The sequence below is a fragment of the Ochrobactrum sp. BTU2 genome (assembly GCF_024539785.1).
Classification (GTDB): Bacteria; Pseudomonadota; Alphaproteobacteria; order Rhizobiales; family Rhizobiaceae; genus Brucella; species Brucella anthropi.
This window is the reverse complement of record NZ_JAHWRG010000003.1, coordinates 459,732-517,402: the sequence shown is the minus strand read 5'-3', so window position 1 is coordinate 517,402 and position 57,671 is coordinate 459,732. Positions and strand designations below refer to the sequence as shown.

Below are 57,671 nucleotides of genomic sequence, written 5' to 3'. Positions count from 1 at the left end.
GGCTGCGACCGACAATGGTTTGTCGATGTGGACCAGAAGATTGATCGTTCCAACGGGCATCTTCATCTGTGTGAGTTCCCCCACCCTTCCCGCATTCGACAGGCCGACAGTGGCAAGACAGGCGGCATGCGTTTCGCCGGAGCGTCGCGTCGCAACATGGTGCTTCTGTACGCTACGCGATGTCATCATCTGCACCGCTCCGCCGTAACCGGCTTCGGCCAGTTTCTCCTGCAGCATAAGCACCGGGTCCACTTCCAACGTCAGATCGTCATTGCGTACTTCCAGCCAGGCGACGGAGCACGCCGAAACGAACCCCGGACGTGTCAGAGACCAGCTCAGGATGTTTTGCCTGTCTGGGAATTCAGCCGCGAGGATCGGGCCGGAACAATGGATTGAAAAAGGCAGCATGACCAACCTATCGCAGATCGGTGCGAAGTTCGCGACCAGCGCCTGCCAGCCATCCACAGGAGCGCAATGTCGCGATACCAACGGCGCGGCGATAAAGCACGCCTTCGTGACTTGGCCCTGGTTTCGCAAGACGGTATTGATCTCGGGATATTGTTTCGCGCGTCACGGAAACGGACAAGCGGTTTGCTCTGGATTGCGTCATGATCAACGATCTCACCGATGAGATATTCTGGATATTCACCATCGGGTGCTGCATCCTCTTCATCATGCGCCTTCTTTCGCCTCCCCCGCGTCATAAGGTTGATCAAAAACAAGACCTAAACACTTTGCGCCCTCGCCGCCGTTCACGCCGTCGCCGCTTTCAGGCATTGGACTAAGACCAGACCTAGCAGCCACATAAAGCTTCAAAGCGCAATTCGTCGCGAGCTGTATAGTCTTAACCGCAATTGCCGTGTCTGTTTTCCGGCCTACACTGGATAGCTTGATCTCCTTGAACTTCATGAACGATACGAAACCTAATTAGCCGTTTGGTTTTGTCACGCTGACTGGGCTTTATGGTTAACGACTTTGTCCATTCAGGGCAGCCATAAGCATTGGTCTGATCGAGAACGAACCGTTGGCAGCCTTTTCCGTCAGAATTCGCAAATAGCCGCCAGCGGACTGGATTTGCTCATAGCGCTGCAGGATATAAGCGATCACGATCGATGCATTGTGAGTTCCCAGCGTTTTCTTTGCGAGATCATAGAGCATTCCATCGATCCCGAGGAAAGAGCGTACTTTCTCTGCTGTATTGGCCAAATCCTGCCAATGTCGGATGGATGAAATCGCATAGGCCGTGATCTCGGGACAGGAACGGAGCACCATGTCGAGCGAAACCGTGGGTTCAAACGGAGCGCTGGTGATTTCATTGATGCGCTGATCGATAAATTCAGGCGTTGCCTTTTCAAAATGGGAATCTGGATTCGATTCAATTTGCTGCCGCTCATTTTGAGATTCATTGGCGCGCAAATTTTGAACATTTTCATGAATTTTCAACGCGTTATCGATTTCTGTACGAATGTACTGCATGGATTCGACCAGAGCCGCCAGTTCTTCATAGTCTGCACGACGCGGAATGCTGTCGACAATCAGGCGGAAACGATGATGGATGTCTTCCCAGTCTCCGGCCAGTTCTTCCAGTGCGGCGAATTCGATAAGCTTGGTAATGTCACGGCGCAGCAATGTCAGGCGTTCGCGCATTTCACGCAACGCCGTCTTTTCTGCCCTCACCTGCTCTGCTGCCGCTTCCAGTTCACAAGCACGTGCCAGCAGCGGTGTCAGTGAAAAGCCGAATGCAATCTGCACGTCTCCACTTTTGGCACGGCGTGCATAGCGCTTACCATTCGGGCTGTCCTGACGATGGATGAAACCGCTATCGACCAGCGCTGCCAGATGACGGCGCAAGGTTGCATCGGCCATGCCATGGGCTCGCAATGCCAGTTGCTTGTTGGACGGGAACACGATCAGGCTGTTCTGCGCATTCAGTTCCGTTTCCGGATAGAATGACAACAGGGCTGAAAGAACCGCCAGAGAACGATCATTCAGGCCGAACTGCGTCTTTGCTTCGCACAGCCAGCGATGTAGTTGCCACTTATCGGCAACCGTTCCCGGTGCGATTTGCTGTGTGTTCTGTTGACTTGCCAACAAGGCAAGCGTCATCCTTCGACTGCCAAACGGCGTCGAGGCCAATTGAATCTCCATTTTCTTTCACCTTCCACAAGGCAAAAGAAATCCACCCGCCGAAATGACGCTAATTACACTTGACAGTGATTCGTGGATTTGCGATTCTCTAGCTGCTAAACCAATGAGAAGGGCTTCCACACGGCGACGTTTGGGGGCCTTTTTCTTTTGCTGTCTCGTTCCTCTTCCTGAACAGTTTCGACGCAAACACACTTACTATTGAACGCTAGAGCATTTCCTGTTTGTTTGAACGCACTGGAAATGCTCTATTTCTTTGTTCTACGCATGTCTTCACCCCGAAACCGGTTCCCACTTTCGGGAGACATGCTCTACACAGTCGAACCGTGGCAACCGCCGCCGTTCGTTACGCTTACTTACTTCTCCTCGCTCTGGAACGACGCATAAAGTTCATCCAGATTACGAGAAAGCCAATCGGCAAAACGAGGCCCGTTGGCTGCACTGAGCGCCAATGTAGCCGATTTGCCATTCTGTTTGATAACTGCGCTGACCGTCTTGTCAGAAGCTGTCCAGCTGGTGCCAGGACGCAGAGCCGCCTTGGTAACAGGCTTCTTCTGCTTGCCGCCTTTCAGATAGCCGTAAAGCTGCTCAAAACGATCAACGGACGTCGCGTTTGAAAATGCTGATGTCACCAGAAGCTCTTCTGCAGCATCTTTTCTGCCCGGGATCTCGATCAGTTTCCGCAGTTCCAACCAGCGGTCACGACCAATGCCCTTGGCCGGACCGATAGCCAGAAGAATATGTTCCGGAATAGCCTTCGGAATGGTCAGCATCTTCGACAAGGTCTGGTAATCGACTGTCAATGCTGCCTGTATGGCTTCACGCTCAAAACCAAGCGCTTCCAGACGCGCCGCAAAGAAAACACGCTCAATGAAGCTCAAATTGGCGCGCGCCGAGTTTTCCTGGCCCTGGCTCAGAATATGTTCCAGATCGGCGAGGGGCTTGATGACGGCTTTGACCTTGATGCCAAGCTCTCTGGCAACCCGCGCGCGCCGATGGCCGAAAACGATCATATAGCGATCGCTGGTCTTGGGATGCGGACGAACGAGAATAGGACTGTCCTGACCACGTTCGCGAATGGCTTCCAGAAGTTCCCGATATTCTTCGTCATCCGTTTCAGGCAGACGGTCCGCCACGAAGGAGACATCAAGATTGGCGGGATCAAGCTCGATAATGGCTTCGCCATCAAGCTTCTGGGCTGCCTGCTTTGCCAGCTCGTCAATCGAAGCGGACAGAGACTTGGCGGCACCGAACCGGCGCGATACGTTTTCGACCGACTGTGAGGCTTGTTCGGCCGCCGGTTCGTCTCGCATAACGCTTTCGAAGATGTTCTTTCTTGCCATTCTCATGTCCTCAAACCGGTCAGAGACCTGATTTTATTCAATATTCGCCGCTTTAGACGGCAGTCTAACGCCCCCATGCCTCGTGAATGAGGCCGCGAATTTCAGCGTTAACCGCTTCCATGGCTTCCATGGCGCGATCATAGGTGCCGCGATTCATCGATGAACGCTCGACCTCGTAAAGCGTCTGCTTGGTCAGACCAGCATCCGAAATCGCGGTTGATTTCAACATCTGGTGCTTCAGCATGTGCGAGGCGAGCATGCTCTGCATAAAACCGACCATCTGCGCCTGCGGAACGTCGGTCGGCTCGTAACGGGTAATCAGATAGCGGAACCAGTCGAGTTGCACCGCACCACCTGCCTGACGAACGGTCTTCAGAATGTCGCCGAGCATCAGGAGGAATTGCGACATGGACATCAGGTCGAGCATCTGCGGGTGAACGGTAATCAGGACGGATGTTGCGGCAGATAGCGCCGTCAGCGTCAGATAGCCGAGCTGGGGAGGGCAGTCGATGACTACCACATCATAGTCACCATCCACATCGGCGAGAGCCTGCGCGATGCGGTTCCAGAAAGTCTTACCCTCGCCGCCATTCTGCATGGCAAGCGGCGTATCATATTCATATTCCTGCAGCTCCAGCATGGCTGGAATAATATCGAGGCCGGGGAAATTCGTCCGGCGAATGACCTCACGGATAGACTTCCTTTCGGAATCGTAACGAATGGCTTCATAGAGCGACGGAAACTCATCGAGCTCCGGCTGAATGCCATGCAGAGCCGATAGCGAAGCCTGCGGGTCGAGATCGATTGCAAGTACGCGATGACCGGTCAGGGCCATGTGTTGCGCCAGATGTGCAGCCGTTGTCGTCTTGCCCGAGCCGCCCTTGAAATTGACGACGCCGATGACCTGAAGCTTCTCATTGCCGCGACGATGCGGAACGTAGCGCTTCACCTCAGCGCGACCATTCTGGTCAAGCCACTGGCGCAGCTCCTGAATCTGTTCGACACTATAGGCGCGACGGCCACCTGTCAGAATGGTCGGCTCGACACCTTTACCTTCCAGATGTAGTTTCTTGAGATTGCTGGGGGAGACACCAAGGAAGTACGCAGCCTCGGCCATCGAAAACTGGCGCAGCATATTCTTGCGCGCATCTGGCGGAAAGTTTTCGTGACGCAGCAGATTGAGCTTGCGAGAAATCTCGCGCCCTTGCGATAGTATCATGTCGTCAAACGACAAAGCTGCTGCTGGATTTGCGATATTCATTTACTTGGGATCCCTAGTGACGGCACTGGAACTAATACCGCCTAAATACCGTCATTATGTCCGATTCTTATTCTATCGCAAGAGGCGACCGAATTAACAAAGAGTTAGCGCCGAGAGTAAAACTAAACAAAATTTTATCGATTCGGCTGAAGTTGGTCTATCTATTTGTTTTTGTATGATAATATTGATTTTAGACGGCAGTCTATGATTCAGAGGCCTCCTTCATCTGAAGATTTCAATTGAGAAGAGTCTGTTTCCACATGGGAATGAGGCAGCTTTCCCGTTGTTGGAGGCACCGGGCTGATTCTCTGAAGGTGCAGCTTATCAAGCATCATTCCGACGCCGAAATGATAAATTGGCACTGCTTGAACCCGTCGGTGCGGGGTGGTTCAGCTCGGATCCTAGCTCGAGAAAAGACAGGTTATACTGAGCGGAAATATGAGGCGTTACCAACGCGTTTGTTGTTGGGAGCGAGGCATGCCTTCTGCGCTTTTCCCGTGCTGAGGTTTGTCTTGAATAGTCTTTGACCAGGCCGATAACCGCCGCTGGAAGCTGCAAGGAGTACGACATACTCAATTTATGACGGGATGATTTCGCTAACGGCTTTATTCCGGCCCGCTTCACATGACCTCCTGCAGATGCGACGGAGCGAATACGAAACGCGCAATTGCGGAACGATAGAAGGTGCGCCGGTGGCTCCGGCGATCTAACGACGGAAGCTCGAAGAGGGGAGGGGCAGTGAATTTTTTTCTGAAAGTTAGAGACCGGATTCGTTACGGCTCGGTTCCAATTTTGATGTCGAGCTCGTTTTTCGGCTTCCGATCACTGGTTTCAATGACCACGGCCTTTCTCCCACGATGGTGCAAACCAGCGCCTCCCATCTTTCAGTCTGTGGGGGCTTTTCATCTCTGGGGGATAGATTTCTTAACCAAATCGGGTTAGCATCGGAATCGTTAAAGAGATTGCTCCTGCGCTGTTAGATCGATGCATCGTGACGCGCCACATACCCTTCCCAGAACAGCGAAAACCATTGTCAGCCAGACGAAATCTAAGGCGGATTTAGCTTTAGTATTTTCCATAACCGCTAATTTTTTCAATATATTACCTATGCGACTCGACATCATAGAAAGTGGCCGACAGGATTGATTGGTTATGCGTGTTCGGTAAGACGATGCTCGCAGGAGTGCTATGCAAGAGAAGAAGCGGGCGACGGCTTCATTGCATATGGCCATTGCTATCTCTGGCTGCGAAGAGATGCGTTATGCCAGGCTCATGCTTTCAAGCTGCATAGGCTGTCCGTTCGTCAGCCCTGCTCTCTTTGCCTGGGCCGACAAGTGTTGAGCGTAGGAAAAATTGTAGGGAGCGCTTGTCAGCAATGGCGCGCCGAACTTCGCCACGTCCTTCGGTACCAATCCAAATCGCGCCTTGAATGCCTTCGTAAATTGTGTACCGTCATTAAAACCGCATTGATAGGCTATTCTTTTCAGCGAGGCCGACGGTCCTGTCTGCCTCACCAGCGTTTGGTATGCACTGTCGAGCCGTTTATCGCGAATGACCTTCGCGACGCCTCCATCGGGTTCAAAAGCGCGATAGAGGTGTGAGCGCGAAACGCGAAAGTTTCGCATGATGGATTGGGGGCTGAGCGAGGGGTTGTTCAGGTTTTCATTGATGTGAGCGAGGATGCATTTACGCATCGTGAGGTTCACGGCTGCATTTTCGATGGCGTCGCCTTTGATGCTGGCATTCAGCAGAGAAAGCATCGCTTCTTGCGCTGAATAGACCTCTGACGCACTCAATTTGCTGGCTACGTCGTGCAGTCCTCGTAAATAAGCAAACAGCAGACGCGTCATTGGTTCATGGGCACGCAGAACGACGCCGTGCAGATTTCGCCACCCAACCACCTTTTCCAGCTCGTCGCGCGCAAGCATCACGGTGATGCGGCTTCCTTCATATGCCGTGCTTTGAACTGTCTGTGTGAAATCTATGATGACGATATCGCCAGGCTTGGCCCAGACGTCGACGCCGTTGAAATCGCCGCGTAAATCCCCAGCGGTTATGAGCTGGAGAATATATTGGTCGAGACCTCCATGTGCGATGATCTTAGGCGTGCGTAGATAGTTTTGGGTGTTGAAACGGGTCGAGCCAATTTGAAGGGAAGAGCTGATCGCACTGCCCCTTGCGAAGCCAAAAAGCTGATAATTTCGTATTTCTCCATCCAATGTGATTTCATACATTGGCTTCAGAACTTCACGCCAAAAATCGTTACGTAATTGATCTTCGATCATATCTGTCGAAAAAGAGATCTGATTCATTATGGCTTGCCGACATGCCCAATCCGAGAAACAGTGGCTATCATAGCCCTGTTTATAGGGAGTTTGGAAGATCGATTATTGGTTCAGCTGCAAACGGATTGCTCGGGATCGCGTCGTCGTCATTTTGGCGTTTCAGGAGCTGCAATTTTTGATGTAATGAGGCTGCCAATTTGATCAGTTCTTCGTTCTTTCCTGAAGACATAGTCAGCACCGGAGCGGACATGCCGGTGCCAAACGTGTTCTTAGGCAGGTGGTCAGCTGCTTTCGCATAAGCCGAGACACGTTCGGTGAAGCAAAAAAATGGGGCCGCTGAGATGCAAACTGATATTGGTACAGCTAATTTTCAGTATATAATAATCTAGAAAATTATTGCTCTATTCAAGATAGATGTACTTGTTCAATATAAGTCAAATAAAAAGAGGAGAAATTAATAAATATAGAACGAGTATATAATCTTTTATATATATAATTTTTATTTATAAATCATTTTAAGCTAATTGATGATCATCAATCGATGATAGTATAATTGCAGAATTATTTAATGCCATTGTAATGATGGAATTTTTAAAAGGGAGATTGCAATGAATAAATTTGCATTGATGCCATTGGTTATTGCTTCCATCCTTTGGGGAGCTGGCGGAGCTTTCGCGGTAGAAATGAGCAATATGAGCGTTCAAGTTGTGAACACATCAACCCAGAATAGCTCTTTTGCGCAGATTGCCGATGGTAGCAATCAACAAGAGTGCCGGCAAAAGGCGCGAACCATTTGCTATCCGTTGAGAGAGGTGCCCCACGAATATAATAACTGCATCAAGCGTGAAGTGGCAAAATGCATGGGCACGCCCTTCAAGTTCTGATCGGATACTTGCTTCAGGATGAATGAATGCCTGGCACCGGAACTCCGGTGTCAGGTTTTGCCGAATCGTACCCAATTTATGAGGCGGCAGATGACGCAGTTGAGCTCCCACCGCCTCGATTGCTTCTGTAATGCCTGCAATCCTGTGAGCAGGCAGACTATCTAAACAAGCAGAAATCTTATCGACCCGCGTTTCGCATCGATCGGATCATGCTTTAATTCTTCGAAACGGTGGTTAGCGGAACGACGATCTCTTTCCAGAATTTGTCTTCATCGATGTAGTTCTGAATGGCAGCTTTCTGAGTGCCGACCGGTCCCGGTTTTGCCTCCGCATTACCTCCTATATCATTGTTGGTGAAAGCAAGGCTTCGGCCATAGTCGAGACCCATCTCGGTGTTCACGTCGACATAGACACCGGTGGCAGGTACAGCTGCGCCATCTTTGGGGCGAGGGGCGTTGTTCCAGGCAAGGACAATCGACGGGTCGATGACATAGGCGGCCGCAAACAGGTCCCAGACGTTATCGGGTCCGAATGTGGTTCCGCCTTGCGCCTTGATCTGTTCTTCGCGTGCAAGCCAGAGTTTCTGAATGCCGGGAGGGCTATTGTCGACCATTTTCCGATAGAGGTCCTCCGGCATTCCTCCCGTAAGTTCATTGGCTTCCAGACCGGAGATCACCTGATTGCCATATGCCTTGAAGGATTCGGAATTCGGATCGCCCCATTTCGACCTGACACTGATCTTGGCGGCTTCAGGGTCTGCCCACCAGTTGAACTCTGCCGATGCCGACGAATTCCCCGGAACGTAGAAGGCGCCGCCCATATAGACGATTTCAGCGACCTTCGATGGAAAGCTCGGATCCTTCAGGATGGCGCGTGCAATATTGGTGAGTGGACCAATTGCCACCAGCTTGACCTGGCCGGGATACTTGTTGACGGTGTCGACGAGAAAATCCACAGCGTCTCTGTTGCCATCCGGGTCCGGATTATCCAGGCCATACACCCGTTTATAGGATGGGGCCTCGCCATATTTATGCTTGTAGACGTCGGACCATTTTGCCGTCGGATCGGCATCAATCTCATTGCCCGCATCCGGCCGCAGATAACCGCCCCAACCGGTGATCGGGCTGATTTGCAGTTCGGCTGCCAGCACCTCCGGGGTGGCTTTGTTTCCTCGCCAGTTGCGAATGCCGTAACGGCTGCCTTCGTAGATTGGCACCTCAGAGCCGAGCGCCTCCAGTTGTCGCGCGCCCGCGGCGACACCGGCTGGCATGGGCGTGTTTCCTGAAACGACGGTTACGCCCAGCAGGTCGATGTTGGGAGCGCGCTCCAGCAGAAGCATGGCGGTGCCATCATCGAATAGCTCGACCATATCCGCGTCTAAAATGACTTTCGTGCGCGTTTCTTGAGAAAATGCAACGCCAGATACTGCCAGCGAACAAGTCAAAGTCCAGGCAAAGATAGACGGCCTGATATCCATTCTGTCCTCCCTTTGTGTTGATCGGTTCTCACAGATCGAAACAGGATGAATAAAATATTACACAGTTTTTTTGTCAACATGAGGCGGTGATGTATAGCGAAACATTATAGAACAAATCAGCAGTCTAAATTATGGAGTTACAGTTAGAGTTTGGTCTGTGTCTATTAGAGTGCCGACGCGCCTACATATTCTGTAGCAATTATTTTTTCAGTGAAGGTTGCTACGGAGTTTCGGTTTTTTTGAAGTCGAGCGTCCCGGGCGTTTGTTGCATACTGGCGTCAGTTCCGGCGAGGCGAAAAATACTCTAACGAAATAGTCCAATGATTTCCGTCGTTTATGAAGTGGCTGGATATTGATGGATGCTATCCCGAGAGAACAAGAGGCTGTTTGGGATAATTTCCGCGCCAGCAAATTCAATGACTTACGTTTAGAAAATGCGAACGGGTTAAATTGAGACAGTTAAACGTACCATTTAGCCCTCTGCCGGAACCGACCCAATCAGCAAATGGAAAGCGTCTTTGGCTGCCGGGCGCTCGATCGTATGCTGAGCTGTGTACGTACCAATTCCGTTCGCACCCATGCACTAACGTCTTATTACTCCTTTTCGCAGGCATATTTTCCATTACCTGAGCAATATATGCACAGCGAGGTTCCGCAGGCTGCTATGCAATCTTGCCAAGTCTTATATTGACAGACTCGTGGCTTAGCAGCTTCCAGCTGCGCTGACGTTGCCCCATGGACGATTGTCTCTGCTGGATCAGTCGATGGTAATGTGGACGTGCTTTGTAATGCTGTGTTTGAACCCGCATAAGCAATTGTGGCATTCATTAACGCCAATCCAGCAACAACGAATAGTGAGTACGGTTTCATGATGGTCACCTTACTGTTTCTGAAGAGCCTCCCGTTCTCATATTATGCGCCCGCTGTCTTGCGAACACACACCCAAGTCTGCGGTAGTGTGTCGTATGATGAAAAGATATATCTGGCCAACGTGGGGCAAAGCCGAGTATCTCTTTGTGTTGGCCAAACTGGGCAGGGCTAAGGCCGACGGTTCTTGATCCGCTTGCATTTTCTAAACGTAAGTCATTGAATTTGCTGACGTGAAAATTATCTCAAACAGCCTCTTGTTCTCTCGGGATGGCATCTATCAATATCCAATCAATCATAGATGTCGAAAATCATTGGACTATTCCGTTAAAGTTTTTTCCGCCCCAGCCGAAACCGACCCAATAATCCGATCTGCTTCAATCAAATTGAATCGCACCCCGATTGTTTGACGGGCACAAGACATTCTCCGACATAAAAACGTTTTTATTTTTCTTGAAAACGTTTTTATATGTTGTTACCGTTTTGGTATGACGATTGTGGGAGCTTGAAATGTCGAGGTCGATTGACCGAATAAAAACGCGTGTGCGACCGACGATCAAAACGCTCGCGGAGCATACGGGCTATTCGATTGCGACGATTTCGAAGGCATTGCACGGTTCGCCGGTCGTGACGGAAGAGACGCGCAAGATTATTCTCTCCGCTGCAGACGAGCTTGGCTATCAGGCCAATGCCCGTGGCATGGCGTTGCGTACCGGCAAGACCTATCAAGCCGCCGTATTGATGCCGATGAATTCGGTGGCGGGGTATGAATGGGACGGTGTCGAATATACGCAGATTCTCAGCGGTCTCAGCCAGATTCTCGACGATAGCGATTATCAGCTTTCCGTCTATGGCTATCGCAGTTTTGACGATGCCTGTGCCATCACGCGCCGCATCGTCGATCAAAGCCTCGCCGATGGTCTGATCTTTTCAGGCGTTCTGGCCGACGATGCGCGCATCGACATGCTGGTCGAGGCTGACTTTCCTTTCGTGTCCCTGGGGAGATGCCGCAAATCGCTCGTTTATGCCCATGTCGACGTGGACAATGAATGGGCCGCACATGCCGCAACTGCACGACTGATCGCTGGCGGGCACCGGCGCATCGGTCTGGTGAATGCGGATGCGCGTTTTTCCTATGCTCTCGACAGGATCGATGGTTTTACGCGTGCCTTCACGGAGGCAGGTGCTGCGCCATGTGCCGATCTGGTTATCGGCGGCGACTTGTCCACACGCTTCGGACGCGATTCTGCGCTGGCTCTCCGGGAAGAGCGTGATCCACCGACGGCGCTGGTCTGTGTCAATGAATCGACAACGCTCGGTGTGTTGTCCGCATTGCGGTCGCTGGGGCTGGAAGTCGGGCAGGACATCGACGTCATCGCCTATGACGACATCAATGTCAGCGCCTATTTCACTCCGCCGGTCACGACCCTCTATCAGCCGATCGAAGTGTTGGGGCAACGGCTGGGGGAATTTCTGTTGCGGCGTATGGGAGGGGAAGACCCTGCGCAATTGAGGGAGGTTTTTCGTCCGGAGCTCGTCGCGCGTCAGCCCGACGATCTGGGCGGGAAGCTTAATTCCTAGAGCGGTTTGGCCTTCTCACGGGGTGGCGGGAACCGCTCCGGCGAAAAGCTTTCAATGCTGTTTCAGAGGTGCAACCGCTTCGTGCATTCGTCGAAAGTGTTCTAATGGGAGGAGTACACATGAAAAAGACAATCCTGACTTTGGCGCTCGCGCTGATGTCCTCTGTCGCCGCACATGCGGCCGATCTTGAGGGAAAAATGCTCAAGGTCGGTTCCGACACGACCTCGCCGCCGATGGAAAGCGTCGATCCGGCTACGGGGCAGATCGTCGGCTTCGATGTCGACGTGGTGAATGCAATCTGCGCCAAGATCAATTGCAAGGCGGAATTCGTGACCACGGGCTGGGATGGCATTTTCGCGGCTCTGGAGCAGGGCAATTTCGATCTCGTTGCATCGGGAGTCTCGATTACCGATGAACGCAAGAAGGCGATGGATTTCTCCGAGCCTTACATCGTCAACAGCCAGGCCGTTTTGATGCGTGCCGAAGATGATGGCCTGACACTTGATGACTTCAAGTCGAAAGGCAAAAAGCTGTCGGCGCAGGCGAATACGACCGACGCTCAGGTAGCCGAAGGTATTGTCGGCAAGGATAATGTTGTTGCCTATGACAGTTTCAGCGCCTCCGTCATCGCGCTCAAGAACAAGGACGTCGACGGCGTGGTGATCAACGGGGCCAATGCACCCGCCTATGAAAAGGAATTCGCAGGCGAGCTCGTCGTTCCAATTCGCGACCTGCAATCCGATCCGCTGGGGCTGGTCTTCCGCAAGGGCGATGAAACTGCTGCCGCCTTCAATGAAGGGATCAAGGCCATCAAGGAAGACGGCACGCTCGATGCACTCATCAGCAAATATTGGGGCGCAAAATAGTCCGGAACATTTCTGGCGGTGAACCTGCGAAAGTAAAGCACGTGCTGCCGAGATGATGCGCAAAACCAAGAAGGTGAGCCTATCCCGAAGAACGCATGGCGGTTTTCGGGATAGGCAAAACAGATAGAGCAGTTCCAACGACTCCAACTCCGTTGGCCTTGGCCCACACGCAACGCCTCTGGAACATCGCATCCAGAGGGTCGGGAGACGGTTCAAATGTATTTTTTGATGCGCTTGCGTCCGAGCAACATGATCGTGCTCGCCGCACTGCCATTTGTCGTCTATCTCTTCGCCAGTTCAAACGACTACCAGCGTTCGCTTCTGGCTATCCTGGGCGTCGAGCCGGGATCATCAGCTTTCGTGCCGGGTTTTGTGCTGCTTTGCGCAGCCTTTGCCTCCGGTCTTGCCACGATGTTGTTCATGCGCAGGAACAATACGCGCTGGGGGATTCCTTGCGCGGCGCTCAATCTCCTGTCGGCTGCCGCGCTCGTGGCAACACCTGTTGTGTATCCCTATCTGCACTCGGTTGTGGCCAATGGGGTCGATCCGTTCACGTCCGATCTCGTGGTGAAAGGCGTCACACCGCGGCGCCTTACCGAGGCCGCGGCACTAGCGACGGATCGGTACGGGTTCATCATCCTGTTGAGCTATCTCGGTGCGACCGTTCTGGGTCTGCTCCTGAGCCTGACGGGGCGATCCGGGAACGGATTGTCGGGATCGCGCAAGGCGGGTTTCATCCTGCTGGCAACGATCAACGGGCTTGGATTATTTCTTGTCCTCTTTGCAGCGCATGTGGCATTTGCCGCCGGGGTTGCAACGACCATTCGGGCGGCCATTTCGGCCTATATCATTGCGGCGCTTCTGGCCCTGCTTTGGGTTGGCCTGCAAAAGCTTCAATATAGCAGCCGGGGAGACTTTATCTTCATCGGCCTGACGTTGCTGATGGCCTGCATGGCTGCCTGGTTTCTGTTTCAGCCGCGCCAGGCCTATACGCTCGCCGGCACCCTCGACGGCAAGATCGGCGTGGTAACCGGCACGCCATCGAGCATGATCGGTACGGTGCGATACGGCCAGTTTCCCGATGGTCCCGAAAACGAAGTGCCATTGCGCACATTTCGCGGTCCGCCTGAAGCGCTCGCCGCCCTTGGCAAGAAGGCGGATGTCAGCGCGGTTCTGCTTCCGGCGGCTTCAGTCCCGGCGAACGTGCCTGTCCTGTGGCAGACGGAAGCGTTGAACGACCGCGACAAGTCGGCGGGCATTGCCTTCGTCGTTCTGGCCATTGCGCTCGGATTGCTGACGGCTTGCGGTCATATCCATCGCCGTCATCCTCTCTCCATCGGCTCAGAATTCATCGTGGATACGATCCGGGGCATTCCCATGCTCGTCATCGTACTCTATGTCGGCCTGCCCTTGAGTGGCGCACTGAAGGACGCCACGCAGGGCGTGATCGATCCGCCGAATATGGCTCGCGGTGTGGCGGCGATGGCGCTGGCCTACTCGGCCTATCTGGCGGAAATTTTCCGCTCCGGCATCAACGCCATTCCGCGGGGACAAATCGAGGCGGCGCGCAGCCTTGGTCTCAACGGCTGGCAGACCGCCCGTCTGGTGATCCTGCCGCAGGCTTTCCGTATCATTATTCCGCCGCTCGGCAACGAGCTGATCGCTATTCTCAAGGACACGTCGCTTCTGTCGATCCTATCCATTCGGGATATCACGCAGCGTATGCGCGAGTTCCAGTCAGCAAGCTTCCTGCCGTTCGCGCCGTATAATTCGGCTGCGATCTTCTACATCCTCCTCACGCTGGCTGCGGCCAGTCTCGTCAGCACAATCGAGAGAAAATATGATGCCAACAAACATCGTTAAAGCCCGCCAAGACCTGCAGCAGCGCGCCTCCGGACTGGTCTTTCCGAAGGACTTTGCTTTTGGTGCCGCGACCTCGGCCTATCAGATCGAAGGCGCCCCTTATGAAGACGGCAAGAGCGAGAGCATCTGGGACCGGTTCAGCAAAAAGCCGGGCGCAATCATCGACCAGTCCAGCGGTGACGTTGCTTGCGATCACTACCATCGCTGGCGCGAGGACATTGCGGTGCTGAAAGCGATGGACCTTAAAGCCTATCGCTTCTCCCTCGCCTGGACCCGGATTTTGCCGGGGGGGTACGGTGCGGTCAATTCCAAGGGAATAGGCTTTTACGACCGCCTCATAGACGATCTGCTGGAGGCGGGCATCGAACCCTATGCGACGCTCTATCATTGGGATCTGCCGCAGGTCTTGCAGGACAAGGGCGGCTGGTATGTTCGGGAGACTGCGGATGCGCTGGCCGAATATGCCTCGGTTGCCGTTCGCAGTTTCGGTGATCGCGTCAAGAAGTGGACGACGCTCAATGAACCATGGACCTTCTGCTGGTCAGGCCATGCCAGCGCCGAAGATGCGCCGGGCTTGGCTGATGGCGTGAAGGGTGGGGTCACGTCAAGCCATCATGCACTGCTTGGCCACGGCAAGGCTGTTCAGGCCATTCGTGCAGAACGCGCTGATGTCTCCGTGGGCATTGTGTTCGATCTCAACGTGGCGGAACCGGCCAGCGACGATCCGCGTGACGTTGCGGCAGCGAAACGTTTCGATGGTGCACAGAACCGCTGGTTCCTAGATGCCGTTTTCAAGGGCGCCTATCCGCAGGACATGTTGGAGCTTTACGGCGATCTCCTGCCGCCCATCCATCCGGAAGACAACAAGACGATTGCGGAGCCGCTCGATTATCTGGGCGTTAACATCTATCGCCGGTCTGTGATCGCGGCAGGTGACGAACTGCCACCGCTCAACTATCGTCGCGTACAGCCGGAAGGCACCTATTCCGCAGTTGGTTATGAAGTCTGGCCGCGCTGCATCTATGACATTCTTCATTATGTAAATGACGGTTATGCGCCAAAGGAAATCTATATTTCCGAAAGCGGCGTGGCAACGCGGCCGGAAGATGTGGGGCCGGATGGGCATGTCTGGGACGATCTGCGAGCGAAATATTATGTCGATCATCTGGAGCAGGTGGCCAAAGCCATTGATGAGGGCGTGCCGGTGAGGGGTTACTTCGCCTGGACGCTGACAGACAATTTTGAGTGGGCCTTTGGTTACACGACACCGTTCGGCATTACCCATATCGATTTCAAAACCCAGGAGCGTCGCGTCAAATATTCTGGCGAGGTTTATGCCCTCATTGCAAGGCAGGACGGAAATATTGAAACGAGGAGCGCGGCGATTGGCTGACAACGGGCACAGGACCGTCCTCATTACCGGAGCCACACGCGGCCTTGGCCGCGAACTGGCATGGCAATATGCCAAGGATGGCTGGCGTGTGATCGCCTGCGGTCGCCGGCCGCCTGAAACGCCATGCGCCCCCGGTATCGAGTTTCAGATGCTCGATACGGCTGACCCGGTTTCGGTGGCAGCGCTTGGTGATCGTCTGGCCATGCGTTCTCTGGACCTTGTCATCAACAATGCGGCTGTTCGCAGTCGCATTGCTGGCCTTGCGCCGCTCGATCCGGATGATTTCATGGCAGTCGTCAGGACAAATATGCTCGGCCCTGTTCTGGTAGCGCGCGCATTGCGGAACTGCCTGGCGCGTGGCACGGAGCCGATGATTGCCAATATCAGCAGCCGGGCCGGCTCGATCTCAGAGGGTCTGCTGGACGATGACGATGACGATTATGCCTATCGGTGCTCCAAAGCCGGATTGAACATGGCGACCGCCCAACTGGCCTTGGATCTTCGGGCTGAAGGCATAAAGGTGATTGCACTTCACCCCGGCTGGGTAAAGACGGATATGGGCGGTGAAGGAGCAGTCGTGAATGCGGAGAACAGCGCGTGTGGATTGAGAACGGTAATCGCCGGTGCTCCCAAAACCGGGGCCTTCCTGTCCTATAATGGCGACGAAATCAGTTGGTAAGCTGAAAGATCAGGACACTACGCCCGGCCATCATCTTCGACAAGAAGTGGGCGACGGCCACTACAATTCTCCGAGTTTGGTTTTCAGTTGCTCCTTAAAAGGAGTTTGAGCCGGGCATTTTCGGCTGCCAACGCTTTCGGTTCTTCAATTTTGTAACGAGACGTTTGCCGGTAGTCGCATCGTCGGGCGACCTTCCTGCTCGCGCTGGAATGGATTGAATAGATGCTGTTTGTCTAAGACAGGCGGCACGACGGCCTCAGCGACGATAACCGATCACAGCTGCTTGAGCGGAACGCAAGGAACGTGTTGGTAGAACTTGCCTCCAGTGAGACGATACGGATTCAATCACAAGATTCATGATTATATCGATTCACAGTTCAGTGTATTTATTCAATATAATAAATATAATTATTAGTAATCTAAGTTTTACAATAGAATTGTTTTTTTATTGGAATGGTGGATTATATTCATATACATTGATCAAAAATCAATTATTTTCTATGGAAATATTATGAGCAAATTATATACTTTATTCTTAAATAGCGCATCATATTTGGCTCTGACCATTTCCGTTGTGTCTCCACTAACGGTTGCGCCTCTCATTGGCGGCATCAGTATCGCTCACGCTGACGATCTGCCGGGGAGTGCCGGAGGAACGGGAGATACCTTGGATTCGTCGAGTCTGCCGGATTCATATTCGGCCGCAGGCGGCAAGGGGAATGGCTATGGCGGCGGCGGTGGTGGCCTTGATGCAATTAACAGGTTCGGTGGAGCAGCTTCTGTTGACGGGGTAGGTGGGGACGGTGCTACCTCTATTATGAGTGGTGTGATTACCGCCGGAGGTAAGGGCGGCGACGTTGGGGCGACAACCGTAGGTTCGGATCCGGTCAATCTCCAAGGCGGAAAAGGCGGTGACGGTGTAAAGAATAGAGGATCCGGCGGCGGCGGCGGCGGAGCAGGGTTGTTTCTCAAAAACAATGATTCCTATTCACTGTTGAGTGGTTCAACCGTAACCGGCGGTGCCGGCGGGCTTGGCGGCGTGGGTGCTTATCAGAAAGCTGCAGGCGGCGGCGGTGGTGGTGGTGCCGGCGTTGTCTTGCGCGGGGCAGCACTTAGAATATCCACTGGAGCTACAGTATCCGGCGGTGCCGGTGGCGCGGGTGGTTCCTCGCCGGCAGCCTACAAGGCTGGCGGCGGCGGTGGCGGCGACGGCGTGGTTGTGCAATCCAGTTCTCTTATAAACGGAGGTTCCATAACTGGTGGCGCTGGAGGGAACGCCTCGAATGATTCCTCTGACGTTAACCCTGGAGCTCACGGGGGAGCGGGCGGTAGCGGCGTATATGTAGCAGGCGGAAACTTCATCAATCGGGGACAAGTCACCGGTGGCCACGGTGGGTTGGGTTATCAGCATGGTGTAAAGGGTGCTTCCGGTTCTGGTGTTCGCATCGATTCTGATGCGCATGTCGTCAACGAAGGTGTTATTTCTGCAGGTGGGGCCGATGCCAACGCGATCGATATTCTCGGCAGCAATAACACATTTGAGATTCATGATGGCTCGTCCATCACAGGAAACGTTGTGGTGGCAGGTGGCACACAGGGAAATACCTTTGTGCTTGGCGGTTCAGATGACGGCAGTTTCGACGTATCTTTGATTGGTACGCAGTATCAAGGATTTCAATCCAATCGCAAAGACGGTTCCGGTACCTGGACACTGACCGGAACAGGCAATTTTACTCAAGGTTTTACCATTGCCGATGGTGTGCTTTCCGTTTCTTCGGATGCGAGCCTTGGTGCGGCTGCTGCCGGTCTGACGCTTGACGGCGGCACGCTGCAGGTGACGGGTACGAGCTTCACCTCCACCACCCGGTCGCTGAATTTGGGTGAGCATGGCGGCGGGCTTGATATCGCGGATGCTGGTAACACCTTCACTGTTTCACAGGCATTGTCGGGCAATGGGTATCTTCGCAAGCAAGGCGATGGCACTTTGGTATTGTCCGGCAATAACAGCTTTACCGGTGGCCTGACTATTGAGAAAGGGACAGTTCAAGCTGGAACTGCCGATCATGCTTTCGGTTCAGGTCTGTTGACCGTCAATGAAGGTGCGAAGGTCGATCTCGCGAATTTCAATACGACGGCAGGTGGTCTTGCCGGTGCGGGCGATGTCGCCATGGGCAGCGGCAATCTCAACCTTGACCAGAGTTTCGATACGCTGTTCTCCGGTGTGGTCGATGGCTCCGGCGCTTTGACCAAGACTGGTTCCGGCACACTTACATTGGCTGGCGTCAATAGTTACACAGGCCAGACGGTGGTTTCCGGCGGCACTTTGAAACAGGGCGCACAAGGCGCTTTCAACGCATCATCTTCGGGCTATGAAGTTGCCAGCAACGGCACACTTGATCTTGGTGGCTACTCCACTTCGCTTGCCAGCCTTGGCAACACCGGGAACGTCAATTTCGGCGGCACAGGCGGAACCGTGCTCAACGTTGCGGGCAATTACACGGGCAATGGCGGCATGATGACCGTCAATACGGTTCTGGGTGGCGATGATTCCAAAACCGACATGCTGAAGGTCGATGGTGATACATCGGGGTCGACAAAGCTATATGTGAACAATGCAGGTGGTTCCGGCGCACAGACTGTCAACGGCATCAAGGTTGTCGATGTGTCAGGCTCATCGAATGGCTCGTTCTCGCTGGCAAACAGCTACAAGACCAAGGATGGCCAGCAGGCAGTTGTCGGCGGCGCCTATGCCTACACATTGCAGCAGGGCAGCAAGAGGACGCCGACTGACGGTGACTGGTATCTCGTCAGCCATGTCGATGGACCCAATTCCGGCTCCAACCCGAGACCCCGTTACAGCGCTGGTGTTCCTGTTTACGAGGGCTATGTTCAAAACATGCTGGCTCTCAACAAATTGCCCACCCTCCAGCAGCGTGTCGGCAGTCGTTACTGGACTGGTGAGAACGGCAATGGTTCAGACAACGGCGCAACGGTGAATGAGTATGGTGTCTGGGCACGCGTCGAAGGCGGGCATAATCGTCTTGAGCCAGACACGTCAACGTCGCAGATGAAGCAGGACATCAATACTGTCATCATGCAGGCCGGTGTCGATGGCCAGTTCTATGAGGGCGAGAATGGCAAGCTGATTGGCGGCATCACCGGACAATACGGCCATGCCCGCGGCGATGTCTCTTCCTTCCATGGCGATGGTGATATCAGCACGGATGCATGGAGCCTTGGAGCGACCGCGACCTGGTACGGCAATAACGGCTTCTATGTTGACGGTCAGGGTCAGGTGACGTGGTTCGACAACGACCTCAACTCCTGGACCGCCAATACCGGCCTTGCCGATGGACGCAAGGCGACAGGCTATGCACTGAGCATCGAAGCCGGGCAGCGTATCCCGATGCAGGGCAGCTGGGCACTCACGCCACAAGCACAGCTGATGTGGTCATCCATTGATGCAGATGAATTCAGTGATACATGGGGCAGTCGCGTCAGTTTGCATGATGGTGACAGTCTTTTGGGACGCCTGGGCCTCGCAGCGGATTATCGCTCGGACTGGAAAGGCAATGACGGACTGATGGTCAATACCAGCGTCTATGGCATTGCCAATGTCTATCAGGCATTCCTTGGCGGGACGACGGTCAACGTGTCCGGCATCGACTTCGAAACCGACAATGACCGGACCTGGGCTGGGATCGGCGCTGGCGGCACCTATGCCTGGGCAGACAACAAATATGCTGTCTACGGCGAAGGCTCTATCAACACTTCCCTCAATCACTTCGCCAACAGCTATGCCGTCAAGGGGAGTGTTGGCTTCAAGGTGAAGTGGTAGGTGCTGGCTTCGACGATAACCTTCGCAGCATGAGACTCCCTATCTCCATCAATGATATGGGAGTCTCATTCTCGCACTCTGGAAAGATTAAAAGAAAAATGCACCGCCATCAACGCGATGGGGAGTATAATCTCGATATTGAAAGAGTTTGAGCGGGAGCAGCAACTACCTCATTCTATTCAGCCTATCGAGACAAGCTCTTGTGAAAGAACGTTCATGGTTTCAGCGCCATCGGCGGTGATGAGGAACTGTTCTTCGATCATGAGGGCTCCTAGTCCGTTTGCGTAAAACGGCGCCTCCACGGCCAGCACCATGTTCGGTTCGATGGCCATGTCGTTGCCATGCGAGATGAAAGGCCATTCCTCGATCCCGAGCGCCGAGCCGACCGAGTGCCCGAAATGCCCACGATAATATTCGCTAAAGCCATGACGACGCATGGTGGAGAGCATCGCTTCGTGAACCTGACCGAATGTGTTGCCGGGTTTCAGCAGAGCTGTTCCGGCTTGAAAGGTCTCCTGGAGCGCTTTGTAAATCTGCTCTGCAAGAGGAGCAGGCTTGCCATAGACGAAGGTGCGCGCGCCATCCGAAGAATAACCATTCACAAGCGTGCCGACATCGGCCTTGATGAGGTCGCCTTGCGCCAGTTGTGCGGCAGGGTTTTGAAGGTTCGGCCCGACCGAAATATAGGCCCAATGGCCGGACAGGCTCTGGCCGTTTGCTTTGGCAGCATTGGTCGCTCCGGTCAGCCAGGCATCGGAAAGCTCGGCGGCTGTGGAGCCCGACCGCGCTGCAGTCGCCATATTCTGCAACCCGCTTTCCGCATAACGGGCGGCATTGCGTAGATATCCAATCTCGCGGGGGCTCTTTATCAGGCGCAACCGCCTTACGATGCTGGAAGCATCGCGCCATTGGGCAAAAGGCAGAATTTCTTTCAACAACACAAAATCAGCCACAGGCATGAATTCAAGGTCGACGCCGAGGCTGGCTTGAGCGAGACCACGTTCGGCAATCATATCTGCAAGCAGTTGAAAGGCTGCTTTCTGGTCGAAGGTTTCCGGGCGGGGACCGATATTACCACTGTTGCGATAGGCAGCGTTGAGGTCTTCTATCGAGTGGGCGTTGCGAACCGCGACGGCGTCGATCCAGATTCGATGCGAGCGGAAGTCGATCTCATCAGCCGTTGCGCGTGCTGCTGTCAGCGCCTGATCGCTGACAATGGCGCCAGCACGTGTCGAGGCATCCGCTGGAACCAGCGCTATGGCCGAACCGGCGCGCCCCCACATTGTCGCCACGCCCGCAGCAATTCCGGTGGCATAGCGAAAGTTTTCCGGCTGAAAAAGCACCAGTGCATCCAGTCCTTCTGCGGTGAGCAGATCCTGTACGCGGTTCCGATCCATATAAGTCATGGCTGATCTCTTGAGGTTATGCTTTGTCAGTGCGCCTTATATCGGACGGTTTGTGCTGCAGTCCGGATGGTTTATCCAATAGATTGACTCTTTATGGAATAAATTTCTAATAATTCTCGCTATCTCACGGTGCCACCGCTTACCGATGCTCTCGCGGTCGCGGTATAAGCGTTGCTAACGGAGAGCCTGATAGGGCGCTTTCCACGCAGGAGAATAATATGGGCGGCTTCAACATTCGTGATCGCAAATCTGGATTGGCTTACTGGAGCTTGAGCGCGGCATTGGCCGTGACGCTCGGTATCGGATCGTTCAGCCAGGCGTTGGCGCAGGAAAGCGACCCGGACGCGACAATCAATATCGGCTCGCTCTACGAGCCGCAAAACCTCGACAATACCGCCGGTGCAGGGCAGGGCATCAACGAAGCCTTCAACGGCAATGTCTATGAGGCCCTGTTCCGGCTTGCCGACGACGGCAAAGTCGAGCCGGTCCTGTCGAAGGATTACAGCGTTAGCGACGACGGGCTGACCTATACGTTCAAGCTGCAGCCGGGCGTGACTTTTCACTCTGGAGCGCCGTTGACTTCCAAGGACGTCAAATTCTCCATCGAGCGCGTTGCCGCGCCGGAATCGAAGAGCTCACGCAAAAGCAGCCTCAAGACTATTTCGGCCGTTGAGACTCCGGATGATGAAACCGTTATCGTCAAGCTGTCTTCGCGCTCAATCTCGCTGCCGTACAATCTAAGCTATGTATGGGTGGTGAACGACGAAGCGAAGGATCTGCAGTCGAAGGAAGACGGAACCGGACCTTACGAGCTGGAAGACTGGCGTCGCGGGTCGTCCCTGTCGATGACGCGCTTCGATAAATATTGGGGCGCCAAGCCGAAAAACGGCGAGGTGGTCTTCCAGTATTTCACCGATGCAAGCGCGCTGAACAATGCTTTGCTGACCGGTTCGGTTGATATCATCACGTCGGTTCAAAGCCCGGATTCGCTAGCCCAGTTCAAGGACAATCCCGATTTCACCGTCAGCGAAGGGCAGTCGACCACCAAGCTGCTGCTGGCCTATAACGACCGTATTGCGCCATTCGACAATGTCAAAGTGCGCAAGGCGCTCGCCCGTGCAATCGACGACCAGAAGCTTTTGAAGGCTGTGTGGGGCGATTATGGCACGCTGATCGGCTCATTCGTACCGCCGACCGATCCGTGGTATGTCGATCTCACCAAGGTCGACGCCTATGATCCTGAAAGTGCCAAGGAACTTCTCAAGGAAGCTGGTTACCCGGATGGCTTCACCTTCACTATCGATACGCCGAATTACGATCCACACCCGATTGCCGCGCAGTTCATCCAGAGCGAGCTGGCCAAGGTCGGCGTAACCGTCAAGATCAACGTCATCACTGCCAATGAGTGGTACACGAAGGTCTATAAGGCACACGATTTCCAGGCCACCTTGCAGGAGCATGTGAACCATCGCGATATCGTGTTCTATGGCAATCCCGATTTCTATTGGGGTTATAACAATCCGAAGGTTGTCGAGCTCATCAAGGAAGCGGAAGCAAGTGCTACGACGGATGAACAGACGGCCAAGCTGACCGAGGCGAACAAGATCATTGCCGAAGATGCGGCCAGCAACTGGTTCTACCTCTATCCGCAGATCGTTGTTTCGAAAAAATCAGTGAGCGGCTACCCGATCAACGGCCTGAACTCCCAGTTTTCTGCCTATGACATTGTGAAAGCGGAATAATAACCGCCTGTCGATATCGAGAACATCAGCTCGACAGACCGCGCCGCCTGAATTAATTTCCGGCGGCGTTGTCGCATTTGCATGAGGGTCCGAGCGCTGCCCTCACATCGGAGAGGTAAACGCTATTTTCGCCTATATCATACGCCGTTCAGCCATATTGGTTCTGTCGGTTTTCATCGCATCGATCGTGTTGTTTCTGCTGTTGCGCCTTCTGCCGGGCGATCCCGCAAATGCGCTTGTTTCTGTCGGCGCGGATGCGGCGCAGATCGAGGCAGCGCGCAAGCAGGTCGGTTCGGACCTGCCTCTCTATGAGCAGTTTCTGCGTTTTATCGGTAGCCTCCTGCGCTTTGATCTTGGTAATTCCTTTGTGAGTGGAGCACCGGTTCTTGCCGAAATCGGCAAGCGGCTGATTGTGACCGTGCCCTTGACGCTGATGGCATTCGTCGTTGCGATCATGATCGCGGTACCACTCGGTATTCTGTCGGTCGTGCGCCAGAACCGCTGGTATGGAACGGTGATATCCGTCATCTCCCAGCTCGGCATCGCCGTGCCGGTGTTCTGGATAGGCATTCTGCTGGTCTGGTTTTTTGCAGTTAAGCTGCGGTTGTTTCCTTCGGGTGGTTTCCCATCACGCGGATGGCAGTCGGCACCAGCTGCTTTTCAATCGCTGGTATTGCCGGTCACAACCATTGCCATCGTCATGTCGGCATCGTTGATCCGTTATGTCCGTTCGGCCACGCAGGACGTGCTTGGCAGCGACTATCTTCGTACCGCACGGGCGCTTGGCGCGACATTCTCGCAGGCGCTTGTCCGTCACGGTATTCGCAACGGCGCGGTGCCGGTGATCTCGATCCTCGGTATCGAGCTTGCCTCGACTTTGCTTGGTGCTGTGGTGGTCGAACGTGTGTTCTCGTTGCCGGGTCTCGGTTCGATGCTTCTGCTCGGCATAGAGCAGCGCGACTATCCCAATGTTCAGGGTGTTCTGTTTGTATCGACGCTTCTGGTGCTGCTGGTTGGCTTTGCCGCAGATCTCCTGCAACGACTGATTGACCCGCGCTTGCGCCAGCGGTCTGCGGGAGGTCGTGCATGACGGAGCCTGCTGATATGACGCTTGCCGTCGGGGATGAAAAGCCGGCTTACCGACTGCCATGGCCCCTTATTGTGGGTGGATTGCTGCTGGGGTTGCATCTGGCCGTCGCTCTTCTCTCGCTGGTCTGGACACCTTACGGTGCTGGCGAAATGGTCGGCGGACGACTGGAGGCTCCGTCCTGGCTGCATTGGGCCGGTACGGATCGTCTGGGACGCGATCTGATGACGCAAATCATGATCGGTTCGCGCATTGCGCTTATCGTCGGCTGTGGAGCCATCGCACTCAGCGCAGTGATTGGCGTCACGCTGGGTGTGCTTGCGGCGTTTGCAACGCAGACGCTTGATGATGTGCTGGCGGCAACGCTCGATATTCTCATCGCCTTCCCAACCCTGTTGCTGGCCATGTTGATCGTGGCTTCCAGCGACGGTGCAAGCCTGACGACCGCCATCGTGGCCATCGGTATCGCCGGATCGGCCATCGTGGCACGTCTGACCCGCATCCTCGCCAAGCGGGTTCTGGCGATGGATTACATTACGGCATCGCGCATTTCCGGCACATCACGGCTCGGGTTGGTCCGCATCCATGTGCTGCCGAACATCTGGCCGACGCTGATCGTCAATTTTGCGCTTCAGTTCGGGCTGGCGGTGATCGCGGAAGCATCGCTTTCCTATCTTGGTCTTGGCGCTCCACCGCCCAATTCATCCTGGGGACGGCTTCTGCAGGAGGCACAAGCGTCGGTTTATACGGCGCCGTTCGGTGCCATAGCACCCGGTCTGGCGCTTGTCTCATTGGTGATCGGGCTCAATCTGTTTGCCGACGGGCTGCGTGACGTGGCCGACCCAACACGGAGGAGACAACGTTGAGCATTTTGCTGAATGTGGAGAACCTCCATATAGAAACGGCAGGCAGGTCTCTGGTTTCAGGCGTCTCGCTGTCGGTTGGACAGGGTGAACGGGTTGGCTTGATCGGTGAATCCGGTTCAGGCAAGTCGTTGACGGCTCTTGCCATCATGGGACTGTTGCCGGACGGCATGCGGGCAAGCGGATCGATCACGCTCGACGGCCACCAAGTGATAGGGGCGCGAGATCGGGACCTGGTACCATTGCGCGGGCAGAGCATTGCAACGGTTTTTCAGGAACCGATGACTGCGCTAGACCCACTGATGCGGATTGGCAAACAAGTCGGCTTGGTCGTTCGTCGCCGCGCGCTTCGGGATGGTCGCAGAATTGGGCAAGCTGACGTGAATGCCGAGGTTCACTCGCTTCTGGAGCGTGTATCCCTGCCGGACCCGGAACGCATTGCCCGATCCTGGTCCCATGAAATATCGGGGGGTCAACGCCAGCGTGCGGCTATCGCAATGGCTCTCGCCTGTCGCCCCAAGCTTCTGATCGCGGACGAGCCGACGACGGCGCTCGATGTCACCACGCAGGCCGAGATTTTGAAGCTGCTGGAGCAATTGGTGCGGGACGAGGGAATGGGGCTTCTGTTCATCAGTCACGATTTGCCGGTGGTTGCGGCCGTTACGGAACGCGCGCTGGTCCTGCGATACGGAAAACTTATAGAAGAAGGGCCGGTTGCGACGCTTTTCACCGATCCGCAGCAGCCCTATACGCAGGGGCTCGTGGCCGCTGCACGGGCGTTCGATGCCGCTCTGGAGGTTGCGCGATGACTTTGATGGACCTTTCGGGCGTTTCCTTTGCCTATGCCGGCGGTAAGACGGTTTTGCATGATGTCGATCTGAAACTTGAGACCGGAAGCAATCTGGGCATTGTCGGTGAGTCCGGTTCCGGCAAAACGACCATGTTGAAACTGCTGCTTGGACTGCAGCGCCCGTCTTCGGGGAACGTTTCGTTTCGCGGCAAGCCTCTGGATACTGGCAATCGCGGTTTCATGCGCGATTTTCGCCGTTCGGTGCAGGCGGTGTTTCAAGATCCCTATTCATCGCTCGATCCGCGCCAGCGTGTCTTCGACATCATTGCCGAGCCGCTGCGATCCTTGAAAATCGAGACCGATATTGCGCAGGCAGTTGCACAGGCGCTCGATTCCGTCGATTTGCCAGCGGATGCCGCCCGCCGCTATCCGCACGAGTTTTCAGGTGGCCAGCGCCAGCGTATAGCCATCGCTCGGGCGATTGTCTCTAAACCTGAGCTCGTCATCGCCGACGAAGTGGTCAGCGCGCTCGATCTGACAACACGGGCCCGTATCATCGATCTCATGCGCTCTCTTTCAGAACGCACGACTTTTGTGGTGGTGTCGCACGACATCGCACTGGTTGCGCTCTTGTGCGAACGGCTGATCGTTCTGGAAAGTGGCCGGATCGTGGAGCAGGGCAATACGCGGGACATTCTGGCCGATCCGCAGCATGCCTATACGAGGAAACTGCTGACCAGTTTGCCGAGAATGCCTCAACCCGCTTGAGGATCGAAGCATCATTATATCATCGCGATGCCGGCTCATTGATCTGCAAATGATGTGATATTTTAGGTACATCCGGGCAACAAAGTTTCCGCCGCCGCCCTCTTGTTTCCAATGAAAGCGGGCGCGAGTTCCCCGCCGAAGCCAATGTTTTAAAACGATAAAAGATGAGTATTTGACGCATGTTTGTTTTCTCTGCCTGGAACTCTTCTAAATCATTGTGATTGCGCGATATTTTCCGGGCCTTTATCGCGTGAATGAGTGTCTGTTCGTCCGCAGATGCTGGAGCATATGTTTAGTTCGGAGCACGCGAACAAATGACTTCCCGGTTGTGGGATCTGGCAGAACTCTATGAAAGCGAGCAGATCAGTCTGCGGGCTTTTGTGCGTCGTATTGTCGGAAATACCGCCACGGCTGAAGATGTCGTTCAGCAAGCCTTCCTGAACCTGCTTTCCCGCTATGAAGATACGGCACAGGCGCCAGGTCCTGCTTATGTAAAGCGCACAGCGCGCAATCTTGCGCTCAATCACTTACGCGATGCCCGCCGCAGGGCGGATGTCGAAATCGAGGTCGATGAGCCCGAGCGCTTTGCCGATGCGCGACCATCGCCGGAAATGACGGTGCTTTATCGCAGCGAGCTTCATCGTCTTTTACATTCCGTCACGCAGCTTCCGCCGCGTCGGCGCGAAGCCTTTGTTCTCAACCGGATCGAGGGGTTGAGTTATGACGAAGTTGCCGAGCGTATGGGAATTTCCCGAAATACGGTTATAACGCAGATCGTGTCAGCGCTGGCTGAACTCGACAGGCGGCTTTCAGAGTAATTATAAGCGGGAACATCAAGACGCCCATGAAGGAGTTTGAAACCGATCCGGTTTACATGAAGGCGCTGGAATGGTTTGTGCTGTTACAGGACAAAACCGTCAGCGCCGATGACCGGCGTGCGTTTTCAGCCTGGATTGCATCTGACCCTGCGCATCGAGTGGCCTATGAGCGTGCGCAGACGCTGTGGCAACGCTTCGATGCCGTGAAGCCTGAATATGACCGCATCCGCCAATCGGGCCATAAATCGGACGGTCGTGTGGGCCGGCGCGGCGTTGTTCTGGGTGGCCTTGCCGCTCTCGTTCTTCTGCCTGGCGCTTATCTCTTGTCGCGTCCCGGTCTGTTTGCGACTTATCAAACGGGTGTCGGTGAACGTCGCAGCTTTACGCTTGCCGATGGAAGCACTGTCGAGCTTGGCAGCTATTCGGCGCTTTCCCTCGATTTTTCGGGCAACGGGCGCAACCTTGTGCTCCATGAAGGGCAGGGGTTCTTTCAGGTCGCCTCCGATCCGTCGCGCCCCTTTGTGGTTAGCGCCAATGGCGGCACGATCACTGCGCTCGGGACTGCTTTTGACGTGAAACTGATCGATCGGGCGGTCACTGTTTCAGTGGTTGAGCATGCAGTTTCAGTGGCTTTTGGTCAAAGCGATCCGGTGCGCCTTGATGAGGGCTGGCAGATAACTTATGGCGGTGATGAAGCGGCTTTGCCGCAACGGGCCGACCCGCAGACGGTTGAAGCCTGGCGCAATGACAGGATTATCTTTGAGGACGTTCCGCTCAGCCGCGTACTGAGCGAGCTGGAACGCTATCGTCGTGGCAGGATTTTCCTCACCGACACAGAAATCGGCAATATGCCGGTTACGGCAATTTTTGATACGCGTGATGCCGAAGCGGCTCTTGCAACCATTGCCGAAACCTTGCCGGTCAGAGTCCTGAACGGTTCCGGCTGGGTGACCGTCGTTACACGGCGATAATAACTGGATTAAAAAAATCAAATTTTTTAAGCTACCGATCATTAGATCGCGTTTCCGAGGTGTCTAATCCTCTGAGGGGCTGCGTGGCAGCCATGAAGTAACAGGAAAATCCTGCCAAAAGCAGGGGCATCAGACATCGGGGATTAAACTATGCGCGTCGATATGAAGAGCCGAACTCAGACTGGTCGTGGCCAAGGTTCTCAGGCTCTTCTTAAAACCGGGCTGTCAGCGCATCTGCTCGCGGCAAGTGCGCTGGTTGCGGTCGCGGCACTCACGCCAAGTACGGTTTGGGCGCAAGCCGCTGCAAATAGCCAGGTGCAGCGCACGTCGTTTGATATTGCAGCACAGCCGTTGTCCAAAGCGCTGGTGCAATACTCAAACAAAACCGGCGTTCAGCTGTTCTTTGATGCAAATATTGTGCGCGGCAAGAACTCCGGCGGTGCACAAGGTTCGCTGACACGTTCGGAAGCACTAGGCCGAATTCTCTCCGGTTCTGGCCTCACATATAGTTTGCGCGGCAATACCGTCGCGATATCGGCGCAGCAATCAGTCGATGCTGGCGCGGTTGCTCCTGATGGGTCTTTGCTCCTCGATACGATTACCGTTGAAGGCAATAGTGGCAGCGACACGTCGAGGAGCGTTGTCGTTGAAAGTTCGGGCGGGGCCACCAAGACCAATACGCCGCTTATTGAGGTGCCGCAGTCAGTATCTGTTGTCAGCCGCAAGCAGATCGAGATGCAGAATGCGCAAAGCGTCACGGAAATGCTGCGTTATGTGCCTGGAGTGAGCATCGAAACCTATGGTCCGGATCCAAAAGGCTATGACTGGATTTTCATGCGCGGTTTCAACGCGCAGTCGACCAGTTCCTATCAGAACGGCCTGCGTCAGCTCTCCAATTCCTACACCTTCTTCCGTACCGATCCGTACGAGCTGGACTCCATTGAAGTGCTGCGTGGTCCTGTTTCGTCGCTTTACGGACAGAGCGATGCTGGCGGTCTGGTCAATCGCGTTACCAAGAAGCCGCAGGCTGAAGCTTCGCATGAAGCATCGGTCGAATATGGCAGTTTCAATCGCAAGCAGGTTGGCGTCGACCTGACCGGGCCGGTCAATGAAGACAAGACGCTGCTCTATCGTTTGGTCGGCGTGGTTCGCAAGGGCAACACGCAGTTCGAATATTCCAATGGCGACGAGGTCAAGGACGATCGCTACATGATCGCGCCTTCGCTCACCTGGGCACCCGATGCGGATACGTCGCTGACGGTTTCGGGCCAGTTGCTGCGCGACGATAGTGGCGGCAGCGTGCTGCCTGCGACGATTAGCAGCCTTTATCCGAATTACCCCAATATTCTGGTTGGTGATCCTGATTTCAACCGCAGCGTCCAGAAACAAGGCAGCATCGGCTATGAGTTTGAACATCATATCAACGACACCTGGACGGTGAAGCAGAACCTTCGTTACGGACAGGTCAGCTTCCTGCTCGACAATGTGCTGGCGCTTGGGCTCGGGCCGACCGGGATCACGCGGCAGGCGCGTCGCTTCGATGAGAATATGAGCGGGCTGGTGGTCGACAATCAGGCCATCGCAGAATTTGAAACCGGCAATATTTCGCATCAGGCTCTGTTCGGCCTTGATTACTCCTATTCGGATTCCGATGTGACGCAGTATCGTGATCCGGCCCCGACGCTGAACCCGTTCAATCCGTCTTATGGCATTCCGATTTCTGTTCCGACGACGGTAACGCAAAGCTATCGCCAGAAATACAATCAGACCGGGCTTTATGCGCAGGACCAGATCAAGTTCAACGACAACTGGATTATCACTTTGGGCGGGCGCTATGACTGGCTGGACCTCAATAGTCATAATCGTCTCGATTCCAGTGATACAGATCAGAATATCGGGAAATTCAGCGGGCGCGCGGGTATCACCTATGTGACGCCATGGGGCATCGCGCCCTATGTCAGCTATTCGGAATCCTTCGTGCCCAATCTCGGCACGGATAACAGCGGCAATACTTTCGATCCGTCGGAAGGCCGTCAGTGGGAAGTCGGTGTAAAATATCAGCCAAAGGAAATCGACGCGCTGTTCACGCTGGCGTGGTTCGACATCGTGAAATCGAATGTCGTTTCCTACAGCTATATCGATGGGCCACAGGCAACGGGCGAGGTGCATTCGCGCGGGCTGGAACTCGAAGGCAAGGTCGATCTGAGCTATGGCTGGGATTTCGTCGGTTCCTACACCTATACCAAGGCGGAAATCACCGAAGATGCTGCGGCGTTCATCGGCAAGCAGGTGACGATGGTGCCGGAACACCAGGCTTCGGCTTGGCTCAATTACACGTTCAACAGCGGCATGCTTGAAGGCCTCAGCCTTGGTAGCGGCGTGCGTTATGTGGGTGCGAGCTATGGCGACAAAGCCAATACGATCAAGGTCGATGGCCGAACACTCGTCGATGCCGGTGTGAGCTACAAGTACAAGGACATGACCTTCCAGGTGAATGCCACAAACCTGTTTGACAAGAAGTATTTCACCACCTGCGAGGATGCGTTCAGCTGCTACGAAGGCGATCGCCGCTCGGTCATAGGCCGTGTGAAGGTCAGTTTCTGAGGCGAGCGTTTTGCTGACACGTCGCCAGATAATGTTCGGTTCGGGCCTCGCGCTTTGCGCGGGGCTTTCTGGCTTTGGTTTCAGAGCCGCCGCCGCATCTCCTCCACGTGTGGTGGCGATCGACTGGGCAGCGGCAGAAGCCATGCTTTCATTCGGGATTGTGCCCGTAGGGCTTTCCGATACAGCATTCTATCGTCAGCGCATGGCAGCACCGGTTTTGCCGGAAACGGTTGTTGATGTCGGGCCGTTCTGGGAGATCAATCTTGAAGCCCTTGCAGCGCTGAAGCCCGATTTTGTGATAGCAACGGATTATAATCTCGTGATGACGCCGCGCATCGCGGATGTTGCGCGTGTCGAGCTTGTACCGAGTATCACAACGCCGAATGTCGAACGATACCAGTTGGCGATCGAGATACTGAACCGCGTCGCGGACTTGTGCGGTGTTTCGCCTTCCGTGCCGTCTTCTGTGGTTGAGGACGCGGAAAGCCGTTTTGCAAAGGCGCGTGAGACTGTCTCGAAGCATGATTATGCGGTGGGTATCATGCTGCCTGATATCGGCGGGCGTGAAATGACCATGTACGGCGAAGGCACGCTTCCCGATGCCGTGTTGCGAAAACTCGGACTTGCGAATGTCTGGAAAGGCCCGGTCAATGGAACCGGCATGGCGCGTGTTGGACTTGATCGGCTGATGGAAAGCGCTGATGCGGCGTTTCTCGTCGTGGATATTCCCTCGCAGCGGGTTCAGACCGAACGCTCCTTACAACAGAACACGATGTGGAAATTGCTCCGACCAGTGCGTGACGGGCGCGTGGCATGGCTCAATCAATTCCATCCTTTTGGCGGTGTACCTTCTGCGGCCCATCTGGCGGATCTCATCGCCTCGGCATTGGAGAACATGGCGTGAGCGGCCTTGAAGCAACCTGCGGCCACACGCGACATTCCCCGCTGCGCTGGGCAATGCTGGCTTTGTCGGTCGCATTTGTATTGTTGCTCGTTGTTCAGGGCTTTCTCAGCATTGCTGCGCCGGCGGAATGGCTGCGCATCGTGGCAGCTCCCAATCTGGACGATCCACGCCATGTGGTCGGTTATTACAGCTTTCTGCCGCGTCTTGCGGTTGGCCTGCTTGTGGGTGGTACGCTCGGGCTTGGTGGCGCAGTGTTTCAAACCGTTCTGCGCAATCCGCTGGCTGAACCCGGACTTCTTGGTGTTGCCTCCGGCGCACAGATCGCACTGGCTTTCACGCTGGTTTTCGCACCCGGCCTATGGATTGCGGGCAACGAAGTCATCGCGCTCATCGGTGCCGGAGTGGCACTCAGCCTTTCGCTGTTTATCGCCTCTCGCGGACGATTTTCATCGACAACTGTGGTGCTGGCCGGCTTGATGGTCGGGCTTTATTGCAATGCAATCTTCAGCCTGCTCGTACTTTTCAATCATGATTACCTCATTAACCTGCTGACGTGGCAGGCCGGTTCTTTGCAGCAGGGGGGCTGGGAAGTCTGTCTTTATCTTCTCCCGCGTCTCCTGCCGCTTGCTGCACTCATCTTCATCCTGCAACGACCGCTCAATCTTCTTTCGCTTGGCGATAATCAGGCGAAGGGACTTGGTATTTCGCCAGCAATGATGCGGCTGGTTCTGCTGGCTGCAGCGGCGGCGATGGCTGCGGTTATCACCAGCAGTCTTGGGCTGATTGGTATGATCGGACTTGCCGGACCAAATCTTGCACGCACTTTTGCGCCCGGACAGGATGGACGCAGGCTCTTATGGTCGACCTTGCTTGGCGCGTTGTTGCTTGTCGGTATCGATCAGCTGCTGCGCGCCGTAGCGCCTTTCATCGGCAACATTCCCGCGGGTGCCGCTGCAGGCCTTTTCACAGGCCCAATTCTTGTCATTCTGGCAAGCCGCGTTCGTCTGCCTGCTGTGCCTTCAACGCAGGAAATCACCCCGGCGAGAGAGCAGATCAAGAAACCGCTTCGCCTGCTTTTAGCGCTTTCATGCGCTCTTGCCCTTTGCATGATCATATCGGTGTTGGTGTCGAGAACACCTGAAGGCTGGAGCTTTGGCGCACCAGAGGCCGTAACATGGTGGCGTGTGCCACGTATTTTTACGGCGGCCGGCGCAGGCATATGTCTTGCGGTTGCGGGCCTTGTTCTACAGGGTACGCTCCGAAACCCGATGGCCAGTCCCGACTTGCTTGGCATTGGTTATGGCGCGGGCTTCGGGCTTGCAATCGCAGTGCTCTTCATTGGCGATGCAAGCGGCCTTTCCAAGCTTGTGGTTGCCACCATCGGCGCTTTGGTGGTGCTCAGCGCCATTGTCGGGATCGGCTGGCGTATGGCGTTCCAGCCAGAGCGTGTTCTTCTTGTCGGCGTCGGCTTGGGAAGCATGTTCCATGCTCTGATGATCCTGCTTCTTGCCAGCGGCAATCCACGTGTAGCTGGCCTCCTGAACTGGTTTTCCGGTTCCATGGGCAATATCGGCTGGAATGATGCGGCCTTGGTTTGCATCTGCGCGATTATCGTTCTGCTTGCGGCTCTTCTTTTCAGGCGCCCACTCGACATCTTTCCGTTGGGCGATGTGACAGCGCGCGCTGTTGGCCTCAAAGTCTCGTCAAGCCGTGCGATCCTTCTTGCTCTTGCAGGTGTTGGAACAACAGCGGCAACGATCACTATCGGGCCTGTCAGTTTCATCGGTCTTATGGTGCCGCATTTTGCTGCCCTGCTCGGGTTCAAAAGCGTGACGACGCGCCTGCTGGCCAGCGCTCTGCTCGGCGCATTGCTGCTCGTTTTTGCGGATTGGCTTGGGCGCAATCTCGCTTATCCGTGGCCCATGTCTGCAGGGTTGCTCGCATCCCTCATCGGGGGCGGCTTTTTTCTCAGGTTACTTTCCAAACCAAATTAGCCAAATCAAACTAGCCAAGTAAAACTAGCCAAGTAAAATTGGATTGACCTTTAGTCTGAAAACCATTCCGGCTTTCAATCATTCCAGACAGATTGAAGAAGTGGGTGACACTATTCGCTTTTCGCGTAAGGTCGACTGACTTCTACTGGATTTCTAGAACTCGCATTCATCGGCAAAAAATCCGTGACGAGATAATCCATCGGAGGGGCTTGACTGACAAGGACCCGATACAGAAAACCTAAACCATAAAAAGATGCATGCCTTCTGAGAAACGGGAGAAATAAACTTTGGCAGTCGGTCGTCAATCCATGCCGCCGCTCAACGCGCTGGTAGTTTTCGACAGTGCGGCTCGGCTCGGGAGTTTCTCTCGCGCAGGTTTGGAGCTCGGCCTCACCCAAAGCGCCGTCAGTCGGCAGATTGGCAAGCTGGAAGCCTTCATAGGCTCGAAACTGTTCAATCGTCTGCCTGTCGGCGTGCAGTTGACTGCTATCGGGGAGAGCTATGCCTCGGAGGTAAGCCGACTTCTGGGCGATCTGAGCGCTGTCACAGACGGCTTGCGGGCATGGATTGGGCCGCGACAAATCACGATCGCCTGTTCACGCGGGATTGCCGACCAGTGGTTCCTATCGCGAATAGGCAGGCTGAAGGCGGAAATTCCCGGAATCGAAATCCGGTTGCGTGTAACGGATGACGTGGCACATCTGCGCCTGGACGAGTTTGATCTCGCGCTATTCTATCGCAAGGAGCGGCCCATCGGGGTCAATCTGACCGTGCTGGGTCGGGAGGAAGTCGTACCCGTCTCAGCGCCAGGCGTGCCCGGCATCATGGAACAGGAGGCACCGGTTCTGCTCGCCATTGAAGACACGATGCGCGAGTGGCAGGGTTGGCCGGAATGGTGGCATGATGCCAGACTTTCTCGTCCAGCCGGTGCACTGGAATGGCGGCTCGGTGACTATGGTCTTTGTGTTGCCGCCGCAACGCAGGGCATCGGTATCACGTTAGGCTGGACTTGGCTTATCAAGGAGCAGCTTGCGAGCGGAACATTGGTCCCGGCGCATAGCCACATGATGCGGTCGGACGCCTATTTCTATCTCATGCGACCAGCTGATCGTCACCAGCGTAAAATCGTGCGGGAAGTGTCCGACTGGCTGATAGCAAGCAATGGAACAGATCCAATCACATAAAGATGATCGGATCTGTTAAACATATCATTCCTGCGGAAGAGCGACGCGGCGACGCGCAACCATGCGGAAACGGATGTATCCGATAACGGTGATGATCAGCCAGGCAACCTGTGAGATGAAGGAGCCGAGGTTGAAATTCCAGGCAAGCGAATAGATCAGCGCGACCCCGCCCAAAACATTCAGCAACGGAATGACCGGATCATCGACGGTAAAAATACGCAATTGAATCAGCGCATAGCCCAGAAGGTAAAAGAACGCGCCCACCAAGCCGACCACATCCGGCAAACCCATTTTCGATCTCCAGGATCATCAAAATCTGAAAAAGCAGGGATTGCTTTCCTGAACGAAAAGCACCCCTGCCATCACTGTTGAACGCTCCTTTATTCCTGTTCGTGCAAATGCCAAGACACACATTTCGCATGGGGGTATGCACAAAAGTCATACCCAGAAATTCGACATCAACCCTTGAAAATAAGGGCTCCAGTGAGCTACCCCACCCGCAAAAGCCAATAAGCTATGACTTAAACACAGGGGTACAGAATGCCTGAGCAAAAAAGCCAGTTTCAATTGACACGCCGCTCTTTCATGTCGGGCGCAGCCGGCTTTGGCCTTGTTGCGGCAAGTGGCATGAGTGGCCTTATCAATTCTGCAATGGCCGCAGAAGGTGATGGCACACCAAAGAAAGGCGGAGTGCTCAAGCTCGGCATTGGAGGCGGCTCCACCACAGATAATTTCGATCCGCGCCTGCTGAAGGATTGGGTTCCGGTCAATCAGGCTTACATGCTGATGAACGGCCTTGTCGAAATCGACGCCAACAACAAGGCTGTGCCTGAGCTGTTTGAAAGCTGGGAACCGTCTGCCGACGCCAAGGAATGGACCTTCAAGGTTCGTCAGGGCGTGACCTTCCACAATGGCAAGACGCTCGACGCTGACGACATCATCTATTCGATCAACCTGCATCGCGGCGAAACCACATCCGGTGCTCGTTCGCTCGCTTCGGAATTTACCGATGTCGTCAAGGTTGATGCCGCTACAGTCAAGATTACGCTGACGAGCGGCAACGCCGATCTGCCTTACATCCTGTCCGATTATCACTTCCTCGTGGTTCCCAAGGACTGGACCGATTTCAACAAGCCGGTCGGCACCGGTCCTTTTGTCTTCGAGCGTTTCCAGCCGGGCGTGCGTTCGCGTTTCACGCGTAATGAAAGCTACTGGAAGCCCAATACGGCCTGGGTCGATGCAGTTGAAGTCATCGTCATCAATGATGTGTCGGCCCGTACCAACGCCATGATGTCCGGTCAGGTGCACGCCATCAATCAGCTTGATTTCAAAACCGTCGATCTGCTCAAGCGCAATCCGAACCTCAACATTGTCCAGTCGTCCGGCGGCCAGCATTTCTCCTTCCTGATGGACTGCACGCAGGTGCCGTTCACCGACAACAACGTCCGCCTTGCCGTCAAGCACGCCATCGACCGGGAGCAACTGCTCAAGACAGCCTTGCGCGGCTACGGACGCTTGGGTAACGACAATCCGATCCCGAGCACCGACCCGTTCTTCGACGCTGCACTGCCGCAGCGTGCCTATGATCCGGAAAAGGCAAAGTTCTATCTGAAGCAGGCTGGTATGGATTCGCTGAAAATTCAGCTTTCGGCTTCTGACGCAGCCTTCACTGGCGCCGTCGATGCAGCCGCGATCTTCCGCACTGCTGCAGCCAAGTCAGGGATCGAGATCGATATCAAGCGTGAGCCAGCCGACGGATATTGGGACAATGTCTGGATGAAGGCACCGTTCTGCATGTCTTATCGTGGTGGTCGCCCGACTGCTGATCAGGCCCTGTCGGTCGCTTATGCATCCAACGCATCGCAAAACGATACGCATTGGAAGAGCGCTGATTTCGACGCCAAATTGCTCGAAGCCCGTGCAATGCTCGATCAGGCCAAGCGCAAGGAAATCTATGCCGAGCTGCAGGCCATGATCAGCAATGATGGCGGCGCGCTAATCCCAATGTTCGGCGACTATCTCGACGCCACCTCCAAGAAGCTCAAGGGCGTCACCACGCATCCGATGTTCAATCTGATGGGCGCTCGCCTTGCCGAAAAAGTCTGGCTGGAAGCATAATGTTCGTTCTAATTCTCAAGCGTGTGGGGCTCGGGCTCCTCACGCTGTTCCTCGTGTCGGCGTTGATTTTCGCCGGCACGCAGATTCTGCCGGGTGATGTGGCGTCCGCCATTCTCGGTCAGAATGCCACGCCGGAAGCGCTTGCCACTTTGCGCGAAAGCCTCGGTCTCAATCAACCGGTCCTCGCACGCTATTTCGCGTGGCTTGCAGGTTTCGTGACCGGTGATCTTGGCACCTCACTTGCCAACCAGCAGCCAGTTGCCGATCTTTTGTGGCCACGCTTCTGGAATACGATGGCACTGGCAGCCTTTGCCGCGGTCGTCAGCGTTCCAATCGCCATCCTTCTCGGCCTTGTCACCGCGGTCAAACGCGGCGGTATTTTCGACCGTGTTATCAACATTGTGGCGCTGGCCTTCGTTTCACTGCCTGAATATTTCCTCGGCCTGTTGCTGATCCTGTTCCTGTCGATCCGCTTCAACCTGCTGCCAAGCCTCGCCGACACCTATGAAGGCATGACCTTCCTCGAATGGATTCAGGCCACGGCCCTGCCCGCATTGACGCTGGTTCTCGTGACCGTTGCGCAGATGATGCGCATGACCCGCACGGCCGTTTTGTCGGTGATGGATCAGGCCTATGTCGAAACGGCATATCTCAAAGGACTTCGCACCAAGCGCGTTGTGACCAAGCACGCCTTGCCCAATGCGGCGGCGCCTATCGTCAATGTGGTGGCGTTCAACATCGCCTACCTCATCACCGGTGTGGTGCTTGTCGAAGCTGTTTTCAACTATAACGGCCTTGGCCGCTTCATGGTTGATGCCGTTTCAAAGCGTGACCTTCCGCTCGTGCAGGCTGCGGCCCTCGTCTTTGGCGCGGCCTATGTCATTCTCAATATCATCGCCGATGTCGCTGCCATCGCGCTCAATCCGCGTCTGAGGCACCCCCGATGAAAAAGTCTATTCCCCTGACGGCGTGGGTCGGTCTTGCGATCGTCGCGCTCTGCCTCCTGATGTTTCTGTTCGGCCCGCTAATCGCGCCTTATGGTCAGGAAGAAATCGTTGGTGCACCGTTTGATCCGCCATCGGCACAGTTCTGGTTCGGTCTCGATCAGAATGGTCGCGACATGCTCTCGCGCTTGCTCTTCGGTGCGCAGATGTCGATTGGCGTGTCGCTCGCAGCGTCGCTCCTGTCGTTCAGCGTTGGGGTGCCGCTCGGCTTCCTTGCAGCCATCTTCGGCGGCTGGGTCGATACGATCCTTTCGCGCATCGTCGATACCGTCATGTGCATTCCGGTGCTCATTTCGGCGCTCGTCATCCTGCAGGCGCTCGGCTCGTCACTGCCGGTTCTGATCATCACCATCGCATTGCTTGATTCCACCCGCGTGTTTCGTTTGGCACGCATCGTGGCGCAGGGCGTCAATGTGCTGGAATATGCTGAAACCGCCCGTCTCCGTGGCGAAGGTCTTGGCTGGTTGATCTGGCGTGAAATCCTGCCGAATACGCTGCCGCCGCTGATTGCGGAATTCGGCCTGCGTTTTTGCTTCACCTTCCTTTTCGTGGCCGGTCTGTCGTTCCTTGGCCTTGGCATTCAGCCGCCATTCGCGGACTGGGGCGGCATGGTGAAGGACAACCAGCAGGCTATTCTCTACGGCCTCTACGCACCGCTTTTCCCGGCGGCTGCAATCGCCATCCTCACCGTTGGCGTCAACCTCGTCGCTGACTGGCTTTTGGCCGGACGCACGACCACGCAGGGAGCTGATCGATGAGCAAGGATATCGTTCTTTCAATCTCCGACCTCGTCGTCAAAGCACCCAATGACGCAACGCTTGTCGATCATGTCGATGTGACGCTGAAGCGTGGCGAAGTGCTTGGCCTTATTGGCGAGTCCGGCGCAGGCAAATCCACCATTGGCCTTGCCGCGATGGGCTATGGCCGTGGCGGCTGCAGGATCGCTGAAGGCACAGTTGTCGTTGACGATATTTCGTTGATGGACGGCACCCGCGAGACCCGTGAAAAGGTGCGCGGCGCACGCATCGCCTATGTGGCACAAAGTGCGGCGGCGTCGTTTAATCCGGCGCACCGCATCGGCGATCAGATCATGGAAGGCCCGCTCTATCACGGCCTCATGACCAAAGCCGAAGCAAAGAGCTGGATGCTGGAGTTGCTGCATACATTGCAGCTTCCCGATGCCGAAACCTTTGGCGATCGCTATCCGCATCAGGTTTCCGGCGGACAGTTGCAGCGCGCGATGGTTGCTATGGCCATGTCCTGCCGCCCGGATATTCTGGTGCTGGACGAGCCGACAACCGCGCTTGACGTCACGACCCAGATCGAAGTGCTGGCACTTCTGCGCAGCCTGATCCAGCGTTACAACACTGCCGCTCTTTACATTACGCATGACCTTGCAGTCGTGGCCCAAATTGCCGACCGCATCATGGTTCTGCGTCACGGCAAGATGGTAGAGCTTGGTTCTGCAGAAGAAATTCTCGAAGCGCCAAAGCAGGACTATACCCAGCGTCTGGTGTCTGAGCGTGAATCGAGTATTTCGGGCGAGCAGGCCGAACACAAGACCGGCGAAATCCTGCTCGAAGTGAAAAACGCAACCGCCTATTACGGCAAGAAGCTCGTCCTGACCGATGTGGGTTGCTACATCCGTCGCGGCGAAACGCTCGCGGTCGTGGGTGAATCCGGTTCCGGAAAATCAACGCTTGCGCGCATTATTGCAGGCCTGCCGCCACACTCAAGCGGTATCATCACGCTTGCCGGGCAGCGGCTGGAAGCGAACTACAAAAAGCGCACGCGCGAAGAACTGCGCCGCATTCAGCTGGTTTACCAGCTTCCGGACGTGGCATTGAACCCACACCAGACCGTTGGTGAGATCATCGGTCGTCCGATGAAGTTCTATTTCGGCATGAATGAGGACCAGCGCGAGATCGAGGTCAAACGTCTGCTTGAACTCATCGGCCTGCCTGCCGACTTTGCGAACCGCCTTCCGGGCGCACTTTCAGGCGGGCAGAAGCAGCGTGTGTGTATCGCCCGTGCGCTGGCAGCAAAGCCTGATCTCATCATCTGCGATGAAGTCACCTCGGCGCTCGATCCGCTCGTGGCTGAGGAAATTCTCAGACTTCTGCGCAAGTTGCAGGACGAATTGCACGTGTCATATCTCTTCATCACCCACGACCTTGGCGTCGTCCGTCGGCTCGCCGACCGCACCATGGTGATGCAGAAGGGCAAGGTGGTCGAAACCGGCACCACGAAGGCAATCTTCGAACCGCCTTACGAGCCCTATACGGAGCAGCTCATCACATCCGTTCCGGAGCTGCGCCGCGACTGGCTGGACGACATACTCAAGGCTCGCGCCGCCAGCTAAACTACCGATGCGGCGCTAATGCCGCACCGGCTCCTCTTTATTGAAATTGGAACCGATCATGACCGTCAATATCACCGAGCACCTGTGGATCACTCTGAAAGATGGCACCCGTCTTGGCGCGCGCCTGTGGCTGCCTGAAGGTGCCGAGGCAAATCCCGTTCCTGCCGTGCTCGAATATATTCCATACCGCAAGCGTGATGGCACCCGTGGCCGCGATGAGCCAATGCATGGCTATTTCGCACAGAACGGCTATGCCGCAATCCGCGTCGACATGCGTGGTACGGGCGAATCCGATGGACATATGGCTGACGAATACATCCAGCAGGAGCAGGATGACGCGCTCGAAGTCATCGCCTGGATTGCGGATCAGCCTTGGTGCAGCGGCAATGTCGGCATGATGGGCAAGAGCTGGGGTGGCTTCAACGGTCTTCAGGTCGCAGCCTGCCGTCCACCAGCATTGAAGGCGATCATCACCGCCTATTCGACCGACGACCGTTTCCGCGACGACATCCACTACATGGGCGGCCTGCTGCTCAACGATAATCTGTGGTGGGGCACCATCATGCTCGCCTATCAGTCGCGTCCGCTCGATCCGGCGATTGTGGGTGCCGGTTGGCGCGATGCATGGATTGAACGTCTGGAACGCCTGCCATTCTTCCCGGCGCTCTGGCTTGAACACCAGCATTACGATGAATACTGGAAGCATGGCTCGGTCTGCGAAGACTGGTCAGCAATCCAGTGCCCGGTTCTCGCCATTGGCGCATGGGCCGACAGTTACACCAATGCTGTTCCGCGCCTGCTCGAAAACCTGCAGGTTCCTGCGCGCGGTATTATCGGCCCTTGGGGCCATGTCTATCCGCAGGACGGCCTGCCGGGTCCGGCAATCGGCTTCCTGCAGGAAGCAGTGCGCTGGTGGGACCAGTGGCTCAAGGGCAAAGACACCGGCATCATGGACGAGCCGAAGCTGCGCGCCTATGTCTGCGACACCATTGAGCCGACTGGCTCCCGCGACTTCACCAATGGACGCTGGGTTGGCGAACAGAACTGGCCTTCGACGGAAATCACGCCTAAGTCCTTCGCGCTTGGTGCAGATTTCACGCTGGGCAAGGCCGATGCCGCCAAGGCTGTGCTTTCGATTTCCTCGCCAAACAGCCACGGTAAGGCTGGCGGCGAATGGATGGCAACGGGTTGCCCTGGCGAACACCCGACCGATCAGCGTCTTGACGATGGCGGCTCGCTCAACTTCGACACAGCCGTCCTGACCGAAGACCTTGAAATTCTGGGTGCGCCGGTTGCTCGCCTGACATTTACCGTTGATCAACCGGTTGCACAGGTTTCGCTGCGCCTGAGCGACGTTCTGCCGGATGGCCGCATCACCCGCGTCAGCTATCAGGTCTTCAACCTCAACCACATCAACGGCCATGACAAGCCGGAAATGCTGGTGCCGGGCAAGACCTATAAAATCGCGATCAAGCTCAACGATAGTGGCTATAGCTTCAAGAAGGGCCATCGCATCCGTCTTTCGGTTGCAACGGGTTACTGGCCGATGGTCTGGCCATCGCCAAAGCGCGTGATGCTGACGCTCGACACCGCCACATCGGTTCTCGATCTGCCCGTGCGCCTGCCGTCTGCTGACGATGCGAAGGTTTCCTTCCAGAAGCCAGCGCATGGCCCGGCAACACCGATGACCCAGCTTGATCCGGGCAGTGTGCGCCGCTGGACCGAACAGGATCACGTCACCGGCGAAACGCTCTATGTGACGGAAGGCATCGGCGGTCTGTTCGGCGAAGGCATCTTGCGCTTTGACGATCTCGGCACACAGTTGAGCCACAGCCTCAAGCGCGAGCTGCGCGTCAATGACAATGACCCGCTGTCGGCATCCTATGTGCTGACACAGGCCTATCAGATGGGTCGTGAAGGTTGGATGATCGACATCGAAAGCATCACGAAGATGCATTCAGATGCTGAGAGTTTCTACATTTCCGGCGTACTGACGGCGAAGGAAAATGGTGAGACGGTCAAAATCCGCGAATGGAACCAGACTATTCCGCGCGACCATCTTTGAATGGTCACCACCAGCGTCAGTCCACTTTATTGGATTGACGCTGGTGATGAAACGTATGCCGGACAGCACAATGCCAGTTCAATTCAGCTGAACAAAACGTCGTCGGACGTCAACTCGCTCAGCAAGACACCTTCAATTACAATCCCATTCGTTGCGCCATCGATGCTGACGAAAACACCGTCTGGTGTATCAACTGACGCCGCGACGAAGCTGGCGAAATCAGTTATGACCTCAGTATCCCGGAACAAAAGCACATCGCCACCTTGGACATCAAAGTCGGTGACGTGATCAATATCGTTGGATTGCAGTGATGCATTGTCCCAAATGAATGTATCGGCTTCAGTTCCACCGCTGAGAGTGTCTGCACCGGTTCCGCCCAATAATCGGTCAGAGCTTGCGCCACCATACAGTTTATCATCGCCCTCGCCACCGAGAAGGCTGTCCAGCCCAAACGCTCCATGGATCACGTCGTTGCCCCCGCGACCATTATAGGTATCGTTCCCACTCAAACCTTCACGATAACTCTCGATGCTGACGATGCGGTCGTCGCCGTTTCCGCCGAATACCTGAGCACCCTGATAGGCGGAGATGACGCTGATGTTGAACACCTCGGTCGAGTTATAGTCGGCGGCGTCGAATTTGAAACCGGCTGCCACATCGTCGAAAGTGACGGCCAATGTATCAATACCGTCGCCTCCATCAATGGTGCCAAGTCCTCCATCCGAATAGATCGAAAACGTGTCGTTTCCGGCACCGCCGTGCATTTCAAACCAATAGCCACTATAGCCGCTGTCTATTGATCCTGCGGTGAAGTAGTCGTTTCCGTCGCCTCCAAACAAGGTATCGCCGTCCGTGCCCGTGTTTTGTAAATAGTCGTCGCCTGCTCCACCCAATAATATGTCGGTTCCAGCTCCGCCGTAGAGACGGTCATTGCCATCTCCTCCATTCAGCGTGTCGTTACCTTCGTCGCCCATCAGGGTATCGTTTCCCCTGCCGCCGCTGAGCTTATCGTTGCCATCATTACCGGACAGCGTGTCATTGCCATTACCGCCGTCGATCACATCATCACCGCTGCCGCCCTTGATCTGGTCGTCACCATCCCCGCCCAGTAGATTGTCGTGGCCCGCTCCACCAGTTATCTGGTCGTTGCCAGTACCGCCTCGCACATAATCATTGCCCGCGCCTGCATGTATGTTGGCAAACTGGAAGCCCGTAGCGTCGATAGTATCATTGCCCGCGCCGGTCTTGAGGTTGAGGCGTTCCAGATCGGTGAAGTAGAGGTGATCAAAGCTTGAGCTGCCATCTCCCCAATAGGCATGCCCCTGCATTGCGTTAAACGCAACTGAGTCTGAACGATTGGATAAATCGGTAACGAGCGTATCAACCCCTTCACCACCTCTTGCCGCACCGCCCGAAAAATTGAATATGAGGCGGTCGTTGCCGCTGGCGCCGTTTAATTCATCGAACTCCGGCACATTGCGCCATGTTGTTGTCAGGACGTCATCGCCCGCACCGCCGTCGATGATATCGCTACCAAGACCTCCGTCGACGATGTCATTTCCCGCAAGGGCCCAGATGCGGTCATTCTCTTCCGTGCCAAATATAGTATCGGCGTCATTGGTTCCAACGATCTTCGGCATCGCATGTCCTCCTACTGAAGATAGCAGAAGTATGGGCGAATATTTCATCATAGTTAAATAAGATAATATTACATTCAAAACTATTTTGATTATCAAAGTAATTTAATGATAGATATTATGGTATACGGAAGGTAATTGTAAATTATAAGTCGACTTGGTTGTTAGCCGATATTCTCATCGAAGCGAAGTGCGATTTGGAACGGGAACTTCGATTATTTTCATCCAGATGGATGCTTCATCGACCGCAACTGACCGGTGTATGGACGGTACGATTAGGCTTCGTACTCAGTCCCTATTGCAATAGCAGTGCGCGCTTGCTTAATTGAAAAAATGGCGTTTACCCTGCGGCAGTTACAATATTTCATCGCTGTGGCCGAACAGGGGTCTGTGACCCGTGCGGCGCAGAAATTATCCATTTCCCAATCATCTGTCACGGAAGCCGTCAAGGAACTTGAGACGGACCTGAACGTAGAGCTTTTCGAACGACACCCTCGCGGCCTCACTGTCACACATAACGGTCATCAGTTTTTGCGCTACGCAACGAAAATTCTGGCAGACGTATCGGATGCCCGTCGCTCCTTCACGGACAATCGCATTCAGGAAAAAGGTAAACTCAATCTCGGCGTCACCTCGCTCGTCGCGGGTTATGTGCTGTCGGACCTGCTTGCCCGCTATCGCCGGGCTTTTCCCGGCGTTGAAATCAGTGCCATCGAGGATAATGGTTCCTATCTTGAACATCTCCTGGTCGGTGGTGAACTGGACGTGGCAGTGATGGTTATCTCCAATCTCCGGGACCGTATGGCACTTCACGCGGAAATTCTCGAAACCTCGCCCTATCGATTGTGGTTGCCGCTCGGCCATCCGCTGGTCCCGACGGACAGCATTTCGGTAAGCGACATTGCGAAAGAGCCGCTGATCATGCTGACAGTGGATGAAATCGAGGAAAATACCGGCAAGCTGCTTGCCGCTCTCGGCGCCCGTCCGCATGTGGCTTTCCGCACGCGTTCAGTGGAAGCCGTGCGCAGTTTGGTAGCCACCGGTGCAGGCATCGCGCTCCTTCCCGACCTTGTCTATCGCCCATGGTCGCTGGAAGGCGATCGCATCGAAAGCCGCGATGTTTCGGGGTCGCTGCCCGTCGTGCAGATCGGCATGGCCTGGCGCAAGGGATCGAGCCTGCCCCAATCCGCGCGTGACTTTATTGGCATTGCCGAAGCTGCCCGTTCCGGCAGGCTGCGTTAGTCTTCGATATCGGAAAAACCGATATCAGCTTTTCGATAAATGAATTTGCGAAAGGCAAGGTTTCAGCACACCATCCACTCCGGGAACAAAATCACTGAATGTGAAAAAACGGGAGTGGTCGATGAAAAAGATTCTGCAATCCTGTACCGCTTTGATGGCTGTCGCAAGCTTTGCGACGCAGGCCATCGCCGCCGAACCGCTGAAAGCGATCGGCGAAGGTGAAGGCGCGCTGAGCATCGTGGCCTGGGCGGGCTATATTGAACGCGGCGAGACCGACAAGAACTACGACTGGGTTACGGATTTCGAGAAGGAAACCGGCTGCAAGGTCAGCGTGAAGACCGCCGCCACTTCCGATGAAATGGTCGCGCTGATGAATGAAGGTGGCTTCGATCTGGTCACCGCTTCCGGTGATGCCTCACTTCGCCTTGTGGCTGGCAAGCGTGTTCAGCCGATCAATACCGACCTTATCCCAAGCTGGAAGACCGTAGACGAACGGCTGCAAAATGCGCCGTGGTTCACCGTCAAGGACGTGCATTACGGTGTGCCCTATCTCTGGGGGCCGAATGTGCTGATGTACAACACTGATGTTTTCAAGGACGAAGCGCCGAAGAGCTGGAACGTGGTGTTCGAAGAACAGAACCTGCCGGATGGCAAGTCCAACAAGGGCCGCGTGCAGGCCTATGACGGGCCGATCTATATTGCGGACGCTGCCCTTTATCTCATGAAGCACAAGCCGGAACTCGGCATCAAGAATCCGTACGAACTCAATGAAGACCAGTATAAGGCAGCACTTGATCTCTTGCGTGGACAGCGCAAGCTCGTCAGCCGTTATTGGCATGATGCCATGATCCAGATTGACGATTTCAAGAATGAAGGCGTCGTGGCTTCCGGCTCATGGCCGTTCCAGGTCAATCTTCTGAAATCGGAAAACGCAAAGATTGGCTCGACTTTCCCGGAGGAAGGTGCGACCGGCTGGGCCGACACCACCATGCTGCATGTGGATAGCGAGCACCCCAATTGTGCCTATAAGTGGTTCGAACATTCGCTAAAACTGAAAGTTCAGGGCGATGCCGCAGCCTGGTTCGGTGCTGTACCGTCCGTTCCGGCAGCCTGCAAGGGTAATGCGCTCCTGACCGATGAAGGTTGCGCGACCAATGGCTTCGATAATTTCGCCAAGATCAGCTTCTGGCGCACGCCGACAGCCAAATGCGAAAGCCAGGGCGAATGCGTGCCCTATCATCGCTGGGTATCGGATTATATCGGCGTCATTGGCGGTCGCTGACATCGACTATCATAAGCTCGAAGATCGCCCTTCCTTCTGTTGAAGGAAGGGAACGGAAAGACGTGCCCGCCCGCCAACAGAGGCTGGCGCTCCATGATGGATAGAACCATGACAGCAGCAGTTCGTTTCGAAAATGTGAGCCGTTACTTCGGCGAAGTCCGTGCCGTCGATCATGTCAATTTGACCATCGCGTCCGGTGAATTCTTTGCCATGCTAGGCCCTTCCGGTTCTGGCAAGACAACCTGTCTGCGGCTGATTGCAGGCTTCGAGCAGCCGACTGACGGCAAGATTGAGATCTTTGGCGAAAGTGCTGGCGGCGTGCCGCCCTACCGGCGCAACGTCAACACGGTCTTTCAGGATTATGCGCTGTTTCCGCATCTCAGCATTCTTGACAATGTGGCCTATGGGTTGATGGTGCGGGGCGCCGGAAAGGCCGAACGACACCGTGCCGCCGAGGACATGCTGGAACTGGTCAAGCTGCCCGGTTATGGCGCACGCAAGCCGAGCCAGCTTTCCGGCGGACAGCGACAGCGCGTCGCGCTGGCCCGAGCGCTGGTCAACAAGCCGAAAGTGCTGCTTCTCGATGAGCCGCTTGGTGCCCTCGACCTCAAACTGCGCGAGCAGATGCAGGAAGAGCTGAAGAGCCTGCAAAAGGCGCTTGGTATCACCTTTGTTTTCGTGACCCACGATCAGGGCGAGGCGCTGTCCATGGCGGACCGTATCGCTGTCTTCAACAATGGTCGTATCGTTCAGGCCGGAACGCCACAGGAAATATATAACCGCCCGCAAACCAGGTTTGTTGCCGATTTTGTCGGCTCCTCCAATGTGGTCGCGCCGGAGGTTATGGCTGCATTCGGCGGCGAACGACGTTGGGCAAGCCTCCGACCGGAATCCATTCGCCTTGCAGACAAGAGTGATAAGGTTGGGGTCGCGGCGCGGATCGAAACCGCCAGCTTCCTTGGGTCAGCTACACGTCTCGGTGTTGAAGCTGAAGGCGCCAGACTGCATGTCATGCTGCCTGCTGGTGCAACCGTTCCCGAGACCGGATCGGATATCCGTATTGTCTGGAATCCGGGTGACGTTCATTACATGGATCAGGCGGCATGAGCGGCGCGCAGGCTTCCACACTCGGAAACTCCGGAGCAAATCCGACCTCCATCATGCCGCAGCGCGGCGGACTCTTTGGGCGCTTGTCGGACCTGTTCTGGCGTCGCCCTGGCCTGCTTTTGTTTCTCATGATTACGCCACCACTGCTGTGGCTGGGCATCATCTATATCGGCTCGCTGATAGCGCTTCTCTTGCAGAGCTTCTTTTCGGTCGATGATTTCTCCGGTCTGATCGACTATAATTTCACGCTCGCCACCTATGCTCAGCTGCTGAATTCCGCCAATCTCGACATCATCATACGCACCGTCCTCATGGCTACGCTGGTCACGGTCGCTTCGGCTTTCGTCGCCTTTCCCATCGCCTATTATGCCGCCCGTTACGCACGCGGACGCTGGAAGGCGCTGTTCTATCTCGGCATCATGCTGCCACTCTGGTCGAGCTATCTGGTCAAGGTCTATGCGTGGAAACTGATCCTCGCCAAGGAAGGCATCCTGACCTGGATATTCGCAAAACTGCACCTGTCCTGGCTGCTTGACGGCATCCTGTCCTTACCCGTCATCGGTGGCAATTCGCTGTCGGTCAGCTATCTCGGCACCTTCATCGTCTTCGTCTATATCTGGCTGCCCTATATGATCCTGCCGACGCAGGCAGCACTTGAGCGTGTGCCCGGCAATCTGGTCGAGGCGTCGTCCGATCTCGGCGCGACGCCGGCGCAGACTTTCCGAACCGTGCTCATGCCGCTTGCCATGCCGGGCATCATCGCCGGCTCGATCTTCACCTTTTCGCTGACACTTGGCGATTACATCATTCCGCAGATCATCGGTTCGTCGCGCCTGTTCATCGGACAGGCCGTCTATACCCAGCAGGGAACGGCAGGCAATGTGCCGCTGGCGGCTGCCTTCTCCGTCGTGCCGATCGTCATCATGGCCGTCTATCTCTGGATCGCCAAGAAACAGGGGGCTTTTGATGCGCTCTGATCGCAACAACCGCGCTTCTTTCGGATTGAAGCTTGCTGCCGGATTGGGCCTCGCCTTCCTGCATCTGCCGATCCTGCTCATCTTCGTCTATGCCTTCACGACGGAAGAAAAAAGTTATCAATGGCCGCCGCCGGGCTTCACGCTGCAATGGTTCGCAGTGACATGGAACCGTGCCGATGTGTGGTCATCGCTTGCGCTCTCCGTGCAGGTGGCCACGATTGCGACCGTGATCGCGCTCGTGCTTGGAACGCTTTGCGCTGCCGCCGTCAGCCGAACCCACTTCTTCGGACGCGAAAGCATTTCGCTGCTGGTCATCCTGCCCATTGCTTTGCCCGGCGTTGTAACCGGCATCGCCTTGCGCTCGGCCTTCTCGCTGTTCGACATTCCGTTTTCGATGTGGACCATCGTGCTCGGTCACGCGACCTTCTGCGTGGTGGTCGTCTACAACAACGCGGTTGCACGTTTCCGGCGCACCTCCGGTTCGCTGATTGAAGCCTCGATGGATCTTGGCGCCAACGGGTTCCAGACATTCCGCTATGTGATCCTGCCGAATATCGGAACGGCCCTGCTCGCAGGCGGCATGCTCGCCTTTGCACTGTCCTTCGATGAGGTGATCGTCACCACATTTACTGGCGGCCAGCAGATGACCCTGCCGATCTGGATGCTTCAGGAACTGATCCGTCCACGCCAGCGCCCCGTCACCAATGTGGTGGCTATGGTGGTGGTTCTGGTGACCTTCCTGCCCATCCTCGCAGCCTACTATCTCACTCGTGATGGCGATCAGGTCGCCGGTCACGGGAAATGACACAAGGGAGAACGACATGAACACCGAAATGTTGATTGGCTCGCGCTTTGAAGCGGGTACGGAGACGGAAGAAAACGTCCTCAATCCCAAGACCGGAGAGACCGTTCTCAAGCTGCCCGAGGCATCGCTAGGACAGATCGACGCTGCAGTCGCCGCAGCAGACAAGGCATTCAAGACCTGGTCACGCACCACACCCGCCGAACGTTCCAATTATCTCCTCAAAATCGCCGATGCGATTGAGCGAGACGCTGAAGGGTTCGCTACGCTGGAAGCGCTCAATTGCGGCAAGCCGATCAATGCTGTCATCAATGACGAGATTCCGGCCATCGTGGATTGTTATCGCTTCTTTGCGGGTGCAGTGCGTAATCTTCATGGACCGCTTGCCGCCGAATATATCCCGAACCACACATCGATGATCCGTCGTGATCCGGTTGGCATTGTCGGCTCCATCGCTCCTTGGAATTATCCTTTGATGATGATGGCATGGAAACTGGCGCCAGCCATTGCGGGCGGCAATACGGTGGTTTTCAAACCGTCCGAACAGACCCCGCTGACCGCGCTGAAAATGGCCAGGCTGCTGGCGGATATTCTGCCCGAGGGCGTCGTCAATGTCGTTCTGGGGCGCGGTGAAACCGTGGGCAATGCGCTGATCAACCATCCGCGGATCGACATGGTGTCGATCACTGGCGATGTCGCCACCGGAAAGAAGGTCTTGCAGGCCGCGGCCAAGACCGTGAAGCGCACTCATCTGGAGCTTGGCGGCAAGGCACCGGTCATTGTTTTCGACGATGCGGACATCGAGGCTGTTGTCAACGGTATCCGCACCTTCGGCTATTACAATGCCGGACAGGACTGCACCGCTGCCTGCCGCATCTATGCAGATGCACGCATTTACGACCGTTTCGTCGCTGACCTGTCGTCGGCCGTTTCCAGCATTCGCTACAATCTGGACGACGACAGCCAGAACGAGATCGGACCGCTCATCTCCCGCCGGCAGCGCGACCGCGTCGAAAGTTTTGTGGCTCGCGCTCGCGAGCACAAGCATATCGAAGTGACGACCGGCGGCAAGACATCGGGTGCCAATGGCTTCTACTTCGAGCCGACCGTCATTGCAGGTGCATTGCAGGAAGACGAGATCGTGCGACGCGAAGTATTCGGACCAGTCGTATCGGTGACGCGCTTCAGCGATGTCGATGAAGCCGTGCGATGGGCCAACGACAGTGATTACGGCCTTGCCTCGTCGGTCTGGACCAAGGATGTCAGCAAGGGCATGCAGGCCGCAGCCCGCCTGCAATATGGCTGCACATGGATCAACACCCACTTCATGCTGACAAACGAGATGCCGCATGGCGGCCTGAAACAGTCGGGCTACGGCAAGGACATGTCGATTTACGCGCTGGAAGATTACACTGCCGTGCGTCATGTCATGATAGCTCATTAGGGGAAATGCCGGGAAGTGAGAGGCATTGTTCGGAACGAGATGCGCACCCAAAACCAAAATAGTTAGGGCGTTGATCCGATTGTAACAGATCGACGCTCTAACGCTCGCGACGGATGTGTTGATCGGTGTGGATAGCGGCGGGTTCCGCTGCTATCCACAAGTCGTTAAGCGCGCATATCTGGTTTTGCCATGAATTTCATCAGATCAGAAGTATACTTATATCCGTGTGTAATTTTTCTGAGATTTAGTTAATTTATTATAAGTTTTATTTATATTATACCATTCTAAATTTGTGATAATTAAATTTAATTATGTATTAAGTATTCAATATTGTCATTATCTTCGTAATTATTTTGATAAATCGACGATGCACCTCAAGTGATATTCAAGGTATCCGCTTTGAAGACCGCTGAATAAAGTCGAAAAGTCAATCCGTGATGATATTTTCCAATGTTTCAGAGCCGTCGCGCTTTGCAGAAAATCAATAAGTAACACGTGTTGGACGGGTTCTGTATAGACATTGCATTGCCTGATCGTGCAGGAGGAGAGCCGCCGAAAGGCGGACCTCCTTATAGTTCAATGTGGAACCACACATTGCATTTGCGAGCGTTACAGTTCCCATGGCAAGGGAGGTAAGCAAAATTTGTCAGTTTTGAGACTATTGATCTGGTTAGTATTTTCAATTAAGCTATTGGTGGTTCTATTTAATAGATTTCTCCTATTTGTTAGGCGAGATTGAGTATCGTTATAGTTAAATATGGACCTTTCATGAAAATCATGAATTTGCTCCCGCGACATACCATCCCTAAATCTGGGACGTAAATTATTGGCGCGATAGTTTAGTTCTCTAGACAGAGACTCTACATCATTGTTGGCAACAGAATACTGATTCAGAAGTTTGCGGCGTTCATTGTGCAATTGATTTATATTCTTTTCAGGCACATGATCGCTGCCACTGCCACCCGGGGCATCGCCACCGCCACTGCCACCCGGGGCATCGCCACCGCCACTGCCACCCGGGGCATCGCCACCGCCACTGCCACCGGGAGCATCGCCACCGCCACTGCCACTCGGGGCATCACCGCCGCCACTGCCGCTTGGAGCGTCACCGCTGCCACTGCCACTCGGGGCACCGCCACTTGGCTCGTCGGGTCTGGATTTTTTAGCAGGCGGTTCATCGCTGTCGACGTCTTTTGCGGCATCTTCCGCGCCATCCTTCAGAGCCCTGTCACCGGCTTTCTCGGCATCTTTTACCAGCGGTTCCTCATCGCCATCTGCCACCTCAGCTGCTTGAACGCCAACTCTAACTGCGTCATTCAACACCGGCGCCACGGGCCCTAATACTTTATCCTCGACATCCACTACATCTCTTTCAACTCTTCTTACATCTTTCCTTATCGCTTTAAATACACGGATATGCCCGGTTGGATCGGTGTTGTTGATTGGATCGCCCGCACAATAGGCATAGGGATTGATGCCGCCTTGACCGAAAGGACTAAGACTGTCGGGAGCTGTGAAGCGGCGCAATATGGGGCTGTAGAGCCGATATCCATTGCCCAGATGATAGCCGTCGAGGAGCACAGATTTGCGTTCGCCATTGTAACCAAGCAGGCTGGTATCGTCGGCATCAGTCGATTGCTCCCCATGCGGACCATAGGTCAGGGGGTGGGACGTATTGCTGCTGTCAACGCTGAGGATGGATCCGCTGGCATCAGCACCTGAAAGCCAAACACCTGCATTGCTGCCCGTGCGCACCTGAGCAAGATTGCCGCCCGGCCCGGCAACGAAACGCACGTTGTTGGCATCCTGGATTTGATTGACGAGCGTGGAGCCCCGATAGAACAGTTTGGTTCCATCTTCATCGATGAGGCGGCCCAGGGGGTCATGGGCCAGGTTCGATGTCTGGCCTGCTTTCGTGACAGACAGGAGCGCGCCGCAATTGATGCCGATATCGTAAGTAAATATACGCCCCTCGCCATCGTTCACAAGACACCCGGCTTCATCATAGATGAGCGTGGTGACAACGGGCATTGTGGTCACGCCGAAAGAACTCGTCTGTATATGGGTGACGGTTTTCAGTTGACACGGATCGGTAGCGTCGTAGGCGCAAAGCATTTGATCGTACGACTTGTCCTGATAGGTCGTGGAAAGTTGCGTGATGTTGTCGTATGGATCATAAGTGAACGTCTGTTTTTGTATGGCCAGTCCCTTGGAATCCTGGGCAGGCTCTGTGCCGCTGCAGTCATACTCAGTGAGACGATTGCGCGCGTCGTAAGTGTAGGTTTCAACGCGAACTGAGTTGCCATTGCGCTTCAATGTTTTGCCGGCAAGCTGATGGTTGACATTATAGGTGGACGTAAGGGACCAGCTATTTCCAGATGAGCTGCTGGTGACCGTCCGGGTGTCTTCACGATCAAGCGTGTCCCAAGCGAGCGTTGTGGTCAGGGTTGGTTTATTGCCGGTGGAAAGATCGGTCGCTTTCCAGCAATTGAGGCGGCCCAGCACATCATAAGACAGGTCAAGCTGGACATCCGTGTCAGCCACTTGTGTCGGGCGGCCATAGTGGTCACGATTCTTGATACTCCATGTAACGCCGGTCACATCGGTATAGCTTTTTGTCTTTCCTGCTGTGGTGTAGGCGTATGCGGTAGCAGCAGAACCACCCTGAGAGAAAGTTTCACTTTGAAGGCGGCCCGTTGCCTCAAATGTGTTGGAAATACTGGAGCTGCCTTGCGCGTTCGTACTCGTGGCGGTTTCCAGTGCTCCGGTCCATTTTTGGTAGGTCAGGGTTTTGCTGTCTGCGCCCGGACCGGTGTTACCTGTTACTGAACTGGACGCGATCTTTTTGCTGGCAAGCTTGCCACCCAATTCCGCTTGGTAGATATAGTCTACGGTTACGCCATAAGGCGAGGTGACAGAGGCTGGCGCAGTCAGGCTGCCGCAATCACTATCGTAGGCTGCTGTAAAGCTGCGGCCGCCTGAGGTCTGGCTGGTACAACGCCCTAACCCGTCCACAACACGCTTGCCCATCGAAACGCCATTCACACAGATATCAATCAGAATTTGCGATGGAGAGTCCGGACTGTATGCGCGCGTCACCACAGTCGCGCTCGTCTCTCCATCCGCCTGCGGTAATGTCGTTTTGATGACCCGATCAAAAGCGTCGTAATCGTAGGTGGTTGTCCGACCGAGCTCGTCCGTGCTTGAGCGCAACCGGTTCCATCCGTCATATTTCTGGGTCACGGTGCTATAGGCTGATACACCACTTGCAGCATCGGATGGATAAAGTGCGGTGTGGGTAGCGTATAGGGAGACATCCTGCGTCGAAACTGTTTTGCTGGTTTTCTTGTCGTCGTTCGTAGTATCTTCATACAAACTATCTTCATACACACTATACTTGGCTTTTGTCAGTGCAATGGGATCCATTGAGGCAAAATGCTGGATATTCAACGCAGTCGTGCAATCGGAATTGCCCCAGTCATCATAATTCGTGCTTGTTGTAATCTGGCCATAGGAGGTGGTGCTGGTAAGCAGATCAAAATCCTTGCTGGTTGTGCTCGTCAGGCGACCGGCATCATCATAACTGCGCGTTTGCATGACTTGCCAGTCCGAACCGCCCTTCAGCATTACCTGCCCGGTAAGGAAGCCACCCAGCCCATCCATTACGGTCTGGCCTTTATTGCCGAATGCATCGGTCGCCGTGATTGTATACGGGGCAGTACTATTGCCGATCACATAGTCGAACGAACGGGTATTTTCGTAATCCGTTCCAACGGCTGTTGTAGCAGCTACAACGCGGCCAAGCTTGTCATAACTTGCCTGCGAGACAACGCCGAGGGCGTTGACGATTTCCGTAACACGACCTGTAAACCGTGAAGCCGTTTGCTTCTGACTGGTGCCGATGCCGTCGTGTGTCGTGACGGTTGTGGTGCGCGTGATTGTAGGGTCAGAGGGCGTCGTTTTCATAACCGCAGTGGTCACATAACTATCGGAAGCCTCTCCTTGCGGATAATGGGTCTCAACTGTCTGCAAAAGCCGTCCGAATTCGCTGCTGGTGCTGTCATACGTATATTCTATTTTTGCCAGAAGCTGATTGCCGCTGAAATGCCGTTCTTCAGCCTTGAGGACGGCATAGCTGTCGAGGCCGGCTGTTGTCGCCTGGGCGGGAAAATTATACTTCTCATAACGATATTGCACCACGTGGTTCTGAACATCGCTGTAAGATGTGGTCGCCGGCGTGGTGGTTTGTGTTTTGATGAAACGGGGAATGTTGCTTGTGATATTGAAGGGATTGGGATCGGCCGGGCAGCCGAGGCCATTTTTGTCATCTTGATCTTCGCCAGACGGCTCGTAATAAGCGTAAGTGATCTGTCCCAACGAAACAGAGTTTTGGGCCGCATCCTGCTTGGTGGAACTTTGTGTCACCATGTTGCCGAAATCGTCATAGGTGAAACTGGCCGTTTCCTGGCGCGACTGGGTTACAATTTTGCCGTTTTCTGTTGTGGTGCGGCTCCAGGTCGTCGTGCTTGCCGTAGGGAACTGGTAATTGGCGGGCTGGCCAGTCACTGGAGTATTCGCGGTTGTGTTATACGTCGTGGATTTGGTGACCGAGCAGTCTTTTTTCTTCGTCACCTGTGAAATCATTTGGTGAAAGCGGTTATAGGTTCGCGTAATAGTCGCTTTCACCTGATCGGCATCAGTGAATGTTTCTGCTGATTGATACGTGTACTCGTTCGCACAGTTTAAAAGCGTGTCCTGTGATGCGTCCCAGGAAAAGACATTCGGCGCACCAAAACCAAGGAAATTGTTGCCGGTGCTGTCGGGATCATAATCATAGGTAAGCGTCAAATCGGGCTGTTGAGCCCCTCCACCTGGCTGGCGCGTGAACTGAGTGACATAAGGCAGCCTCAAATTTTGCATAGAGGTTGCATTCGTGGGAAAGCGGTGACCTGAGCTATAAGTGGCTGTTTCAATCAGACCGCCGGGGCTTGTCAGCTTGTATGCCCATTGGCCAGGCCACTTGGAGCCGAAGCCGGTATAATCTATTGCCCACTCCAAGGTCTTGTCTGACCCACCCAGTGCGTCACAACTCGCATTGAGCAAATAGCCATTATCAAATGATAGAGTGACATTGTATCCTTCTGTTGTTCCCGGCCGTACAGAAAGGACCGTCTGGAGACTGCTGGCATCAGGATACTTGATCGAAAGCAGAGATGTTCCTGCTTCATCCTGAATAGATTGCAAGCGCGGCGGGTTCTGGCTGTAATTCCAGCTCAGGGAGACATAACGGCCTTCAGGGGAGAATATCTTTCGCGTCACCTTGACGGCATTGGCAGTGCCCGGCCCGTCAAGAAGCTCAACCGTGCCGTTCTTGTAAAGGACTTTGTAGTTTTTGCCGTCATTCTGAAGCGAAACTGCCTGAAGCCTGTTTTGCTTCAGAATAAGATTCGTATCCGTATAATATTGTTCTCCACTCGATAACGACAACAGTGTCTGCTGCGTGTCATAACTGGACAGGCCAATCGAAAATCCAATGCCGAAACCCATATTGCCCGTATTCTGAGGCGAGTAACTCAGCCCTAGGGGAATACTGGGACCTAGCAAGTCATTGGCGTTCAATGTGCCGATCGCCAGGTTGATCGTATACTGCCCCATGCGCGGGTCGACGTTACCCGAAAGCGCCGAAGCAAAATTCGTCGCCCTCGTGTAAAACTGAGATGCTAGACTGGTCATGAAATTTTACCTTCAATATTGATGTAAATATAGAACTCACATGTATAAATTTACTGCATATAGTATATTGGAGTTCTGTTATGGATTAGATCATCTGACAATTGTATGAGGCGGCTTGAAGCCAAACGAAAAGGCCGAATCTCCGATATCAAGTCCGCTGACCGACTTCCGCTCAGCCATTATTCGCCTAGGTGCCTCAGCGCCCATGATCGATGTTGATGACGACGGTCTGAAGGATAGGCTGGCGTCATCGCGCGCATAAAACTCGTGCGATGACTGCTTTAC

General features: G+C 54.8%; 41 protein-coding genes (1 of these 41 only partly in view). 29 read left to right on the top strand and 12 right to left on the bottom strand.

All coding sequences use genetic code 11. The features are described 5' to 3' along the window. From KWJ32_RS11325 to KWJ32_RS11295, 7 genes are all read right to left on the bottom strand, one after another. Positions 1-408 carry the 5' portion of an adenosylcobinamide amidohydrolase gene (locus KWJ32_RS11325; RefSeq protein WP_151610143.1) on the bottom strand. 252 nt of this gene lie to the left of the window's left edge, so the window shows 408 of its 660 coding nt (coding positions 1-408); it begins with the start codon at positions 406-408; its stop codon lies off the left edge, out of view. 7 nt (positions 409-415) lie between these two features. Continuing rightward, on the bottom strand, positions 416-676 hold the full coding sequence (locus KWJ32_RS11320; RefSeq protein ID WP_012093715.1) for a hypothetical protein: 261 nt from the start codon (positions 674-676) through the stop codon (positions 416-418). Next, positions 673-909, bottom strand: a complete 237-nt coding sequence (locus KWJ32_RS11315) for a hypothetical protein (protein ID WP_040128517.1) — start codon at positions 907-909, stop codon at positions 673-675. The genes KWJ32_RS11320 and KWJ32_RS11315 overlap by 4 nt, the downstream gene beginning before the upstream one ends. Before the next feature lie 57 nt (positions 910-966). Continuing rightward, entirely contained in the window at positions 967-2,148 is a 1,182-nt protein-coding gene (gene repC / locus KWJ32_RS11310) for a plasmid replication protein RepC (RefSeq protein ID WP_151610144.1), read from the bottom strand. A 353-nt stretch (positions 2,149-2,501) separates the two neighbouring features. Then, positions 2,502-3,488 carry a plasmid partitioning protein RepB gene (gene repB, locus KWJ32_RS11305; RefSeq protein WP_012093717.1) on the bottom strand — a complete coding sequence of 329 codons (987 nt, stop codon included), beginning with the start codon at positions 3,486-3,488 and terminating at the stop codon, positions 2,502-2,504. 64 nt (positions 3,489-3,552) lie between these two features. Next, positions 3,553-4,749, bottom strand: coding sequence for a plasmid partitioning protein RepA (gene repA / locus KWJ32_RS11300; RefSeq protein ID WP_012093718.1), 1,197 nt, complete (start codon positions 4,747-4,749; stop codon positions 3,553-3,555). 1,259 nt (positions 4,750-6,008) lie between these two features. Then, entirely contained in the window at positions 6,009-7,061 is a 1,053-nt protein-coding gene (locus KWJ32_RS11295) for a helix-turn-helix domain-containing protein (RefSeq protein WP_011982514.1), read from the bottom strand. A 581-nt stretch (positions 7,062-7,642) separates the two neighbouring features. Between KWJ32_RS11295 and KWJ32_RS11290 the strand changes: the two genes are divergently transcribed. Continuing rightward, positions 7,643-7,918, top strand: a complete 276-nt coding sequence (locus KWJ32_RS11290) for a hypothetical protein (RefSeq protein ID WP_011982515.1) — start codon at positions 7,643-7,645, stop codon at positions 7,916-7,918. Between the two features lie 214 nt (positions 7,919-8,132). Here KWJ32_RS11290 and KWJ32_RS11285 read toward each other — a convergent pair whose 3' ends face one another. After that, positions 8,133-9,395: a nucleoside hydrolase gene (locus tag KWJ32_RS11285; RefSeq protein WP_151610145.1), complete on the bottom strand. Its 1,263-nt coding sequence runs from the start codon at positions 9,393-9,395 to the stop codon at positions 8,133-8,135. Between the two features lie 1,377 nt (positions 9,396-10,772). Between KWJ32_RS11285 and KWJ32_RS11280 the strand changes: the two genes are divergently transcribed. The 6 genes from KWJ32_RS11280 to KWJ32_RS11250 all read left to right on the top strand — a co-directional run bounded on the left by KWJ32_RS11280 (position 10,773) and on the right by KWJ32_RS11250 (position 20,482). Continuing rightward, positions 10,773-11,843 carry a LacI family DNA-binding transcriptional regulator gene (locus KWJ32_RS11280; RefSeq protein ID WP_151610146.1) on the top strand — a complete coding sequence of 357 codons (1,071 nt, stop codon included), beginning with the start codon at positions 10,773-10,775 and terminating at the stop codon, positions 11,841-11,843. Between the two features lie 119 nt (positions 11,844-11,962). Next, positions 11,963-12,709, top strand: coding sequence for a transporter substrate-binding domain-containing protein (locus KWJ32_RS11275; RefSeq protein WP_011982518.1), 747 nt, complete (start codon positions 11,963-11,965; stop codon positions 12,707-12,709). Positions 12,710-12,925: 216 nt separating this feature from the next. After that, positions 12,926-14,572, top strand: coding sequence for an amino acid ABC transporter permease (locus tag KWJ32_RS11270; protein WP_011982519.1), 1,647 nt, complete (start codon positions 12,926-12,928; stop codon positions 14,570-14,572). Next, complete coding sequence (locus tag KWJ32_RS11265; RefSeq protein ID WP_231771533.1) at positions 14,550-15,965, top strand: GH1 family beta-glucosidase; 1,416 nt, start codon at positions 14,550-14,552, stop codon at positions 15,963-15,965. The genes KWJ32_RS11270 and KWJ32_RS11265 overlap by 23 nt, the downstream gene beginning before the upstream one ends. Then, entirely contained in the window at positions 15,958-16,644 is a 687-nt protein-coding gene (locus tag KWJ32_RS11260) for an SDR family oxidoreductase (RefSeq protein ID WP_125301106.1), read from the top strand. Before KWJ32_RS11265 ends, KWJ32_RS11260 begins: the two co-directional genes overlap by 8 nt. Positions 16,645-17,311: 667 nt before the next feature. After that, positions 17,312-20,482 carry an autotransporter outer membrane beta-barrel domain-containing protein gene (locus KWJ32_RS11250; protein WP_275982490.1) on the top strand — a complete coding sequence of 1,057 codons (3,171 nt, stop codon included), beginning with the start codon at positions 17,312-17,314 and terminating at the stop codon, positions 20,480-20,482. 179 nt (positions 20,483-20,661) lie between these two features. On the opposite strand, the gene KWJ32_RS11245 is transcribed toward KWJ32_RS11250, so the two are convergent. Further along, on the bottom strand, positions 20,662-21,888 hold the full coding sequence (locus KWJ32_RS11245) for a Xaa-Pro peptidase family protein (protein ID WP_151610148.1): 1,227 nt from the start codon (positions 21,886-21,888) through the stop codon (positions 20,662-20,664). Positions 21,889-22,106: 218 nt separating this feature from the next. Here KWJ32_RS11245 and KWJ32_RS11240 point away from each other — a divergent pair, with 218 nt between their 5' ends. The 11 genes from KWJ32_RS11240 to KWJ32_RS11190 all read left to right on the top strand — a co-directional run bounded on the left by KWJ32_RS11240 (position 22,107) and on the right by KWJ32_RS11190 (position 35,613). Further along, entirely contained in the window at positions 22,107-23,630 is a 1,524-nt protein-coding gene (locus KWJ32_RS11240; RefSeq protein ID WP_151610149.1) for an ABC transporter substrate-binding protein, read from the top strand. A gap of 157 nt (positions 23,631-23,787) precedes the next feature. Beyond that, entirely contained in the window at positions 23,788-24,720 is a 933-nt protein-coding gene (locus KWJ32_RS11235; protein ID WP_010660521.1) for an ABC transporter permease, read from the top strand. Further along, on the top strand, positions 24,717-25,583 hold the full coding sequence (locus KWJ32_RS11230; protein ID WP_125334668.1) for an ABC transporter permease: 867 nt from the start codon (positions 24,717-24,719) through the stop codon (positions 25,581-25,583). Before KWJ32_RS11235 ends, KWJ32_RS11230 begins: the two co-directional genes overlap by 4 nt. Next, a complete protein-coding gene (locus tag KWJ32_RS11225; protein ID WP_151610150.1) occupies positions 25,580-26,389 on the top strand; it encodes an ABC transporter ATP-binding protein in 810 nt (269 codons plus the stop codon). Before KWJ32_RS11230 ends, KWJ32_RS11225 begins: the two co-directional genes overlap by 4 nt. Further along, positions 26,386-27,138 (top strand): ABC transporter ATP-binding protein, encoded by a 753-nt coding sequence (locus tag KWJ32_RS11220; RefSeq protein ID WP_151610151.1) that lies wholly within the window; start codon positions 26,386-26,388, stop codon positions 27,136-27,138. The genes KWJ32_RS11225 and KWJ32_RS11220 overlap by 4 nt, the downstream gene beginning before the upstream one ends. A 314-nt stretch (positions 27,139-27,452) precedes the next feature. Continuing rightward, positions 27,453-27,956 carry a sigma-70 family RNA polymerase sigma factor gene (locus KWJ32_RS11215; protein ID WP_151610152.1) on the top strand — a complete coding sequence of 168 codons (504 nt, stop codon included), beginning with the start codon at positions 27,453-27,455 and terminating at the stop codon, positions 27,954-27,956. A gap of 26 nt (positions 27,957-27,982) precedes the next feature. Next, positions 27,983-28,927, top strand: coding sequence for a FecR family protein (locus KWJ32_RS11210; RefSeq protein ID WP_011982529.1), 945 nt, complete (start codon positions 27,983-27,985; stop codon positions 28,925-28,927). A gap of 150 nt (positions 28,928-29,077) precedes the next feature. Then, entirely contained in the window at positions 29,078-31,531 is a 2,454-nt protein-coding gene (locus KWJ32_RS11205) for a TonB-dependent siderophore receptor (RefSeq protein WP_151610153.1), read from the top strand. A 10-nt stretch (positions 31,532-31,541) separates the two neighbouring features. Then, positions 31,542-32,435: an ABC transporter substrate-binding protein gene (locus KWJ32_RS11200; protein ID WP_231771532.1), complete on the top strand. Its 894-nt coding sequence runs from the start codon at positions 31,542-31,544 to the stop codon at positions 32,433-32,435. Further along, positions 32,432-34,429 carry a Fe(3+)-hydroxamate ABC transporter permease FhuB gene (fhuB, locus tag KWJ32_RS11195; RefSeq protein WP_151610154.1) on the top strand — a complete coding sequence of 666 codons (1,998 nt, stop codon included), beginning with the start codon at positions 32,432-32,434 and terminating at the stop codon, positions 34,427-34,429. Before KWJ32_RS11200 ends, fhuB begins: the two co-directional genes overlap by 4 nt. Positions 34,430-34,716: 287 nt before the next feature. Beyond that, complete coding sequence (locus KWJ32_RS11190; protein WP_010660512.1) at positions 34,717-35,613, top strand: LysR substrate-binding domain-containing protein; 897 nt, start codon at positions 34,717-34,719, stop codon at positions 35,611-35,613. 24 nt (positions 35,614-35,637) lie between these two features. Here the strand turns inward: KWJ32_RS11190 and KWJ32_RS11185 are convergent, their stop codons facing one another. Further along, positions 35,638-35,904, bottom strand: coding sequence for a hypothetical protein (locus KWJ32_RS11185; protein WP_011982533.1), 267 nt, complete (start codon positions 35,902-35,904; stop codon positions 35,638-35,640). 249 nt (positions 35,905-36,153) lie between these two features. Between KWJ32_RS11185 and KWJ32_RS11180 the strand changes: the two genes are divergently transcribed. Genes KWJ32_RS11180 through KWJ32_RS11160 form a run of 5 tightly spaced genes read left to right on the top strand, consistent with a single transcriptional unit; the run spans position 36,154 to position 43,162 of the window. Next, positions 36,154-37,731 carry an ABC transporter substrate-binding protein gene (locus KWJ32_RS11180; protein ID WP_011982534.1) on the top strand — a complete coding sequence of 526 codons (1,578 nt, stop codon included), beginning with the start codon at positions 36,154-36,156 and terminating at the stop codon, positions 37,729-37,731. Then, a complete protein-coding gene (locus KWJ32_RS11175) occupies positions 37,731-38,678 on the top strand; it encodes an ABC transporter permease (protein ID WP_011982535.1) in 948 nt (315 codons plus the stop codon). Before KWJ32_RS11180 ends, KWJ32_RS11175 begins: the two co-directional genes overlap by 1 nt. After that, positions 38,675-39,493 (top strand): ABC transporter permease, encoded by an 819-nt coding sequence (locus KWJ32_RS11170; RefSeq protein ID WP_011982536.1) that lies wholly within the window; start codon positions 38,675-38,677, stop codon positions 39,491-39,493. The genes KWJ32_RS11175 and KWJ32_RS11170 overlap by 4 nt, the downstream gene beginning before the upstream one ends. Next, positions 39,490-41,097, top strand: coding sequence for an ABC transporter ATP-binding protein (locus KWJ32_RS11165; RefSeq protein ID WP_151610155.1), 1,608 nt, complete (start codon positions 39,490-39,492; stop codon positions 41,095-41,097). Before KWJ32_RS11170 ends, KWJ32_RS11165 begins: the two co-directional genes overlap by 4 nt. A 58-nt stretch (positions 41,098-41,155) precedes the next feature. After that, a complete protein-coding gene (locus KWJ32_RS11160; protein ID WP_011982538.1) occupies positions 41,156-43,162 on the top strand; it encodes a CocE/NonD family hydrolase in 2,007 nt (668 codons plus the stop codon). A gap of 83 nt (positions 43,163-43,245) precedes the next feature. Here the strand turns inward: KWJ32_RS11160 and KWJ32_RS28215 are convergent, their stop codons facing one another. Beyond that, positions 43,246-44,802, bottom strand: a complete 1,557-nt coding sequence (locus KWJ32_RS28215; RefSeq protein ID WP_125334675.1) for a calcium-binding protein — start codon at positions 44,800-44,802, stop codon at positions 43,246-43,248. A 330-nt stretch (positions 44,803-45,132) separates the two neighbouring features. Here KWJ32_RS28215 and KWJ32_RS11140 point away from each other — a divergent pair, with 330 nt between their 5' ends. From KWJ32_RS11140 to KWJ32_RS11115, 6 genes are all read left to right on the top strand, one after another. After that, positions 45,133-46,041: a LysR family transcriptional regulator gene (locus KWJ32_RS11140; RefSeq protein ID WP_011982540.1), complete on the top strand. Its 909-nt coding sequence runs from the start codon at positions 45,133-45,135 to the stop codon at positions 46,039-46,041. A 121-nt stretch (positions 46,042-46,162) separates the two neighbouring features. Next, complete coding sequence (locus KWJ32_RS11135; protein WP_011982541.1) at positions 46,163-47,323, top strand: ABC transporter substrate-binding protein; 1,161 nt, start codon at positions 46,163-46,165, stop codon at positions 47,321-47,323. 108 nt (positions 47,324-47,431) lie between these two features. Beyond that, on the top strand, positions 47,432-48,430 hold the full coding sequence (locus KWJ32_RS11130; protein WP_040128787.1) for an ABC transporter ATP-binding protein: 999 nt from the start codon (positions 47,432-47,434) through the stop codon (positions 48,428-48,430). Next, positions 48,427-49,407 (top strand): ABC transporter permease, encoded by a 981-nt coding sequence (locus KWJ32_RS11125; RefSeq protein WP_011982543.1) that lies wholly within the window; start codon positions 48,427-48,429, stop codon positions 49,405-49,407. The genes KWJ32_RS11130 and KWJ32_RS11125 overlap by 4 nt, the downstream gene beginning before the upstream one ends. Then, complete coding sequence (locus KWJ32_RS11120; protein ID WP_011982544.1) at positions 49,397-50,212, top strand: ABC transporter permease; 816 nt, start codon at positions 49,397-49,399, stop codon at positions 50,210-50,212. The genes KWJ32_RS11125 and KWJ32_RS11120 overlap by 11 nt, the downstream gene beginning before the upstream one ends. Positions 50,213-50,228: 16 nt before the next feature. Then, positions 50,229-51,653 (top strand): gamma-aminobutyraldehyde dehydrogenase, encoded by a 1,425-nt coding sequence (locus tag KWJ32_RS11115; RefSeq protein ID WP_011982545.1) that lies wholly within the window; start codon positions 50,229-50,231, stop codon positions 51,651-51,653. Positions 51,654-52,262: 609 nt separating this feature from the next. Here the strand turns inward: KWJ32_RS11115 and KWJ32_RS11110 are convergent. Then, positions 52,263-57,386 carry an RHS repeat-associated core domain-containing protein gene (locus tag KWJ32_RS11110; RefSeq protein WP_151610156.1) on the bottom strand — a complete coding sequence of 1,708 codons (5,124 nt, stop codon included), beginning with the start codon at positions 57,384-57,386 and terminating at the stop codon, positions 52,263-52,265. Positions 57,387-57,671 lie beyond the last annotated feature (285 nt).

What these genes read in the sequence shown, in the direction of transcription:
- KWJ32_RS11320 (WP_012093715.1), bottom strand. Translation starts at nt 676, where the DNA reads ATGATGAAGAGGATGCAGCACCCGATGGTGAATATCCAGAATATCTCA.
- KWJ32_RS11315 (WP_040128517.1), bottom strand. Translation starts at nt 909, where the DNA reads ATGAAGTTCAAGGAGATCAAGCTATCCAGTGTAGGCCGGAAAACAGAC.
- repC (WP_151610144.1), bottom strand. Translation starts at nt 2,148, where the DNA reads ATGGAGATTCAATTGGCCTCGACGCCGTTTGGCAGTCGAAGGATGACG.
- repB (WP_012093717.1), bottom strand. Translation starts at nt 3,488, where the DNA reads ATGGCAAGAAAGAACATCTTCGAAAGCGTTATGCGAGACGAACCGGCG.
- repA (WP_012093718.1), bottom strand. Translation starts at nt 4,749, where the DNA reads ATGAATATCGCAAATCCAGCAGCAGCTTTGTCGTTTGACGACATGATA.
- KWJ32_RS11295 (WP_011982514.1), bottom strand. Translation starts at nt 7,061, where the DNA reads ATGAATCAGATCTCTTTTTCGACAGATATGATCGAAGATCAATTACGT.
- KWJ32_RS11290 (WP_011982515.1), top strand. Translation starts at nt 7,643, where the DNA reads ATGAATAAATTTGCATTGATGCCATTGGTTATTGCTTCCATCCTTTGG.
- KWJ32_RS11285 (WP_151610145.1), bottom strand. Translation starts at nt 9,395, where the DNA reads ATGGATATCAGGCCGTCTATCTTTGCCTGGACTTTGACTTGTTCGCTG.
- KWJ32_RS11280 (WP_151610146.1), top strand. Translation starts at nt 10,773, where the DNA reads ATGTCGAGGTCGATTGACCGAATAAAAACGCGTGTGCGACCGACGATC.
- KWJ32_RS11275 (WP_011982518.1), top strand. Translation starts at nt 11,963, where the DNA reads ATGAAAAAGACAATCCTGACTTTGGCGCTCGCGCTGATGTCCTCTGTC.
- KWJ32_RS11270 (WP_011982519.1), top strand. Translation starts at nt 12,926, where the DNA reads ATGTATTTTTTGATGCGCTTGCGTCCGAGCAACATGATCGTGCTCGCC.
- KWJ32_RS11265 (WP_231771533.1), top strand. Translation starts at nt 14,550, where the DNA reads ATGATGCCAACAAACATCGTTAAAGCCCGCCAAGACCTGCAGCAGCGC.
- KWJ32_RS11245 (WP_151610148.1), bottom strand. Translation starts at nt 21,888, where the DNA reads ATGACTTATATGGATCGGAACCGCGTACAGGATCTGCTCACCGCAGAA.
- KWJ32_RS11240 (WP_151610149.1), top strand. Translation starts at nt 22,107, where the DNA reads ATGGGCGGCTTCAACATTCGTGATCGCAAATCTGGATTGGCTTACTGG.
- KWJ32_RS11230 (WP_125334668.1), top strand. Translation starts at nt 24,717, where the DNA reads ATGACGGAGCCTGCTGATATGACGCTTGCCGTCGGGGATGAAAAGCCG.
- KWJ32_RS11220 (WP_151610151.1), top strand. Translation starts at nt 26,386, where the DNA reads ATGACTTTGATGGACCTTTCGGGCGTTTCCTTTGCCTATGCCGGCGGT.
- KWJ32_RS11215 (WP_151610152.1), top strand. Translation starts at nt 27,453, where the DNA reads ATGACTTCCCGGTTGTGGGATCTGGCAGAACTCTATGAAAGCGAGCAG.
- KWJ32_RS11210 (WP_011982529.1), top strand. Translation starts at nt 27,983, where the DNA reads ATGAAGGAGTTTGAAACCGATCCGGTTTACATGAAGGCGCTGGAATGG.
- KWJ32_RS11205 (WP_151610153.1), top strand. Translation starts at nt 29,078, where the DNA reads ATGCGCGTCGATATGAAGAGCCGAACTCAGACTGGTCGTGGCCAAGGT.
- KWJ32_RS11185 (WP_011982533.1), bottom strand. Translation starts at nt 35,904, where the DNA reads ATGGGTTTGCCGGATGTGGTCGGCTTGGTGGGCGCGTTCTTTTACCTT.
- KWJ32_RS11180 (WP_011982534.1), top strand. Translation starts at nt 36,154, where the DNA reads ATGCCTGAGCAAAAAAGCCAGTTTCAATTGACACGCCGCTCTTTCATG.
- KWJ32_RS11175 (WP_011982535.1), top strand. Translation starts at nt 37,731, where the DNA reads ATGTTCGTTCTAATTCTCAAGCGTGTGGGGCTCGGGCTCCTCACGCTG.
- KWJ32_RS11170 (WP_011982536.1), top strand. Translation starts at nt 38,675, where the DNA reads ATGAAAAAGTCTATTCCCCTGACGGCGTGGGTCGGTCTTGCGATCGTC.
- KWJ32_RS11165 (WP_151610155.1), top strand. Translation starts at nt 39,490, where the DNA reads ATGAGCAAGGATATCGTTCTTTCAATCTCCGACCTCGTCGTCAAAGCA.
- KWJ32_RS11160 (WP_011982538.1), top strand. Translation starts at nt 41,156, where the DNA reads ATGACCGTCAATATCACCGAGCACCTGTGGATCACTCTGAAAGATGGC.
- KWJ32_RS28215 (WP_125334675.1), bottom strand. Translation starts at nt 44,802, where the DNA reads ATGCCGAAGATCGTTGGAACCAATGACGCCGATACTATATTTGGCACG.
- KWJ32_RS11140 (WP_011982540.1), top strand. Translation starts at nt 45,133, where the DNA reads ATGGCGTTTACCCTGCGGCAGTTACAATATTTCATCGCTGTGGCCGAA.
- KWJ32_RS11135 (WP_011982541.1), top strand. Translation starts at nt 46,163, where the DNA reads ATGAAAAAGATTCTGCAATCCTGTACCGCTTTGATGGCTGTCGCAAGC.
- KWJ32_RS11130 (WP_040128787.1), top strand. Translation starts at nt 47,432, where the DNA reads ATGACAGCAGCAGTTCGTTTCGAAAATGTGAGCCGTTACTTCGGCGAA.
- KWJ32_RS11125 (WP_011982543.1), top strand. Translation starts at nt 48,427, where the DNA reads ATGAGCGGCGCGCAGGCTTCCACACTCGGAAACTCCGGAGCAAATCCG.
- KWJ32_RS11120 (WP_011982544.1), top strand. Translation starts at nt 49,397, where the DNA reads ATGCGCTCTGATCGCAACAACCGCGCTTCTTTCGGATTGAAGCTTGCT.
- KWJ32_RS11115 (WP_011982545.1), top strand. Translation starts at nt 50,229, where the DNA reads ATGAACACCGAAATGTTGATTGGCTCGCGCTTTGAAGCGGGTACGGAG.
- KWJ32_RS11110 (WP_151610156.1), bottom strand. Translation starts at nt 57,386, where the DNA reads ATGACCAGTCTAGCATCTCAGTTTTACACGAGGGCGACGAATTTTGCT.